The 55,178-nt window shown below is 49.7% G+C and carries 44 protein-coding genes and 2 tRNA genes; 17 read left to right on the top strand and 29 right to left on the bottom strand.

Features of this window, described 5'->3' with window-relative positions:
- Positions 1-77 precede the first annotated feature (77 nt).
- The 5 genes from DCW36_RS23030 to DCW36_RS14790 form a co-directional block, all read right to left on the bottom strand.
- Complete coding sequence (locus tag DCW36_RS23030; RefSeq protein WP_114783471.1) at positions 78-362, bottom strand: methyltransferase domain-containing protein; 285 nt, start codon at positions 360-362, stop codon at positions 78-80.
- A gap of 16 nt (positions 363-378) precedes the next feature.
- Positions 379-582, bottom strand: coding sequence for a hypothetical protein (locus DCW36_RS14775; protein ID WP_125185483.1), 204 nt, complete (start codon positions 580-582; stop codon positions 379-381).
- Between the two features lie 482 nt (positions 583-1,064).
- Positions 1,065-2,279: a hypothetical protein gene (locus DCW36_RS14780; protein ID WP_114783403.1), complete on the bottom strand. Its 1,215-nt coding sequence runs from the start codon at positions 2,277-2,279 to the stop codon at positions 1,065-1,067.
- An 8-nt stretch (positions 2,280-2,287) separates the two neighbouring features.
- Positions 2,288-2,361: transfer RNA gene (locus tag DCW36_RS14785), tRNA-Asp, on the bottom strand.
- Between the two features lie 52 nt (positions 2,362-2,413).
- Positions 2,414-2,487, bottom strand: a tRNA-Asp gene (locus tag DCW36_RS14790).
- A gap of 224 nt (positions 2,488-2,711) precedes the next feature.
- Between DCW36_RS14790 and DCW36_RS14795 the strand changes: the two genes are divergently transcribed.
- The 5 genes from DCW36_RS14795 (at position 2,712) to DCW36_RS14815 (ending at position 7,055) form a co-directional block, all read left to right on the top strand.
- Positions 2,712-3,662, top strand: coding sequence for an acetyl-CoA carboxylase carboxyltransferase subunit alpha (locus tag DCW36_RS14795; protein ID WP_114783404.1), 951 nt, complete (start codon positions 2,712-2,714; stop codon positions 3,660-3,662).
- Positions 3,663-3,999: 337 nt separating this feature from the next.
- Positions 4,000-4,842: an MBL fold metallo-hydrolase gene (locus DCW36_RS14800; RefSeq protein WP_114783405.1), complete on the top strand. Its 843-nt coding sequence runs from the start codon at positions 4,000-4,002 to the stop codon at positions 4,840-4,842.
- 4 nt (positions 4,843-4,846) lie between these two features.
- Entirely contained in the window at positions 4,847-5,635 is a 789-nt protein-coding gene (locus tag DCW36_RS14805; RefSeq protein WP_114783406.1) for a patatin-like phospholipase family protein, read from the top strand.
- A 103-nt stretch (positions 5,636-5,738) separates the two neighbouring features.
- Positions 5,739-6,410, top strand: a complete 672-nt coding sequence (locus DCW36_RS14810) for a hypothetical protein (protein WP_114783407.1) — start codon at positions 5,739-5,741, stop codon at positions 6,408-6,410.
- Positions 6,411-6,503: 93 nt separating this feature from the next.
- A complete protein-coding gene (locus DCW36_RS14815) occupies positions 6,504-7,055 on the top strand; it encodes a 1-acyl-sn-glycerol-3-phosphate acyltransferase (protein WP_114783408.1) in 552 nt (183 codons plus the stop codon).
- Positions 7,056-7,431: 376 nt separating this feature from the next.
- On the opposite strand, the gene smc is transcribed toward DCW36_RS14815, so the two are convergent.
- The gene (smc, locus tag DCW36_RS14820) at positions 7,432-10,974 is read right to left on the bottom strand and encodes a chromosome segregation protein SMC (protein ID WP_114783409.1); all 3,543 of its coding nucleotides are present in this window, start codon (positions 10,972-10,974) and stop codon (positions 7,432-7,434) included.
- Positions 10,975-11,113: 139 nt separating this feature from the next.
- Between smc and DCW36_RS14825 the strand changes: the two genes are divergently transcribed.
- Positions 11,114-11,665 carry a hypothetical protein gene (locus DCW36_RS14825; RefSeq protein ID WP_114783410.1) on the top strand — a complete coding sequence of 184 codons (552 nt, stop codon included), beginning with the start codon at positions 11,114-11,116 and terminating at the stop codon, positions 11,663-11,665.
- A 207-nt stretch (positions 11,666-11,872) separates the two neighbouring features.
- Here DCW36_RS14825 and DCW36_RS14830 read toward each other — a convergent pair whose 3' ends face one another.
- From DCW36_RS14830 to pckA, 3 genes are all read right to left on the bottom strand, one after another.
- Positions 11,873-12,535, bottom strand: coding sequence for a DUF4159 domain-containing protein (locus DCW36_RS14830; protein ID WP_114783411.1), 663 nt, complete (start codon positions 12,533-12,535; stop codon positions 11,873-11,875).
- 50 nt (positions 12,536-12,585) lie between these two features.
- Positions 12,586-13,302 carry a 16S rRNA (uracil(1498)-N(3))-methyltransferase gene (locus DCW36_RS14835; protein WP_114783412.1) on the bottom strand — a complete coding sequence of 239 codons (717 nt, stop codon included), beginning with the start codon at positions 13,300-13,302 and terminating at the stop codon, positions 12,586-12,588.
- A 164-nt stretch (positions 13,303-13,466) separates the two neighbouring features.
- Complete coding sequence (gene pckA / locus DCW36_RS14840) at positions 13,467-15,074, bottom strand: phosphoenolpyruvate carboxykinase (ATP) (protein WP_114783413.1); 1,608 nt, start codon at positions 15,072-15,074, stop codon at positions 13,467-13,469.
- A gap of 299 nt (positions 15,075-15,373) precedes the next feature.
- Here pckA and DCW36_RS14845 point away from each other — a divergent pair, with 299 nt between their 5' ends.
- Both DCW36_RS14845 and DCW36_RS14850 read left to right on the top strand, forming a co-directional pair.
- Positions 15,374-16,951: a peptide MFS transporter gene (locus DCW36_RS14845; RefSeq protein WP_114783414.1), complete on the top strand. Its 1,578-nt coding sequence runs from the start codon at positions 15,374-15,376 to the stop codon at positions 16,949-16,951.
- 186 nt (positions 16,952-17,137) lie between these two features.
- A complete protein-coding gene (locus DCW36_RS14850; RefSeq protein WP_114783473.1) occupies positions 17,138-17,722 on the top strand; it encodes a hypothetical protein in 585 nt (194 codons plus the stop codon).
- A 161-nt stretch (positions 17,723-17,883) separates the two neighbouring features.
- Here the strand turns inward: DCW36_RS14850 and groL are convergent, their stop codons facing one another.
- The 12 genes from groL to DCW36_RS14910 all read right to left on the bottom strand — a co-directional run bounded on the left by groL (position 17,884) and on the right by DCW36_RS14910 (position 31,323).
- Positions 17,884-19,518: a chaperonin GroEL gene (groL, locus tag DCW36_RS14855; protein ID WP_114783415.1), complete on the bottom strand. Its 1,635-nt coding sequence runs from the start codon at positions 19,516-19,518 to the stop codon at positions 17,884-17,886.
- A gap of 42 nt (positions 19,519-19,560) precedes the next feature.
- Positions 19,561-19,851: a co-chaperone GroES gene (gene groES, locus DCW36_RS14860; RefSeq protein ID WP_114783417.1), complete on the bottom strand. Its 291-nt coding sequence runs from the start codon at positions 19,849-19,851 to the stop codon at positions 19,561-19,563.
- Positions 19,852-20,166: 315 nt separating this feature from the next.
- Positions 20,167-20,550: a preprotein translocase subunit SecG gene (secG, locus tag DCW36_RS14865; protein WP_114783419.1), complete on the bottom strand. Its 384-nt coding sequence runs from the start codon at positions 20,548-20,550 to the stop codon at positions 20,167-20,169.
- 1 nt (position 20,551) lies between these two features.
- Positions 20,552-21,928, bottom strand: a complete 1,377-nt coding sequence (locus tag DCW36_RS14870; protein ID WP_114783421.1) for a tetratricopeptide repeat protein — start codon at positions 21,926-21,928, stop codon at positions 20,552-20,554.
- A 23-nt stretch (positions 21,929-21,951) separates the two neighbouring features.
- Positions 21,952-22,479, bottom strand: coding sequence for an LPS assembly lipoprotein LptE (gene lptE / locus DCW36_RS14875; protein ID WP_114783423.1), 528 nt, complete (start codon positions 22,477-22,479; stop codon positions 21,952-21,954).
- A complete protein-coding gene (locus DCW36_RS14880) occupies positions 22,463-23,731 on the bottom strand; it encodes a sigma-54 interaction domain-containing protein (RefSeq protein WP_114783425.1) in 1,269 nt (422 codons plus the stop codon). Before DCW36_RS14880 ends, lptE begins: the two co-directional genes overlap by 17 nt.
- Positions 23,732-23,860: 129 nt before the next feature.
- Entirely contained in the window at positions 23,861-25,294 is a 1,434-nt protein-coding gene (gene miaB, locus DCW36_RS14885) for a tRNA (N6-isopentenyl adenosine(37)-C2)-methylthiotransferase MiaB (protein ID WP_114783427.1), read from the bottom strand.
- A 189-nt stretch (positions 25,295-25,483) separates the two neighbouring features.
- Positions 25,484-26,587: an acyltransferase family protein gene (locus DCW36_RS14890; RefSeq protein ID WP_114783429.1), complete on the bottom strand. Its 1,104-nt coding sequence runs from the start codon at positions 26,585-26,587 to the stop codon at positions 25,484-25,486.
- 44 nt (positions 26,588-26,631) lie between these two features.
- On the bottom strand, positions 26,632-27,924 hold the full coding sequence (locus DCW36_RS14895) for an anthranilate synthase component I family protein (RefSeq protein ID WP_164891146.1): 1,293 nt from the start codon (positions 27,922-27,924) through the stop codon (positions 26,632-26,634).
- Between the two features lie 38 nt (positions 27,925-27,962).
- Positions 27,963-29,441 carry a tetratricopeptide repeat protein gene (locus tag DCW36_RS14900; protein WP_114783431.1) on the bottom strand — a complete coding sequence of 493 codons (1,479 nt, stop codon included), beginning with the start codon at positions 29,439-29,441 and terminating at the stop codon, positions 27,963-27,965.
- Positions 29,442-29,487: 46 nt separating this feature from the next.
- On the bottom strand, positions 29,488-30,219 hold the full coding sequence (locus DCW36_RS14905) for a zinc ribbon domain-containing protein (protein ID WP_114783433.1): 732 nt from the start codon (positions 30,217-30,219) through the stop codon (positions 29,488-29,490).
- Between the two features lie 3 nt (positions 30,220-30,222).
- On the bottom strand, positions 30,223-31,323 hold the full coding sequence (locus tag DCW36_RS14910) for a Nif3-like dinuclear metal center hexameric protein (protein ID WP_114783435.1): 1,101 nt from the start codon (positions 31,321-31,323) through the stop codon (positions 30,223-30,225).
- 74 nt (positions 31,324-31,397) lie between these two features.
- Here DCW36_RS14910 and lpxK point away from each other — a divergent pair, with 74 nt between their 5' ends.
- The 3 genes from lpxK (at position 31,398) to miaE (ending at position 35,378) form a co-directional block, all read left to right on the top strand.
- On the top strand, positions 31,398-32,450 hold the full coding sequence (gene lpxK, locus DCW36_RS14915; protein WP_114783437.1) for a tetraacyldisaccharide 4'-kinase: 1,053 nt from the start codon (positions 31,398-31,400) through the stop codon (positions 32,448-32,450).
- A 93-nt stretch (positions 32,451-32,543) separates the two neighbouring features.
- Complete coding sequence (locus tag DCW36_RS14920; RefSeq protein ID WP_164891147.1) at positions 32,544-34,424, top strand: putative porin; 1,881 nt, start codon at positions 32,544-32,546, stop codon at positions 34,422-34,424.
- A gap of 348 nt (positions 34,425-34,772) precedes the next feature.
- Positions 34,773-35,378: a tRNA-(ms[2]io[6]A)-hydroxylase gene (gene miaE / locus DCW36_RS14925; protein ID WP_114783441.1), complete on the top strand. Its 606-nt coding sequence runs from the start codon at positions 34,773-34,775 to the stop codon at positions 35,376-35,378.
- A gap of 179 nt (positions 35,379-35,557) precedes the next feature.
- Here the strand turns inward: miaE and DCW36_RS14930 are convergent, their stop codons facing one another.
- Positions 35,558-37,738, bottom strand: a complete 2,181-nt coding sequence (locus DCW36_RS14930) for a rhamnogalacturonan lyase family protein (RefSeq protein WP_114783443.1) — start codon at positions 37,736-37,738, stop codon at positions 35,558-35,560.
- 666 nt (positions 37,739-38,404) lie between these two features.
- On the opposite strand from DCW36_RS14930, the gene DCW36_RS14935 reads away from it, so the two are divergent.
- Both DCW36_RS14935 and yiaK read left to right on the top strand, forming a co-directional pair.
- A complete protein-coding gene (locus DCW36_RS14935) occupies positions 38,405-38,836 on the top strand; it encodes a nuclear transport factor 2 family protein (protein WP_114783445.1) in 432 nt (143 codons plus the stop codon).
- 61 nt (positions 38,837-38,897) lie between these two features.
- Entirely contained in the window at positions 38,898-39,887 is a 990-nt protein-coding gene (yiaK, locus tag DCW36_RS14940) for a 3-dehydro-L-gulonate 2-dehydrogenase (RefSeq protein WP_114783447.1), read from the top strand.
- Between the two features lie 132 nt (positions 39,888-40,019).
- Here the strand turns inward: yiaK and DCW36_RS14945 are convergent, their stop codons facing one another.
- Both DCW36_RS14945 and DCW36_RS14950 read right to left on the bottom strand, forming a co-directional pair.
- Positions 40,020-42,518, bottom strand: a complete 2,499-nt coding sequence (locus DCW36_RS14945) for a penicillin-binding protein 1A (protein WP_114783449.1) — start codon at positions 42,516-42,518, stop codon at positions 40,020-40,022.
- Positions 42,519-42,801: 283 nt separating this feature from the next.
- Entirely contained in the window at positions 42,802-44,400 is a 1,599-nt protein-coding gene (locus DCW36_RS14950) for a hypothetical protein (protein WP_240676193.1), read from the bottom strand.
- Positions 44,401-44,628: 228 nt separating this feature from the next.
- Here DCW36_RS14950 and gnd point away from each other — a divergent pair, with 228 nt between their 5' ends.
- Positions 44,629-45,606, top strand: a complete 978-nt coding sequence (gnd, locus tag DCW36_RS14955) for a phosphogluconate dehydrogenase (NAD(+)-dependent, decarboxylating) (RefSeq protein WP_114783453.1) — start codon at positions 44,629-44,631, stop codon at positions 45,604-45,606.
- A 70-nt stretch (positions 45,607-45,676) separates the two neighbouring features.
- Here gnd and DCW36_RS14960 read toward each other — a convergent pair whose 3' ends face one another.
- The 4 genes from DCW36_RS14960 to DCW36_RS14975 all read right to left on the bottom strand — a co-directional run bounded on the left by DCW36_RS14960 (position 45,677) and on the right by DCW36_RS14975 (position 50,271).
- A complete protein-coding gene (locus tag DCW36_RS14960; RefSeq protein WP_114783455.1) occupies positions 45,677-46,735 on the bottom strand; it encodes a hypothetical protein in 1,059 nt (352 codons plus the stop codon).
- Positions 46,736-47,509: 774 nt separating this feature from the next.
- Complete coding sequence (locus tag DCW36_RS14965) at positions 47,510-47,956, bottom strand: 6-pyruvoyl trahydropterin synthase family protein (protein WP_114783459.1); 447 nt, start codon at positions 47,954-47,956, stop codon at positions 47,510-47,512.
- Positions 47,953-49,764, bottom strand: coding sequence for a hypothetical protein (locus DCW36_RS14970; RefSeq protein ID WP_114783461.1), 1,812 nt, complete (start codon positions 49,762-49,764; stop codon positions 47,953-47,955). The genes DCW36_RS14965 and DCW36_RS14970 overlap by 4 nt, the downstream gene beginning before the upstream one ends.
- A gap of 315 nt (positions 49,765-50,079) precedes the next feature.
- Positions 50,080-50,271, bottom strand: coding sequence for a cold-shock protein (locus DCW36_RS14975; protein WP_114783477.1), 192 nt, complete (start codon positions 50,269-50,271; stop codon positions 50,080-50,082).
- A 156-nt stretch (positions 50,272-50,427) separates the two neighbouring features.
- Here DCW36_RS14975 and DCW36_RS14980 point away from each other — a divergent pair, with 156 nt between their 5' ends.
- Positions 50,428-50,889: a DUF4268 domain-containing protein gene (locus DCW36_RS14980; protein ID WP_114783463.1), complete on the top strand. Its 462-nt coding sequence runs from the start codon at positions 50,428-50,430 to the stop codon at positions 50,887-50,889.
- Positions 50,890-51,620: 731 nt separating this feature from the next.
- Here DCW36_RS14980 and DCW36_RS14985 read toward each other — a convergent pair.
- Positions 51,621-52,004, bottom strand: coding sequence for a DUF2116 family Zn-ribbon domain-containing protein (locus DCW36_RS14985; protein ID WP_114783465.1), 384 nt, complete (start codon positions 52,002-52,004; stop codon positions 51,621-51,623).
- A gap of 117 nt (positions 52,005-52,121) precedes the next feature.
- On the opposite strand from DCW36_RS14985, the gene DCW36_RS14990 reads away from it, so the two are divergent.
- Complete coding sequence (locus DCW36_RS14990) at positions 52,122-53,588, top strand: tyrosine-type recombinase/integrase (RefSeq protein WP_114783467.1); 1,467 nt, start codon at positions 52,122-52,124, stop codon at positions 53,586-53,588.
- 177 nt (positions 53,589-53,765) lie between these two features.
- The gene (locus tag DCW36_RS14995; protein ID WP_125185484.1) at positions 53,766-54,389 is read left to right on the top strand and encodes a hypothetical protein; all 624 of its coding nucleotides are present in this window, start codon (positions 53,766-53,768) and stop codon (positions 54,387-54,389) included.
- Positions 54,390-55,178: the final 789 nt, after the last annotated feature.

Below are 55,178 nucleotides of genomic sequence, written 5' to 3' on the forward strand. Positions count from 1 at the left end.
ATCTATTATCATGTAAGTGAGATTAAGATAAAGTCACTCACTGATTTACACCAAATTTTAAAAGAAGGTTGATGAATTTATTCTGACAGCTTTACTAATCTAAAAAGGGTAGTCATATACTTACTATAAACTTCATCCTCTACCAAATGGAAAATAACATCTATTGAGAGGCCAAGCTGACTTTCAAATTTACTTTTATTATTTTGTAAGATGCTTGGTTTATTTTCATAAAAAGCTTTTGATGCGTCTTTTCTGAATTTCTCTTTACAACTTTCTATTATTGTTGGAGAAATATCTAAACCAATATATTTTGGATAGTTAGCAAGCGATAATTGGTTACCGTCCCCACATCCAAATTCAATTACTGATTTAACATCATTATCTTTTTATAAATGATTTTAAAACATCAGCCTTAAATTCAGCAAGTCTATTGTAAGATCCGCTACCCGAGGTTCCTCCACTAGAATATCGTTTTTCCCAATAATCTGAAGACCATGGTTTATTATAAAAGAAACTTAATATCTTCTTGCTCAAATAATGCATAAAAAGAGTCCTAGTAGTAAAAGTTTTGGCATTTTTCATAATATGATAGCTTATTCGATGTTATGGACGAAATTTGTATAGAGCGAAATAGAATACAATTTAAAAATTTAATTTATTAAAGCTAATATGTTCTACAATTTATTTTAAAAGTACAGCCTCATTCAATACAGATAAAAGGTATCCGCCTGCCCAACTACTTGTTTGATTTATGCTTAAGGTTCTGCGGGTAGAGGTCTGAGATGATCTGATCTTGTAATTGGTGGTTATGATGTTCTCCAATGTATATTTGAGCCACTGATAGGATGGATGTATGACCTTCTGCTTTTTGCAGATGGCAAAGAAGGAGTAAAGTTCCACAGCATATAGCTCAGGGCTATACCGGCACGTTGGGCGTCGTTGCCCATGGCTTTCTTAAACTTCTGTCTGGGGCATAGGCTCAGAAGGCGAGATACAGATTTATGTCGTGCTGATACGTATGTTCCTCATACCCTTCAATATTAGTTTTGCAATAGGAGCATCCCTCAATTCCTTATTTTACCCGCTTTTGCACCAAAACCAGCTAAAACAAAAACAAAAGGCAGCACAGGTACTATAAACCGGTTATCCCAATCTACCGAAACAGCCATCACCATTAGCGTATGTAAGAGCATTAATGTTGCCATAAGAGTTATTCCGGGATGCCGTAATCTCAGGTTACCCAGCTTTGTGATAGCTAAATAATAAACAGGGATAAAGAAAGTTACAATTAACAGATTATGCCTCAAAGAGTAATAGGGGCGTATTTGTCCCCAAAAAAATAAAAATCTCAACAACAAGAGTTTAAGGCATTGTAGGGGCTGGTGAAAGAATAGCTCCATGAGTTGAAAGATCACCAGTCTCGAATGATCAAAGGCAGGAGGGAAGTTTAGCGTTACCGTAATTCCATTGTAGCCTTGTATCACCTGACCGTTTATAAAATACTGGAGGGGAGAAAATACCTCAAGCAATAAAATTAAAACCACTAAAAGAAGCAACAGCGGAATGAAAAGAAGAAGCCTTTTTCCTGCCAGGAAAAAGGCTTCTTTATAGCGGACAATCAGGATAGCAGTTATTATCCCTGCAGTTAAAAAAAGCCCGTTTGGTCGCAGGAACATAATCAATAACAATAGGAAAAGTAATTTAAGTCGTTCATTGTCAGTAACCTTTTGTTGGCTCCTGACGAAGAGGTACAGGATGAAAACCGATAAACTTATATATAGAGATTCGGTATGAATGTACAGATTCCATGACTGCAGATCAGGCCACACAATGAATAGAAATGTAGCCAGGAGCGCTGAAAGTCTGCTGAAGGTTTGGAGAAAAGTTGTTTTGTATAAATAGATGGCTGCTACTCCTGAAAGGACGGTTTGCAACAGGACAACACAAATAAGAGGCAGCTTTAATACATGCAATAGAAAAAAGAGCAGCAAAGCATAGGTGCTGTAAAAAATACTGCTGCTCTGATACCAGAAAGTAGAGCCTTCTGCCAGGGAGTTCGCATACGCCAGATACCGGTGGCTGTCATACACTACTTTTACACCAAACCATTGGTAAAGAAACACGTGAACCAATAACCAGATTGGTACGAGTAACAGTGCTGGTCTTTTAGTTAGGACAGTGACGAGGTTATGAATTAGCATCATGAAATACCAGAGCTCCTCCCTTAAGTCATTAGAAAAAAAAGAGCCTGTAACCCAAAAGCTACAGGCTCTTTCCATAAGAAGAGCGGTCTGGACGGGACTCGAACCCGCGACCTCCGCCGTGACAGGGCGGCATTCTAACCAACTGAACTACCAGACCAAAATTTTAATCAGAACCGTTTGTTCTGTACTACTTACCGCAGTGTTACCTGCGGTCTGGACGGGACTCGAACCCGCGACCTCCGCCGTGACAGGGCGGCATTCTAACCAACTGAACTACCAGACCGTTTGCCTTTCGTTGTGTCTTAATCGTTAAGGTGATGCAAATGTAGAAGGTTAATTTTAATTCTGCAAGTGCTCTACATCTTTTTAAACCTATATTTCTTTAAAATTTTTGTAACCGGTTCAAAACCACTGCATTTATTTTTTAAGCCCTTATTAATTTAAGCTCCATATTACCATCAATGCCGGAAACTGTTAAATTTGTACCTGTAAACAGCTGGAAAAAATATGCTTTTAGACTTCGAACAACCTATAGCCGCCCTGGAAGGCAAACTGCAGGAAATGAAAAGACTGGCCGACGATAGCCAGGTTGATGTTTCGGAAGCAGTAAAAGCGCTGGAAGAAAAAATAAAGACGCTGAAAAAGGAAACCTATGCTAACCTGACGCGCTGGCAGCGTGTGCAGCTCTCCAGGCACCCACTCAGACCGTACACGCTCGATTATATACAAGGCCTGACGGACAAATTTATCGAGCTCCACGGCGACCGTACCGTGAGCGATGATAAAGCGATGGTAGGCGGCTTCGGTGAAGTGGATGGCAGAAGCATCATGTTCATCGGTCAGCAGAAAGGTCGCAACACCAAGCAGCGCCAGATGCGTAACTTTGGTATGGCGAACCCGGAAGGCTACCGCAAGGCGCTTCGCCTGATGAAAATGGCGGAGAAGTTCGGTAAACCAATCGTAACGTTCATTGATACACCGGGTGCTTTCCCGGGACTGGAAGCCGAGGAGCGAGGTCAGGGAGAGGCGATTGCCCGTAACCTGAAGGAAATGTTTATGCTGAAGGTGCCCGTGATCTGTATCATCATAGGAGAGGGGGCTTCCGGCGGTGCATTGGGTATTGCCATCGGCGACCGTGTGATGATGCTCGAAAATACCTGGTATTCCGTAATTTCCCCCGAATCCTGCTCTTCCATCCTTTGGCGCAGCTGGAACTACAAAGAACAGGCAGCCGAAGCCCTCAAACTTACGGCAACCGACATGCTGCAGCACAAGCTGATCGACGGTATCATCAAAGAACCGCTGGGCGGCGCGCATACCGAACCCGAAAAAATGATGCGTAGCCTGAAAAAGAAAATCCTCGACTTGCTGGATGAATTGGAAGGTATAGAGGCGGAAGAGCGAATTGTACAACGTATCGAAAAGTTCTCTTCGATGGGGGTTGTGCAGGAAGCGTAACAAGTTTGGGAGTTAGAGAGTTTAGGAGTTAGAAAAGTAAAGAGGTAGAAAGGTGGAAAGGTAGAGAGGTCGATTTTGTAGGGGTTGAAGATTTTCAACCCTGTAACAGGGAGGTAGAAAGGTTGGGGATATGGCTGTAGAGACGCGGTGCCCGCGTCTCCTGCACGAACCTCGATCCTGCACTAGCCACAGACAAATCTAATCCTGTTAATCCGTTAATCTGCTTAATCCCGGTTCAGACAAAAAAATCATAAATTCTGTAAATCCTGATTCAGACAAATCTAATCCTGTTCATCCGTTAATCAAAAGAATCAGTGGTTCAAACTTTTTAACTTATATGCAGCGCCACATCATCAATACCGGCTTCTTTAAACTGGATGGCGGCGCCATGTTTGGTGTGGTGCCCAAGACGCTGTGGCAGCGCACCAATCCTGCCGACGAAAATAACCTCTGCACCTGGGCCATGCGCTGCCTGTTGCTTGAAGACGGCGACCGCCTTATCCTGATCGATAATGGCCTGGGTGATAAGCAGGATGCCAAATTCTTCAGCCATTATTACCTGCACGGCGACGACACGCTGCTGAAGTCGCTCCACAAGGCCGGCTTTGCACCCGGGGATGTGACGGATGTTTTCCTGACGCACCTGCACTTCGACCATTGTGGCGGTGGTGTGAAGTATAGGAGTGGAGGAAGCGGCTATGAATTAACTTTCCCGAACGCTATCTACTGGTCCAATGCCGACCACTGGAAATGGGCTACCGAACCCAATGCCCGCGAAAAGGCATCCTTCCTGAAAGAGAACATCCTGCCCATGCAGGAAAGCGGGCACCTGCAATTCATTGATGTTGCGGCTCCTTCTCCGTTTCCACAGTTCGACATCCTGTTTGCTGACGGGCACACCGATAAAATGATGCTGCCGGTTATCCCTTACAAAGGCAAAAAACTGGTCTTTATGGCCGATCTGTTGCCGTCGGTGGGGCATATTCCGCTGGCGTACGTGATGGGCTATGATACCCGGCCCCTGCTTACCTTAGATGAAAAAGCAGCTTTCCTGCAAAAGGCGGCTGACGAGCAATATATTCTTTTCCTGGAGCACGATCCGGTAAATGAATGCTGTTCCGTGCAACATACCGAAAAAGGAATTCGTTTAGACAAAACATTTTCACTAAGCGAAGTATAATCCTATGAAGATTGGTCTGGCGCTTTCGGGTGGAGCAGCCAGGGGAGTTGCTCACTTAGGAGTATTAAAAGCCCTCCGGGAACTCAATATTGAAGTTGGCATCATGTCCGGGGTAAGCTCCGGGGCTATTGCCGCTGTTTTTTTTGCAGCCGGTTATGCCCCCGACGATATCCTCCGCCTGATAAAGCAGCTAACTATTTTTAAAGTGGCCCGCCCTTCGTTTGGGCGGCTGGGGCTGATGCACCTCGATGAAATTGAGAAGCTCTACCAGATGCACCTGGGGGCCAATGCCTGCTTCGAAGATTTAAATATTCCCGTTATCATCAGCGCTACCGAAATGAAAGAAGGCGTTACGGCCTACTTCTCTACCGGGAATTTAATTCAGCCGCTTCTGGCTACAACTGCTGTGCCTATCCTTTACAGGCCTATCCATTACAAAAACATGCTGCTCTGCGATGGCGGACTGCTGAATAACCTGCCCATCGATCCGCTCTACAACAATTGCGATTTAAAAATAGGAGTGCATGTCAACCCGATCAACCACCAGGCAGAACTGGTTTCTATCCGGAATATGGTGGAGCGGGCCGTACAGCTTGGGGTGAACAACAATGTAAAACTGCGGCTGCATTTGTGCGATATGCTCCTGGAGCCGCAGGAACTAAAACACTACCGGCTGGTCGATTTCAGAAAAGCGGATGAAATATTTGAAATTGGATATAAATATACGCTTCACATGGAAAAACACCTCAGGGCTTTAATAGGGGTATTTGAGTCTAAAATGAAAAAAGATTAAGATTAATCCAAAAAATAAGTGCTCAAACGTTAAAAAATATTTGAAAAGTATTATTTAAAAGTATAGGTCTTTCGTATATCTACAGTATAAAACCTGAAATGATATGAAAAGATATACTTTAATTTTACTTATACTTGTTTTCCCCTTTCTAGGCAGAGCACAGGAAAATAGGAGTCATTTGGTTCCTGCCAAGGTGAAGCAAAACTCCATAATGCTGGGAGGCAATGCGAGTGCCAGCTATTCGCGGTTTAGCAACAGCATCGATATCCGGAGCATAACGGGCTATGAAACCGGTAACAGGCTGCAGGCCATGTCGCGTTTCAGGGCAGGGTATTTTTTTCTGAATGATTTTGTAGTTGGGCTGAATTTTAATGCCAACTACACCAGAGCCTCCACCAATGTTACTACCACCACCGATACCCCGGAAGGACCCATGGAAGAAACAACTACCGAAGTAAGCAGGGCAACTTATTTACTGGCCGGCCCCTATGCACGTTATTACCTGGACAACGGTTTGTTTGGTGAAGTAACCGGTGCAGCAGGTTTGCGCAATTTTCAACCGGGCAGGGAGTATAACTTATATGAAGCAACCATAGGGGTAGGTTATGCTTATTTCCTGAACGAAAAGGTAGCCATTGAGCCCATGGTGGCCTTCCAGTACTTCCTCGAAACAAATACGGTACGCGATAATTATTCGTATGGACCTATGTTTGGCGTAGGTGTGCAGGTGTATTTGTGGCAGGAGCAGTCAAGGGTTATCAGATACGGTTTGTAAATCTGGATAAATCTTTGTAGCTATACATTCTGATTTTACCATACATTAAGCCATTCTAATTAATTTTAGGGTGGCTTATATTTTTGTCCGTATATGTTTGCAAAACTACTCTCGAAAGTAATCTTTAAAGTTGCCGGCTGGAAACTGGTCGGAAACCTGACGCCTGAGTTACGACGCTGTGTTATGATTGCGGCGCCACACACCAGCAACTGGGATTTTATTTACGCCCGGGCAGCCTTCTACCTGATGGATGCGCCCATCCGCTTCACGATCAAAAAAGAGTTTATGGGTTTCCCGTTTGGCGGGCTGCTGAAATCGATGGGCGCTTTGCCTGTCGACAGGTCAAAGAATACCCGCATGGTGGATGCCATGATCCGGATTTTCAAAGAAACGCCGGGCGACATGTGTGTCATGGTGACGCCGGAGGGAACGCGCAAGTACCAGCCACGCTGGCGCATGGGCTTCTACCATGTGGCTTTAGGAGCAGGCGTACCCATCGTGCTGGGCTACCTCGATTACGAGCGTAAAGAGGCTGGAATAGGTCCGGCTATTTACCCTTCGGGAAATGTGGAAGAGGACATGGAGAAGATCCTGGCCTTCTACAGAACCAAGAAAGGAAAGTACCCGGAGAAAGGAGTGCGGTAAGAGCAACTGAGGCTGTGGTGGCTGGTGCAGAAAACTTTTTTAACCGAAAACAACTGGCGCTGCTGTTTTTTCTGCTACACTCGCTGATTCGGATTGCAAATCCGAATCAGCAGGTTTGTGCTGGTGCGAGCTTGTAGCTCGTACTTTAGTTTTGTAGGCTTAATTGCTACATGCAGCATGCAAAAGCTTTATGTAACTAAACAATTTGCTTTACTTCGTTCTCGTGGACAATAAGAACGAGCTACAAGCTCGCACCAGCAAAACTATAGTGAGCAGCAGAGGCTGTGGTGGCTGGTGCAGAGAACTTTTTTAACTGAAAACAGCAGCGCCAGTATCGTTTCCGGTACTGGCGCTGCTGTTTTTTAGCTTGTAGCGGCTACGCTATCTGCCTTAAATCAACCGGGATCACCCGGGAAATACCGGCTTCTATCATCGTGATGCCGTACATCACATCCGTCGAGGCCATGGTGCGTTTGTTGTGCGTAACTACGATAAACTGCGAATCGTTGGAGAACTTGCGGATGATGTTGTTGAACTTGTCGATGTTCGCATCGTCCAGCGGCGCATCCACCTCGTCGAAAATACAGAACGGGGCCGGCTTGAGCAGGTAAATGGCGAACAGCAGCGAAATAGCAGTCAGTGTTTTCTCGCCACCTGATAACTGGTTGATGGTGAGCGGTCGCTTGCCTTTCGGCTGTGCCATAATCTCGATGCGCGAATCCAGCGGGTTTTTCGGATCGGTGATCACCAGGTCGCAGTTATCTTCTTCGGTGAAAAGGCTGCGGAACACCAGCATAAAGTTCTGCTTGATCTGGTTGAAGGCATCCATGAACTTTTCTTTCGCGACGGTATCGATCTCGTTGATGGTATCGATGAGCGTGTTCTTGGCGTTGAGCAGGTCGTTGCGCTGTTCGGTTATAAAGCGGTCGCGTTCTTCGATTTCGGCATAGGCTTCGGCGGCCATGGCGTTTACCGGGCCCATTTTGTCGAGACTCGTTTTTACAGAGTTGATGTGCTGGCTAAGCTCTTCGTTGGAGAGGGCAAACAACTCCGTCGATTCCAGCTCCGGAATATCTTTTTCCAGGTCTTCGGATGCCAGGTTGAACTCGGCCGCCAGGCGCTCCTGTACCGATACCAGCTTGATTTTGGTGTCGTTGATGGTCTGCTGCATGCGCATGAGCAGTTCGTCGCTGTTCTGGCGCTTGCGCTGCAGCTCCCGGATGATCCTGTCTTTCTCGTCCAAAGCGCCACGCAGGCTGAAATACTTCTTCTCGATCTCCTCCAGATCGCGGGCAAACTCTGCTCTGGCAGCCACCATTGTCTCAGCTATAGCCTGGTGCTCTTCGATAAAATCGTCGGCCTGCGCTATTTCTTCTTCCGCTTTGGCAAACTCCTGCTTCAAGCCTTCAATACGCTCCTGGTTCGTTTCAACGGCTTTTTGCTTGTAGCTGATTTCCTGCTGCAGGCTGGCAAAGCGGTTCTTGAGTTGGTGGAACTGAATGTTGGCCTGGTTGTACTGCCCCGACACGACCGAAATCTGCTCCTGCTGGCGGTTTAGTTGTGAGCTGAACACTGCTATTTCCTCTTCCAGGCGCACCAGTTCCTGCTGGTCTTCCTCGGCCTGCGGCGAAACTTCCTCGGCCTGCTGCTCCAGTTCTTCCAGTCGCTGTAACAACTCCTGCTGCTTCAGGTTGAAGTTCTGCAGGTTCTGCTGGTGCTGCTCATGACGGATGCGGACGGTCAGTAACTCCTGCTGTTGTTTGGCAACTTCCTTTTCCAGATGCTTGATAGGCTCTTTCTGCGATTCGCCTTTGTAATTGAGCAGGATCTGGTGCTGCGTGTTGATGCGGCTTTGCAGCAGGTCGGCCTGGTGCGTGAGGTCTTCCACTTCTTTGGCTAACTGCTCCAGGTTCTGCTTGCGCCCCAGTCGGTTCCCATCAAACACCCCGACAGAACCACCCGATAAGCTCAGCGGCTTTTTAATGGCGGAGCCGTCTTTCAGGATGATTGTGCGGTAGTCTTCGGATGAAAAATCATCGTCGGAACCTTCGCTGATGTACACGTTGCTGAGGATGTACTTAAGCAGGTTGCTGTATTTTTTATCGGCTTTTACTACCTCGTAAGCTGCTTTCATTCTGCCGTCCGAGTAGGTGCCGCCTGGCTCCATCTCTTCTATTTCGGACAGGATGATAAAGTTGGCGCGACCCTGGTTTTCCTTTTTCAGCAGCTCAACGGCCTCTACAGCATCTTCCAGGGCATCTACCACAAAGAAGTTCATGTAAGGCTCCAGGTAACTTTCTATCAGCCCTTTATATTCCTGCTCACACACGATGATGTCGGAAAGGAGCGGAGCCGGTTTGGACCAGCTGTCGGACTGGTAGAGAAAGCGGATTGCCTCCGGGAAACCTTCCAGATTCTCAACCAGCGATTTGGTCAGGTTGTACTGGTTCTGTTTAGCATCCAGCGTCCGGTTCAGGTCCGTTAGCTGGACTTTTAGTTCTTCAATGTCGGCTTCGGTTTTCTCGATATTCTGGAGCAGGAGCTCCTCACGTGCCTGAAGCCGCACGAGCAGGCCGGTTTTCTCTTCCAGCACCGCCTGTGCTTCCTGTAGTTGTTCTTCCAGGATGCGCGCATCTTCGTCGGCGGTAAGCTGCTGCTGCTGCAGGCGCTCCAGTTCGGTGTTGATGCTTTGCACCTGTACCTGGTTTATCTCAAGCGATTTGTGCAGCTGGAATACCGCGTTCTGCTTTTCGCGCTGCTGTTGGGTGAGCTCCTGGAACTGCTCCTGCAGGGCCTGCTTCTGCTCATTGGCTTCCTGCAGGTCTTCTTTCAGGGCGCTTACCTGCTCTTCTGTGTCGGCATACTGCTCCTGTACTTCTTCCAGTTCTTCGCGCAGCTGCAGGATGCTTTCCTTGGTATGGTCGAGGTTGGCGGCGTCCTGGCTGATCTGCTGGCGCAGTTGCTGGATGCGCTCTTTCAGGAAGTAGCTGCGTTCCGATTTCAGTTTAATGTCGTTCTCCAACTGCCGCAGCTTGGCTGTTTGCACCTGCATGGTACGCTGGCTTTCGCTTAGTTGCTCTTCTGTATGCTGCAGCACCAGTTTCTCGTCGGCAATGGCGTTTTCTGCTTCGGTTACCGCTTCGGCATAACTTTCTTTCAGCTCCGTTTCCTGCTTCACATCCTGGTCGAGGCGCTGCAGCGTTTGCTGGTATTGTGAAATATTGCGGCGGGCAAACTCCAGGCTATGCTTCTTATAGTCTTCCTTTAACTGGAAGTACTTAATAGCCTGTTTTGCCTGACGTTCCAACGTTTTCATGTTCTTGCCGATCTCGAAAAGCACGTCTTCCACACGGGCCAGGTCGGCATCGGTTTCTTCGAGCTTTTTAAGCGTCTGCTTCTTGCGCACCCGGAATTTGGAGATACCGGCAGCTTCTTCGAATAACTGGCGGCGGGAGTTTTCCTTGTCGTTCAGGAGCTCGTCCACCATCTTCAGCTCGATAATGGCATAGCTGTCGGAGCCGATACCGGTGTCGAGGAAGAGTTCGTTGATATCTTTCAGGCGACAAGTCACACCGTTTAACTGGTACTCGCTGTCGCCGCTGCGGTAGTATTTCCGTGTGATGGTTACCTGCGTATAGGCAGTGGGCAGAATTCCCTTGTTGTTATCGAAGGTGAGCGACACCTCCGCCAGCTGCACCGGTTTCCGGGTTTTGGAGCCGTTGAAAATAACGTTCTCCATTTTATCGGAGCGCAGGTTACGTGTCCGCTGCTCGCCGAGCACCCACCGGATGGCGTCTACAATGTTGGACTTGCCGCACCCGTTCGGACCCACGATACCGGTGATTCCATCGTCGAAGTTGATCACGACACGGTCTCCGAAACTTTTAAATCCTTTTATTTCTAATCTTGATACTTGCATTCGCTTCTGCCGATTTTCTTCAATCAACTTTCAAAATTAAGCTAATTCTGTTACCAAAGCACTTTCTGTGGGTATAAATATCTGAAGAAGCTACACTGTTTGCGTTTTGTTTTTGCTATATTTGACTAGAGACAGCCCTATGGAAGATTTAAAAGTAATATTATATATACTGGCAGCCGTTGCCTTTTTCCTGTACAACACCTGGCGTAAAGCGTTTAAGGACAAGGAAGAGGAGATGCCGCCCGAAGTGCCTTCGAAGCGCAAACCAGCTTCACAGCCGCAGCCACCAAAGCCACAGCAGCACCGCCAGCAAGCACCGCAACGGCCTGCGGCACCTTCCACTTCGCTGGAAGATATTCTCCGGGAGCTACAACCGAAGGCAGAACGGGCCAAAGAACAGGCGCGTCCGGTGGTAGAGAAAGTGAAGGAGAAAGTTCCGTCACCGCCACCGCCCAGACCGGCCAAAAGCTATGAAGTGGCAGCAGAAGAGGCATTGTCGCTGGAAAACCCCGAAGAAGCGCGGGAGGCCATGCGGCGGGCGCAGCGCCGGCAAATTGCGCAGCATGAAGCGTTTGAAGCTTATAAGGCATCGGCTCGTCAAAAGAGCAAATATGCCGCGATGCTGCAAAACCCGCAGACTGCGCGCGATGCCTTTGTGCTATCCGAAATTTTTCAGCGGAAGTACCGGTAATTGTCAGAATTTGGATTCGTCAGATTGGGGGATTAATGGGACTTTGTTTTTTGATTACAGACAGCTTGAGTAGCTATCGGTTGCTGTGTCTTGGTTCTGTCCACTGTCTGAATCGCTGCTTACACAGATAAAAGGATAGTGCTGATTTTCTTTCAGAAATATCAATCTGATTAATCCAATAATCTGACGAATCCCAATTCTGACAACTTACAAATACTGCGTGAGCGCATAAGCGATAATGTTGGCGCCCATTTTTAAAGCCTGTTGCCTTTTGTCTTCGGGGTCGTTGTGTACTTCCGGATCTTCCCAGCCATTGCCGAGGTCGGTTTCGTAGGTGTAAAAGCACACCAGGCGGCCTTCGTGTATGATGCCAAAACCCTGCGGCGGCTTGTTGTCGTGCTCGTGAATTTTGGGCAGCCCGTTGTTAAAGGTGAACTTCTGCTTGTAGATAGGGTGGGAGAAAGGCAGCTCCACAAATTCGTGCTCCGGGAACACCTTCTTCATCTCCGGACGAATGTACTTGTCCAGCCCGTAGTTATCGTCGATGTGCAGGAAGCCGCCGCTGATGAGGTAGTTGCGCAGGTTCAGGGCCTCGGCATCAGAAAACACCACGTTGCCGTGCCCGGTCATGTGCACAAACGGGTAACTAAAAAGCTCCGGGCTTCCAACTTCTACCACAGCCTCTTCCCGGGCTATGTTCATGTTCAGGTGCTGGTTGCAGAATTTAATCAGGTTGGGCAGCGATGTTTTGTTGGCATACCAGTCGCCGCCGCCGTTGTACTTGAGTTTGGCAATTTTAAACCCGTAGCCCTGTGCCAGGGCTATTTGTAAAAGGGTAAGGGAAAATAAGAGCAGGAATATACGTTTCATAAAATTCGTTTCGGTTTTGTTTGTTGCGCGACGCTCGGTAGTAGCTTTCCCTATAACGGTTCTAGAAGGTCGTGCAGTACATGTAAGGTATGACAGGCGACAAGTGCAGCGGTTTCGGTACGCAGCCTGCTTTTGCCCAGCGTGATGGGCCGGATGCCCGCCTCGTAAGCAAGTTTAATCTCCGGTTCCGAAAAATCGCCTTCAGGACCGATCAGGATGCAATGCGGTTTTCCGGGGGTGTAGTATTCCTTCAGGCTTTTGGTGGCATCTTCTTCTAAATGAGCAATAAAAGTCTGCTCCGGAACACTTATCTGCACGAAATGCTTATAAGGCATCATGGGGTGCAACAGTGGCAGGTACCCCTTCTGCGACTGCTTCATGGCACTGACGGCAATCTTCTCGAGCCTGTCGAGGCGGATGTTCTTGCGCTCCGAATGATCGCACTCCAGGAAAAATATTTCGCTGATGCCGATCTCCACCGCCTTCTCCACGAACCACTCCATGCGGTCCATGTTTTTGGTAGGAGCCACGGCAATTTGCGCGACATAGGGTAACTGGCCATACTCCTGCTGCTTATCAATTACCTGCAGTCTGCATTTTTTATGATGCACCTCCATGATCATGGCAGTATAGCGTCCTCCCTTGCCATCGACCAGGTAAACAGTGTCGCCCTGCTGTAAGCGCAGCACACGGGTACAATGTTTCGACTCTTCTTCGGGTAAGGTGTAGATGTCTTCTTTGATATCTGGTGTAAAAAACAGGTGCACGGTTTTGGGTTTAATGTTTGGTAATTCTACTTAACAATACGAAATCTGCAGATTTAAAGCAACCGTCAGTTCTGCTATTTCTCAACCTGCAGGCTGATTGTTTTGACTAATGTTTTCTTGCGCTTATCTGGCGTAACCTTCAATAATATCCCAAAGTTAAAGGTTTAGGTTAGCTTTGGAGCACCTGCAAGTATTTCTTCGTTTGCGTATTCAGCATACTTTTCGAAGTTTTTCACGAAAGAGGCGGCCAGATCCTTTGCTTTTTTATCGTAAGCCGCTTTATCAGCCCAGGTGTTGCGCGGGTTCAGGATGTTTTCGGGTACACCGGGGCAGGACTGTGGCATGGCGACTCTAAATATGGGATGTTCCGTATATTCAACATTTTCCAGTTCGCCATTCAGTGCTGCCGTTATCATGGCTCTGGTGTAAGGTAGTTTCATACGGGTGCCTGTGCCGTAGGGGCCGCCTGTCCACCCGGTATTCACCAGCCACACAGTTACGTTGTGTTCTGTCATTTTTCTGCCCAGCAGTTCAGCATACATGGTCGGGTGCAAAGGCAGAAAGGCTGCTCCAAAACATGCCGAGAAGGTTGCTTTTGGTTCCTTTATGCCTACTTCGGTGCCTGCCACTTTGGCCGTGTAGCCTGAAATGAAATGATACATGGCCTGGCTGGTATTCAGCTTCGCAATAGGAGGCAGTACACCAAAGGCATCGGCTGCCAGGAAAAAAATGTTTTTGGGAACACCGCCCCTGGACGGTTCTACCGCGTTGGGTATAAAATGGATGGGATAAGAAACCCGGGTGTTTTCCGTTACTGTTCTGTTGCTAAAGTCGACGGTGCGGGTGCCTTCGTAGAAACGGGTGTTCTCCAGAATCGCGCCATACCGGATGGCATTCCAGATTTCCGGTTCTTTGTCTTTGGTCAGGTCTATTACTTTGGCATAGCAGCCGCCTTCAAAATTAAACACACCGTCAGCAGCCCAGCCATGCTCGTCGTCGCCAATCAGGCAGCGGTTCGGGTCGGTGGATAAGGTTGTTTTGCCGGTGCCGGAGAGGCCAAAGAAAATTGCGGTGTCGCCGTGCTCTTTCCCGATGTTGGCAGAACAGTGCATGGCCAGCACATCTTTGCGGCAGGGCAGCAGAAAGTTCAGAATCGAAAACACGCCTTTTTTCATTTCGCCGGTGTAGCAGGTGCCCCCAATCAGGATAAGTTTTTTCCTGAAACTGATGATGGCAAAGTTCGACTGCCGGGTATCGTCTGTGGCCGGATCAGCTTCGAATTCCGGAACACAGAGAATGGTGTAGTCGTGCTGAAAGTCTTCAAGTTCTTCTTCTGATGGCCGGAGGAACATGTTAAAGCAGAACAGGTTATGCCAGGCCTGTGTATTCACAATCCTGAGTTTCATATGATAATCCGGATGGTTTCCGGCACAGGCGTCGCGTACATACAGTTTCCTGCCTTTTAAGAATTCCAGCATTTTAGCGTGCAACCGGTCAAACTTTGCCGCATCAAACGGAATGTTAATGTCGCCCCACCACACGGTATTTTCGGTGAGTTTATCTTTTACAATAAATCGGTCCTGTGGAGAGCGGCCTGTAAATTCACCCGTGTCACACATCAGCGCGCCGGTATCGGTTAGCAGACCTTCACCATTTTTAACTGCTTCTTCTATCAGTTCAGCGGGGCTTAAGTTCCATAGTACCTCTTTTGCCTCACGTATACCTGCTTCTTCCAACAGCTGCGTATCAGTTTGTTTTCCGTATAATTTCATGTTGCCTGTCTGTTTGTTGTTTTCAAAATAGCGTACTTAAGCACCTCTTACGGAAATATGAGAAGATGTACCCGCCATTTTTGACGATAATTTTGGAGATGCATTTGTCAGAATCACCAGCTACCGGAGCCTGAATAATGAAAAGACTGTTTAGAAGATGTTATATTGGCCATGAATATCAGCTGCTTCAGGTTTGCAGCGACAAACCTGTGTCTGAAACATTTGTTCGGGTGTCGTTAAACTGATATATTTACTATCGTTGTACACAAAACTAATCTAACTATCAACTACAATCTTTTATGTCTTTACGAGAACACACGGCTACGGACCAGGTAAGCGAGCAGAATGCGCCTATCGGAGCCGAACCAACCGGACCTGAAATGTGGGGTCATCCGAAAGGGTTATTCTATCTCTTTTTTGCTGAACTGTGGGAGCGCTTCAGCTTTTATGGCATGCGGGCTTTGCTGGTCCTGTACATGGTGCAGGAACTGTTATACAGCGATACGATCGCGTTTGGTATTTATGCCGCTTATGGCGCCCTGGTTTATGCCACACCCGTGATAGGTGGTATGGTAGCCGATAAACTGCTGGGGTACCGCAGGGCCATTATGTTAGGTTCGGTGCTGATGGCACTCGGGCATTTTGCGCTCGCTATTGAGCATCCGCTTTTCTTTTACGGTGCACTGGCCCTCCTGATTGTCGGAAACGGCTTTTTCAAACCGAACATTTCGACGCTGGTAGGTACCCTGTATAAGCAGGGCGATGCCCGACGCGATGCCGGTTTTACGATCTTTTACATGGGCATTAACATAGGAGCGATGGTGGCGCCACTGGTGTGTGGTTACCTGGGCGTAACATTTGGTTGGCACTATGGGTTTGCGGCGGCCGGTATAGGTATGTTATTTGGTCTGATCATGTTCTGGAACGGTTCCCGAAGCGGTGTTTTTGGCAGTAACGGACTGGCTCCCGATCCTGTGGCCGTAAAAGAGCGTGTAGCTGGTATATCCAGGGGGGCATGGGTGCCGCTGCTCACCATCCTGTCGTTGCCTTTCTTCGGTATTTTGCTGTTCCATGGCACGCTCGACCTGCCTGGTTTAGGTATCACGGAGTTTAACGGACATCTGATCGATTATGTACTGTATTATGCACTGTTGCCGGTAATCGCGCTGGTGCTGATTTATAACCTGGTGAAAGTTGATAAAGTGGAGCGCCACCGCCTGTTTGTGGTGATCTTGCTGACCTTCTTCATTACGGTTTTCTGGTCCTTTTTTGAGCAGGCGGGTTCTTCGCTCACGCTGTTTGCCGAACGAAATGTAAACCTGACGTTCCTGAACGCTGCACAAACCAACTCGATAAACCCATTTTTTATCGTGCTTTTTGCCTTGCCGTTCTCGGCCATGTGGGTTTTCCTGTCGAAGCTGCGCATGAACCCCTTTACCCCGGTGAAGTTTGCCTTAGGCATCGCACAACTTGGATTTGGCTTCCTTATTTTTGCCTGGAGCGGTAACTTTGCCGATGCCGAGGGCCGCGTTTCTATCTGGTTCCTGATCCTGGGCTACCTGTTCATCACGACAGGGGAGTTGTTTATTTCGCCTGTGGGTTTATCGAAAGTAACGGAGCTTTCGCCTAAAAAAATCGTGGCGTTTATTATGGGTGTCTGGTTCCTTTCCTCTTCGTTTGCCCACCACATTGCCGGTATCATTGCCAAGCTGACTTCGGTAAGTGGAAGCGGCGAAGGCGGCGATGTTTCTGCTCTTGCTTCACTGGCCGTTTACACCAGCGTTTTCGAACAAATCGCCTATGTTGCTTTTGGTTTTGCTGTACTTGCACTTCTGCTGACTCCGCTAATGCGGAAATGGATGCACGGTATTCATTAATAAATTCTATTCTGGATAATCAAAAAGCCTCTGTGGAAACAGGGGCTTTTTTTTATGCAAAAAATTAAACTTTTTTATCATGGTTATGTGTTGCAACACCAATGACAGTAAATGTTATTTTACCTGTAAAAAACCCCTTAACAAAACTAAATTATTTTCTTCTTTTAGCCCATGTTTTTCAATTTCATGAAGAAGCACACCCTGCTGGTGCTTCTGCTTGGCCTTGGCCTCAGTTCCTGCGAATTAACTGCCAACCTGGATGAGCAGTTTGCAGTTTCTACTACTACCGAAAAAGGACTTTACCAGATTAAGGCGGGAGCACATTCCTCCAACAGCGGCATCAAAAAAGTAACGGCAGCTACCATGCGTTTCGAAGTTACCTTTGATAGCACTGCCATCTACCAGACCGTAAACCCGGATAACCAGGCTGATATAAACAAACTGTACGGCCTGTCGGACTGCAACTCGGAGCACCATACCAACAGCGCCCGGTTTGGCTGGCGGTGGTACAAGAACAGGCTGGAAATTCATGCCTATACCTACAAAAACAAGAACCGCGAATCAAAGTTTATTGACCATATAGAACTGGGCAAGCCGTACATCTGCGAAATCAAATTTGAAGATGAAAAATATGTCTTCAGTGTGAACAAAAAAGAAGTAAAAATGCCCCGGAATTGTAACGGCATAGGAGAGGGTTACCAGCTTTACCCATACTTCGGAGGCGATGAAGTTGCCCCACATGACATCAACATCAAAGTACGGGACCTGTAGCAGCGGCTGTGGTGACAGGAGCAGCAGAGTTTTAAGTGTTAAAAAAGCTTTTTCCCAGCTGGTGAGGAGCAGCGGGAATGGAGGCAGGTGCAGAACACAAGAAAAAACAGAAAAGCCGGCATCGGGAGCGATGCCGGCTTTTCCTTTATAGCTGGGAATGATTACATCATGCCGCCCATGCCACCCATGCCGCCTGGCATAGCTGGGGCACCTTTGTCTTCTTCCGGCTCTTCTGATACCACGCAATCGGTAGTAAGCAGCAGACCAGCAATAGAAGCAGCGTTTTCAAGTGCAAGACGCGTTACTTTTGTCGGGTCGATGATACCGGCTGCGAACAGGTTCTCGTACTTGTCTTCGCGGGCGTTGTAACCGAAATCGGCTTTGGATTCGCGTACTTTCTGTACTACCACAGAACCCTCGCCACCTGCATTGGAAACGATCGTTCTAAGCGGAGCTTCCAGCGCTGTTTTCACGATTTGTACACCCGTCAACTGGTCGTCGTTTTCAACGGCTACATTGCCAAGCGATTCGATGGCACGGATAAGCGCCACGCCACCACCTGCTACGATACCTTCTTCCACAGCAGCGCGTGTTGCGTGCAGGGCATCGTCAACGCGGTCTTTCTTCTCTTTCATCTCCACTTCGGTAGAAGCACCGATGTAAAGGATAGCTACACCACCAGACAGTTTCGCTAAACGCTCCTGCAGTTTCTCTTTGTCATAGTCAGATGTAGTAGTGTCCATCTGCGCTTTGATCTGGTTGATACGGCCTGTGATATCGTCTTTTTTACCGGCACCGTTAACGATGGTGGTGTTGTCTTTGTCGATGATCACTTTCTCGGCCTGACCTAAGTAGTCAAGGGTTGCGTTTTCGAGTTTGTAACCACGCTCTTCGGAGATCACGGTACCACCTGTCAGGATGGCGATATCTTCCAGCATCGCTTTTCTTCTGTCGCCGAAGCCAGGAGCTTTCACAGCGGCAATTTTAAGCGAGCCACGCAGTTTGTTAACTACCAGTGTAGCAAGGGCTTCGCCATCCACATCTTCCGCGATGATGATAAGGCCTTTGCCCGTCTGCACTACCTGCTCCAGTACCGGAAGCAGTTCTTTCATGGTAGAAACTTTCTTGTCGTAGATCAGGATGTACGGATTGTCGAAATCCGCTTCCATCTTCTCAGCGTTGGTAACGAAGTAAGGCGACAGGTAACCACGGTCAAACTGCATACCTTCTACCGTTTTTACTTCGGTTTCAGTACCTTTTGCTTCTTCTACAGTAATTACACCGTCTTTACCCACTTTGTCCATGGCGTCGGCAATCATTTTACCGATTTCAGGATCGTTGTTGGCAGAGATAGTACCTACCTGCGATATTTCAGAAGAGTTTTCAATTTTCTTGGACTGCGATTTCAGGTTTTCAACAACCACGTTTACCGCTTTGTCGATACCACGCTTCAAATCCATTGGGTTGGCGCCTGCAGCTACGTTCTTGATACCGGCAGCATAGATCGCCTGGGCAAGTACAGTAGCGGTAGTAGTCCCGTCACCGGCCTGGTCAGCTGTTTTAGAGGCAACCTCTTTCACCAGCTGCGCACCCATGTTCTCGATCGGGTCTTTCAGGTCGATTTCTTTTGCTACCGATACACCGTCTTTGGTAATGGTAGGAGCACCAAACTTTTTGTCGATGATAACATTGCGGCCTTTCGGGCCCAGGGTTACTTTTACAGCATTTGCCAGTTTGTCAACGCCGGCTTTGATCTTGCCACTCGCTTCGGTATCGAAAGTGATGTTTTTAGCCATTTTATTTAATTCCAGTTAAGTTTTACTTACGAATTTGCTCTATTAAAGAATTGCCAGGATATCAGACTCACGCATGATCAGGTAATCGCTGCCGTCGATAGAGATTTCGGTACCGGCATATTTTCCGTACAATACCTGGTCGCCAACTTTCAGCTGTGGCTTCATCAGGGCACCTTGCTCAGACACTTTGCCTTCGCCAACGGCTACTACCTCACCACGTTGTGGTTTTTCTTTAGCAGTATCAGGAATAATGATACCAGACTTGGTTTTTTCTTCTGCTGCAGCAGGAGCTACAATCACTCTGTCTGCTAATGGTTTTATGCTGATTGACATAGTTTGTTATGTTGTTAAGTTTTTATGGTTGATAGTTAAGCTTTGAAACCACAGGTGTAGTATCATTTCCTGTGCCAAGGTGGCGGCTCTGCCATTTTAAGCCAATTTTGCAGGTTTTCTGCTGCTGCTCCTGCCAAATTGTGCAAAAACTGTCAGGGCAATGGAACTTTTTTGCTGCTACCTGACATACCGCGCGACAGAGAAGGTAACATGAGTACGCCAAAACAGGAGCAGTGGCTGTGGTGGGAGGTGCAAATAAAAAACCCGGTAGGTTTTACCAACCTACCGGGTTTCCATTATATTATTGATAACCGCTTATTGAGCAGTATCGGATTCAATCATATCCGGAATGTCAGCAGCATCCGGAATAGCGGCAGTTGTATCCGCAACGCCAGGAGCCATACCCGGGCCAGGAAGCTGCGACTGACGCGCACGCTCTTCGTTAATGCTGCGGGGAGCACCGGCAGAAGAACCTGCAGAAGACATCATGTGTGTGCCAAGGGTTAATACAACCAACGCGATAGCAAAGCCCCAGGTAAGTTTTTCAAGTAAATCGCCTGTGCGCTTAACACCCATCAACTGGCTGGTGCTTCCACCAAACTGGCTGGACAGGCCGCCGCCTTTCGGGTTCTGTGCAAGCACAACAAGAATAAGCAGCACGCAGATAAAAATGATGATACTGATAATGGCGATATACATATTAGTTTAAGTTTTGTAATTTTTCTATTTGTTCAGCAAAGTAAGCTTTTTTTTCGGGATATTTCAAAATCAGCTGCTCATATATTTTAACAGCTTTCTTCACTTTGCCCTGTTTCAGGAAAATGGAAGCTAAATTTTCGGAGGCCATGCCTTTGCGTATCCGCGTGCTTTTCAGCGACAAATCTTCCTGCGGCTCGGGCTTTAGCTTCAGGTTGGCCATCGTTTTCAGGCGCGGGTTGAGCTTGAGGAACTGGTCGATAATGTCGAGCTGCGTGCTGAGGACATTGGTGGTGGGCTGAATGGCTTTTTCCAGTTCATGGGTTTTGCTGTACTCCAGGATGAGTTCCGGGTGAAAGCTTTGCGGTTTCTGCCGCGTATAGTCGTCTTTGAGCTGCAGCACTTCGCCCATGCGGCTGGAGCCCATCCAGTAGCCCAGGGCATCTTCAGCGTAAAGCCGGTCAATTTCGTCGGAGCTGTAGTTTACTTCCCCGAAAGGCTGCTCTTCCTGGTTTTCTGCTGATGTTGCAGCTGTTTCTGCAGCTGCTGCCGTGTCAGTGACTGTCATTTCGTCTTCCGGACTATCTTCCTGTTCAGCGGGAGAGGTTTCTGCTGGTGCCTCCTCAGCCTCTTCGCCAGCGCCGGCTTCGGTTTCGGCGGTATCGGGCGTGTCTTCGTTTGCATGCAGCAGTTCCGGGATAATGGGAGCCGGTGCTACGGTAGTTTTGTCAGGTTTAGCAATGAGCAGGTCGGTGGAGGAGGAGCTAAGGCTGTTGATGGTAAGCAACATAGCCAGCTCCGAGTAAACCGATTCTTCCGGTGCTTCCGCTGCGGTAGGTTCTGCTGTACCCTCTGTTGTTTCAGAACTTGCTGGTTCAGGCGTGGCAGGCGCAGGTTCAGCGGCTATTAGTTCTTCCTCGTTTTCGCCGGCCGTTTCTTCCGTTACTTGTTCTTCCTCCTGGTTCTCCGGACCGGATACAGGCTCGTTGGCAGGTTCGGGTGCTTCGGTGGGCTCCGGATTTTCTGCTGCTGCAGTCACCATTGCCTCTGCTGCTGTTTCCTGCTCCTGTGGCTCCTGGTTCTGCAGTAGCTCGGGTTCGTGCTGCTCTTCCTGCTCAGTTTCTTGATAAACAGGCACTGGCGGCGAAGGAACGGCATAAATAATTTTTTTCAGCAGCTTCCGGTCGGTGGCGTAGGACGAGGCGCTGCGCAGGCGTTGCGAAGACAACATGCTTCCTTTGTCATAAGCAGATTTGGCCAGCAGCAGGTGCGCGGTCTGGCAGTACGGGAATGCCGCAGCCACCTTTTCCAGTTCATCTGTTTGTTGGTCTGTTATGCCCGATACCTGTTGTATCAGTTCAAGGAAAGCGGATTTATTCATAATTTATTTACTGTTGGCAGCTGCTACCAGTTCGCCAATGATTTGTTTAAAACTTCGGTTACCAGCCGGTCGGTCATTTCTTCAATAGCAGAAGGCGGAATCTGGGTGATGTCCACGTTTGCGGCAAAGTCCTGCGAAATGCTAAACAGCTGGTCGAAATTTTCCTCCGAGTTTTTAGTGTTGGTATAACGCACCTGTACGCCCAGCGTCAGGCGGTTGAGGCTGGCCTGGTCGAACTGGTCTGTCCGCTGCACCGCTGCCGGCGTAAGCGAAAAGGTAACAATGTTTCCTTCAAACTGGAGATCGCCCTCCCGCTGAATGATGGTCAGGTTGGTATTGCGCTGGAAGGTTTGTTTAAAGCCATTGGTTACCAGCTGTGTCAGGTTGGCAGGACCCTCGCCCGAACTGTTTTCGATGTTCTGGATGGAGATCGTTTTAATATCGGGATCTACGGTAATGCCGGTAAAAGAATAAATGCCGCAACCGCTGCAAAACAGTAGCAGGAAAAGCAGGCAATGGCTGATCAAAACGAGTTTACTCTTCAATATCATACTGCTTCAGTTTACGGTATAAAGTCCGCTCCGATATTCCCAGGTCGAGGGCGGCATATTTACGTTTGTTGTTATGCTTTTTCAGCGCTTTCAGGATCAGCTCCTTTTCCTTATCCTCCAGCGACAGGCTCTCTTCCTCGGTTTCGTGCGGAATATCTTCCACTTCCTTGTGATTATCGTAGTCATCGTGCTGCGGGTGCTTTACCGGGAGCAGGTAACCTTCTGCTTTTTCCGGCTGGTAGCTGCGGCCTGCGTAGTGGTGCTCGATGTTTTCGAACAGGTGGCTGTGCTCTTTCAGCAGTTCGCCTTCCTGGTGGTCATGTGTAAGCAACTCAAAAACCAGCTTTTTAAGTTCCGACATGTCGCGCCGCATGTCAAAAAGCACCTTGTAGAGCAGGTCCCGCTCCGAAAATTTCTGATCGGCACCTTTTTCGGTACTCAACAACATGGGCAGGTTGCTTTGTCCCTGTGGCAGGTAGTGGCGCAGTTTGTCGGCGTCTATTTCCCGCTCGTACTCCAGCACCGAGATTTGCTCCACAATATTTTTGAGCTGCCGGATGTTACCCGGAAACCGGAACTTCATCAGCTCCTGGATAGCGTCCGGCGTCAGGCTGATGGGCTTTACTTTGTATTTGTCGGAAAAGTCGCTTGCAAATTTACGGAACAGCAGGTAAATATCATTGCCCCGGTCGCGCAATGGCGGCACTGCAATCGGTACGGTGTTCAGGCGGTAATATAAATCTTCGCGGAAAGCGCCTTTTTCTACCGCACCCAACAGGTTTACGTTGGTGGCGGCCACTACGCGCACGTCGGTTTTCTGCACTTTGGATGATCCGACCTTAATAAATTCGCCGTTTTCCAGCACCCGCAGCAGGCGTGCCTGGGTGCCCAGCGGCATTTCACCAATCTCATCCAGGAAAATCGTGCCGCCGTCCGTTACTTCAAAATAACCTTTGCGCGCTTCCTGCGCACCGGTAAAAGAGCCTTTTTCGTGCCCGAAAAGCTCCGAGTCGATGGTGCCTTCGGGAATGGCGCCACAGTTAATCGCAATAAACTGCCCGTGCTTCCGGGGGCTCAGGCTATGGATAATTTTGGAAAAAGATTCTTTGCCGCTTCCGCTTTCACCGGTAATCAGCACGGTCATGTCGGTCGGCGCCACTTGCGCAGCCACCTGTACGGCATGGTTCAGCAGGGGCGAATTACCAATGATCCCGAATCGCTGCTTTATACTTTGAATATCTATATGCTGCATTTAGTTAATGTGCTAATTATTTAATGTGCTGGTTTTAAATGTGCTAATTCTTTAATGTGCTACTGTGTTGATTAAAAGAATTATACTATTCCCCTCATTAACACATTAGCACATTATAAAATGAGCACATTAACAAGCTTCCCCGAACAAAGTGCCTACGCTGCAGTCGTTTACCAGCACGTTTACATAATCCCCTTTTTTGTAATGCATTTTAGGGAAGATCACTACTTTGTTCTGGTCGTTGCGGCCGCTCAGGAAGTCTTTTGATTTCTTGGAGAAGTTCTCTACCAGCACTTTGTGCACTTTGCCTACATCGCGTTTGTTGCGGAGCAGCGACAGCTCGCGCTGCTTATTGATGACCTCTTCCAGCCTGCGCTTCTTCGTTTCCAGTGGAATATCGTCTTCCAGCTTCCGGGCGGCCAGTGTGCCGGGACGCTCGGAATAGAAGAACATATAGGAGTAGTCGAATTGTACATAGTCCATCAGCGACAGCGTGTCCTGGTGCTCTTCTTCGGTTTCGGTGCAGAAGCCGGAGATCATATCGCTGGAAATGCCACAGTCTTCTCCCAGGATGGCACGGATGGCGTCTACACGGTTCAGGTACCACGCCCGATCGTAGGTGCGGTTCATGAGTTCCAGCACCCGCGAATTACCGCTTTGGGCCGGCAGGTGGATGTATTTGCAGATGTTGTCGTACTTTTTAATCGTGTACAACACTTCATCGGTGATGTCTTTGGGGTGCGAGGTAGAGAAGCGAACCCGCAGATAAGGGTTTACCAGCGCCACCCTTTCCAGCAGCTGCGCAAAATTCACAGTTTCTGTTCCGTCTTCCGATGCCCATTTATAGGAATCCACATTCTGGCCCAGCAGGGTCACTTCTTTGTAGCCTTGTTTCACCAGTTCCTGCGCTTCCTGCAAAATAGAGTGGGCATCGCGGCTACGTTCGCGTCCACGGGTAAAAGGCACCACGCAAAACGAGCACATGTTGTCGCAGCCCCGCATGATGGAGATAAAGGCAGAAACACCGTTGCTGTTCAACCGGATGGGGTTGATGTTGGCATAGGTTTCCTCGCGCGACAGCAGTACGTTCACCGCCTTCTGGCCGCCATCTACTTCGTTCAGCAGGTTTGGCAGGTCGCGGTAAGCATCCGGACCCACTACCAGGTCCACGATCTTCTCTTCTTCCAGCAGCGATTTTTTCAGGCGCTCGGCCATACAGCCCAGCACCCCCACAATCAGACCCGGTTTTTTGCGCTTAAAGTAATTGATCTGGCCCAGGCGGTTACGCACTGTTTGTTCCGCTTTCTCGCGGATGGAGCAGGTATTCAGCAACACCAGGTCAGCTTGTTCAATTTCGGAAGTGGTATCGAAACCTTCTTTGAAGAGGATAGAAGATACGATCTCACTGTCGGAGAAGTTCATGGCGCAACCGTAGCTCTCGATGTACAGTTTGCGTGTTTTTCCGGTATTTGTCTCCTTGGTTACCTGGGTTTCGCAGGCAGCTGCGGCTTCTTCAGGCGTACGGTTATCTATAAAATTTAAATCCTTAACTAATGCGTCCATGCTGTTACTATTAGGGATGCAAATATACTACATTTTTGCTTAAAAGTGTGACAGAATGGCAGGTACTTTATTAATGTGCTGATGTGTTAATGAGGGTAATGTGCTAATGTGGGTACTGGGTTTATGGATTGATGTGTTAACGGGCACATACAAGTAACATTCATAGAGGATTAGCCGAAAAGGCAAAGGTTAATTTGTGATTCTTGCCGTTTTCATATCTGATAGATAATCTTGATATTTTTTCCTGATATACCTATTGGCCGGTACTTCGATGATTTTATAAGAAAAAAAACTGGCCATAAGAACAACTGTGAATATGCAACACGTAAGCAAGTAGTCATTTGCTATGAGCTGGAGTTTACGGTTTATAAAGAGCATGTACCGCATTACTAAGATGTGAAGCAGGTAAAAGCCATAGCTTCGTTCTCCCAAAACATATAGAAGCTTTACTGACAACAGCTGTGACAGGTATCCTTTCTGATAGGCAAAGGCCATAAGCAGGAGGGTAATAGGTAGCCAGTAATAACTTGCGTAACGGTAGCCTTGGGGGATGAACGAATGGAAAGCAAAAAAGAGTAAAAATAGAGTTACTGCCAGAGTCTCCAGTAAAGTTGCGGTTCGTTTTGACTTAAAAAACTTATCAAAAATCCCCTTATCATAGAGCTCAAAAATTAGTATACCGATCAGGAAGTCCGCTAATCTGAAAAGGGGATTGATATAAAAAAACCGATGTTCTAAAGCTGGAGGAAATACATATGTTCCGAGCGGAATAAGCAAAATAAATAGGATGCAAACTGCGAAATTTATTTTTTTCCTGTACAGGGCTAGTATAATCCACGGAAACATCAGGTAAAAAAACAGTTCACAAGAGATACTCCAGGAAGGGGCGTTAAATGAAAAAAAGTAATCGGATACCGGTATAAAGCTTTGCACCAGAAATAAATTACTGAAAAACTTTAGAAGCCAGGATGGAGGCGCTGTACTAATTTCTGGTACAGTAAGAGGAATTGCGACTAAGAGCATCACGAAATGCAGAGGATAGATGCGGGCTGCTCTAGCTACCCAGAATTCCTTAATAGAAACACTACCTTGGATAATTCTTTCCCTATAGGTTAAGGAAAGAACAAATCCGCTCAACATGAAAAAAAAGCTTACCCCTACATATCCTTCTGCGAAAACAAGTTTATTTACTTTTTGAAACCAGGCATCGTCAGACCTAATATAATCCAGATGGCTTGCAAAAACCATTAATGCGAAAATAAATCTTAAAGAAGTTAAGGGCTTTATCATCATACAAGCGCACCAGGTTTATTTTTCGTTTGCAGCAGCTTTTGGGGTCATACTTTTTCTAACACCTCCATCATGGCCTGTGCTTTGAGAAGGCACTCGGCGTACTCTTTTTCAGGATCAGAATCGAAGGTGATGGCGCTGCCTACCATGAAGGAGAGGTAGCCGGTTGCTGCGTTATATTGGAGGCTCCGAATGACGACGTTAAAGTCACAGTCCTGGTTGGGGTGGATATAGCCAAAGGCGCCGGAGTAAAGGCCGCGCTTAGTGTCTTCCAGTTCGTCAATTAACTGCATGGCTCTAATTTTAGGAGCGCCCGTCATGCTGCCCATCGGGAAGGCTCCTTTTATCGCATCCACCAGATCACAGTCCTCCCTTAATTCTCCCGTAACGGTGGTAATCATCTGCGACACCTGCCGGAAACCATAGATGCCGAACATTTCCTCCACGTTAATAGTGCCGGTGGCGCAGGAGCGGCGGAGGTCGTTGCGGACCAGGTCCATGATCATCATGTTCTCAGCCAGTTCTTTCTCGTCGTGCCGTAGCTGGTGTTGGAGTTGCTGGTCTTCGGCTGGGGTAGCGCCCCGCCGGATGGTGCCTTTGATGGGTTGCGAGATGAGCTTGCTTCCTTCCTTCTTAAGGAATCTTTCCGGTGACGCGCACAGCAGGTACTTTGATTCGCACTTGAGATACCCGCCGAAAGGAGTGGGAGAGACAGCACTCAGGGTCAGGTAGAGCGGCAGTGGCTCGAGGGTAACCTGCTCAGCAAAGAACTCGATGCAGTAGTTCAGTTCGTACACATCCCCCTCCAGAATGTGCTTCCGGATTTGCTCCACTTTCTTTTTGTATACCTCCTGCATTACCCTCGGCTTTACAGCGATGGCTGACTGAAGGGTAGCAACAGGAGTTGGAACAGAGAGTATGGTGGCAGTGGGTGCAGAACGGTAAGCGTCCGAAAATTCGATACTTACACGGTCATGCTTAAAGTAGAAGGTTATTTCCGGTTCAAAAAAGAAAATGAGTGGGAAACCCAGCTGGTCCGGATTGTTGCTGTGCAGATTTTCCAGCTGATTTTTGAGGTCGTAAGCCAGGTAACCACACAGGAGTTGCTGCTGTTGCTGCAAGGCCAGGCGTAAGCTCTCAAAAGCATGCTCCTGCTCAAGGGGTAAAGCAGCACCTCCCGAGACAGCTAAGATATGCTCAAAGCCGCTGTACGGATAAGGGATCTGGTGCGGGTTGTAGTAGGCCACCAACGGAAACTGGTCTGCCCACGCCAGCGCTTTCAGCCTGAACTCTTCCAGCGGAACAGGTAAGTCAGCGGCATAAAGAACGGTAGTGGGCATGGTGGGTGCGGATTCAGGCTGCTTTGTGTACTTACTGCTTATAAGGAAGAAAGTGCCAGTTTGGCTTTGTTGTCGATGCTGTTCTTGTACTCATGGCCTTTGTAGCTGAGTGCCTGCTTGTAGTAAGCCCGCGCTTTTTCCTTGTTGTTTTCTTCCTGGTAAATATAGCCCAAATGAAGCGCTGCGTTAGGTGCAAAGTACAAGCTGGTTGACCTGCAGGCGTTTATGGTGCTGTCGTAATATTTTTTGGCCAGGCTGTCTTCTTCCATACCATCGAAAATACGCGCTTTGCGGTACAGGTATTCCGCCCGTATGGGCACCGGCGTTTCGGACGTTATTTCCAGCTTGTTTGCATCGGCAAGTGCTTCCTTGTAGTAACCGCCATCTGACCGGAGGCGTGCCCACAGCAAATATTTGTTGAACTGCTCCTTTTTCTCTACAAACTTTGCGGCATAGTTATCCTCCTCCAGTACGGTTTCTCCTTCTTCGGAAATTTGGTTGTAATGGTAGTTTGCTTTTTGGTAATCAGCATCGAGCCAGTACGCCAGGTAAAGCTTGAAATGGGCTGCTTTACGGTAGTGCGTGCCCGGGTGCTGCTTCAGGAACAGGCTGTTTTCCCGGATAGAGCGGTCCAGGTGGCCCTTGTACAGGTAAACATCCGCTACCATGTGGTGCAGGTACGGGAAAGGGAGGTACTGATTACCGGTCGGGCGGTTCAGGAACAGCTGCAGCACCTTGTCACTTTTTTTATCCTTTTTATACAGGTGCATGGCCAGGAAGGAATACAGCAGGTTGTCCGGTTCTTCTTTCATTAAACCTGCAAACACTTTTTGGGCCTGTTCTATTTGTTCCTGGTCCAGGAGCTGTTTTACGAAGACGTAGGTCAACAGCGCTTCTTCCCGGAACGGGTGCTCCTGTGTAGCAGCAGTTTTCAGGTTTGCCAGTCCGGTAGCCACGCTGCCGCGCATGCCTACTATCCGTAAGATCCATTGGTAACTGTCCGGTACCGAGCCTATCATTACCTGCAGCAGTCCGAGAGTTTTTTTGTTGGGCAGAAAGGAGGGGTAGGCTTTTGCGTTGGCTTCGTACTGCAGGTACGCCTGCCTGAAATCCCAGGCTGCTTCGAGCCGGTGCCCGAACAGCAGGCGGCAGATGGCCAGTTGCATCCGTATTTCGGCCAGGCTGTAATTTACCCAGGCCGATTTTTCTTTCAGCGAACCGATTAGCTTCAGCCTTTTTTCCTGCGCTTCAACCAGCCTGTCGTAATCGGCGGGGTTTTGCAGGATGCTTAAGGTAAGAAAGTCCTGGTAATTGGCAACGAGCAGGGCAGGTACGTTGTTTGGGTTTGCCTGCAGTTCTTTCTGAATAATTGCCCGGCCACTGTTGATTTTAAGTTTTGCGGTAAGCGCGTAGGCTTGTGCTACCTGCGCGTTAAAGTCTGAAGCAGGCGCAGCACTTGTGCAGAAACTGCCCAACAGCAGCCCAAGCACCATAAAAAAAGGATGGGGTTTAGCCATCCTTTTCCATTGTATATTCAAGCGACTAAAGCGCATGCAAGGTCATTTAAAATACGCGTTGCTCCACACCAGCCAGAATACGGCCGCAGTGTTCGCAAACGATTACTTTTTTCTGGGCAGCAATGTCTGCCTGGCGCTGTGGGGGCACGGTGTTGAAGCATCCGCCGCAGGCATCGCGTTTTACAGCTACTACCGCCAGGCCATTGCGTACGTTGCTGCGGATACGGGTATAAGCGCTCAGCAAACGTTCTTCGATATTGGCAGCAGCTTTTTCACGATCCTGTTCCAGGGTCTTTTCTTCTTCGCGGCTTTCGGAAACAATCTGCTCCAGTTCCTGCTTTTTGTTCTCCAGGTCTTTGCGACGCTCCTCGAGGCGGTGCTTGGTACCTTCGATCTCGTTTATTTTCTGATCGATCTGGTAGTGCGCCTCTTTAATTTTCTTCTCAGCAATCTGGATCTCAAGCTTCTGCAGCTCAATTTCTTTTGTGATCGCATCGTATTCGCGGTTGTTACGCACATTCGACTGCTGATCCTCATATTTCCTGATCAGCCCCTCTGCGTCTTTGATCGACTGCTTGCGAGCGGCAATCGTATCGTTCAGGGCAGCAATCTCATCATCAAATTTTCTTACCCTTACCTCATAGCCTTCAATTTCATCTTCAAGGTCTCTTACCTCTTCAGGTAAATCGCCTCTTACGCGTCTGATTTCATCAAGCTGCGAATCAATACTCTGAAGCTTTAATAACGCTTCCAGTTTACTGGCTACCGTACTTTCCATGTATTAAAAAGTGTATCTGACAGGGTTTGTGTTGACGTTTGATAAATAGAACGCAAAAGTAGGAAACTTTTTCGACAAAGCCTCATAAAAAATCTCCTTTGTGTATACTTCACTTTCGTAGTGCCCGATGTCGGCTATCAGGAGCCTGCCTTCGGCATCAAAAAACTCATGATACTTTACATCGCCGGTTACCAGGGCATCGGCTCCCTGGCGCAGCGCATCTTTGATCAGGAAGGAGCCGGAGCCGCCGCAAACTGCTACCCGCTTTATCTTTTTAGCTCCTACTGAGGTGTACCGCATCCCCTGCAGCGCCATTTTCTCCTTCAGGTATGCCAGGAATGCTTCTTCCTGCAACGGCTCCGCCAATTCCCCGATCATGCCGATGCCAATTTCCTGGTTCTGGTTTTCAAGTGAGGTGAGGTAATGCGCCACCTCTTCGTAGGGATGAGCCTGCCGCAGGGCTGCCATCACTTTGTGCTGCAGGTAAGCCGGAAAGATAACTTCAATTCTGTTTTCAGTTACCTGTTCCTGTTTTCCTACTTCGCCAATGGCAGGTGCGGCTTTTCCGGTGGGCAGAAAAGTGCCGGTGCCTTGTACCTGGAAACTGCAGTTCCGGTAGTCGCCAAGCTGGCCCGCCCCGGCTTCGTAAAGCGCCTGCAGCACCTTTTCAGTACTATCTGTTGGCACGAAGGTGACCAGTTGCATGAGCGTCTGGGGCTTGTTTACCAGTATGCGCGTGTGCTGCAGCTCCAGTTTTTGCGCAATCTTCGCATTTACGCCATGGTGCATGTTATCGAGGTTGGTGTGGCTGGCATAAATGGCGATGTTGTTCTGGATGGCTTTGATGATGGTGCGCTCCACGTAGTTGCGGCCGGTCAGCTGCTTCAGCCCTTTGAAAATGACCGGGTGGTGGGCTATGACCAGGTTGCATCCTTTTGCCAGGGCTTCGTCGAGTACGGCCTCGGTGCAATCGAGCGTGAGGAGGGCGCCTGTTACCTGGGTGCTGCTGTCGCCGGTCTGCAGGCCGGCGTTGTCGTAGCTTTCCTGGTAGTGCGGCGGCGCCAGCAGCTCCAGTTCTTTTATTACTTCTGCAATGGTTGCCATTATTTTTTCCTTTATCTCTTATCCTGTTCGTTGATGCGTTAAAATTAGTTTTAATTTTGCTCCATCAAAAAAGCATGGCAAAATACCTGAAACAGTTGCTTCGGCCATTTTCTTCCGTGTACGGTGGAATAATGGCACTACGGAATTCCCTTTACGACAAGGGCGTGCTGGCTTCGGAGCAATTCGATATCCCGGTTATTGCAGTCGGCAACCTGACCGTAGGAGGTACGGGCAAAACTCCGCATGTGGAATACCTGCTGCGCCTGCTGCAAAAATACAGGGTGGCCACCCTGAGCCGGGGCTACAAACGGAAAACCAAAGGCTTTGTGCTGGCGGATGCGCAGGCATCGGCTGCTAGGCTGGGCGATGAGCCTTTCCAGTACTTCTGCGATTTTAAAGAGGTAACCGTTGCCGTGTCCGAAGACCGGGTAGCGGGCATCCGGCAGCTGCGGGAGCAGCGCCCGGAAACGGAGGTGATTGTCCTGGACGATGCCATGCAGCACCGCCCGGTACAGCCGTCGCTCAACATCCTGGTCACCGACTTTTACCGCCCTTTTTTTAAAGATTTTGTGCTGCCGGCCGGCCTGTTGCGGGAGCGGAGAAAAGGAGCAGCACGGGCAGATGCTGTTATTATGAGCAAATGTCCGCCCGGCTTGTCCGGACAGGAGCAGGAGCGGCTGAAACTGGAAATTAAAAAATACACGAAGCCGGGAACGCCTGTATTTTTTACCGCTTATTCCTACGGAAATCCTGTAAGTGTAGGACTACAGCAGCCTGTAAGCAAACAAATTCTGCTGCTGACCGGTATCGCGAATGCCGCGCCCTTTAAACAATACCTGCTTTCAGAGGGCTATACAATTGTGCAGCACCTGGCCTATCCCGACCATTATTTTTATACGGAAGCAGACCTGCAGCGCGTACAGCAACTGGTAAAGCAGCACCCGCAATCAAACCTGTCTGTACTGACAACACGTAAAGATGCGGTAAAACTGGCTTCCGCCTCTTTATCCGGGCTTGTAGAACAGTTACCTGTTTTTTATATTCCGATTGAAGTGAGGTTTTTGCAAGGTGCGGCTGATTTTGATGAGTTGGTTTTACATCATGTGCAGCATGGACGTGTCCGGTAGCAGCAGTGATACTACTATATTAAATTAGAGATATTCCATATCCCGGGCAGCTGGCTGTAGGGCATGTTGTGGGATTTTGATTACTTTTGGGGCGTGAGAAAAAAGGCACTAACGATATTCCTGTTTTTGGTAGCACTGGCGGCTGGTAACGATGCTGCTGCCCAGATTATTGATGACACAACCAAGGTACTTTATGGCCCCAGGACCACCCTGCGTCTCTATGAACAGGATGTACTGGAAGGGCGGTACGTGGAGCAGCGGGTTGATACCAGCATCCACAATATGCACAACGAGCGCTACTGGTACGAGGATACCACCTATCACAAGCATCTGGGTAACGTTGCCACCGCAGCACAGCCCTTGCTCTTCAGAATGCCCGAGAAGATTGGGGTACGACTGGGCCGTAACACGTTCGACCGCTACGCCTACGATCCGGAGCGCATCAATTACTACGATACCCGTTCGCCTTATTCGCATTTGCATTATGTGCAGGGGCAGCTGGGGGAGCAGGTATTTGAAGCTATCTACGCCCGTAACATCAAGCCAAACTGGAATGTGGGGGTAGCCTACAAAATTCTGTCGGCCAACAAGCAGATCGGTCCTTCCTCGAGGGGCTTACGCGGCGACCGGCTTATCAATAACCAGGCTGTAAAGGCCTTTACCCACTACCAGTCACCTAACAAACGGTACGACCTGTTTGCCAATTACACGCACATGAACCAGGAGCATGTGGAAACGGGCGGGATCAAACCCAGTACTACCGATACCATTATTTCACCTGATATTATCCGTTACAACGAAAACGAGATATGGCTGAACCAGGCGGCTTCGCAGGAGTACCGGAACAATTACCATTTGCTGCAGATCTTTAAACTGGCCGGCGAAGACCTGAAGCTTTACCACCAGTTTGACATGCGCCGCCAGCGTAACCTCTACCAGGACGATGGTGTGAGTAGCCTTGAATTCTACCCCGATACGCTTTTCAGCCGCAGAAAGACCGACGACCGCACAAATTACCGCGAAGTACAGAACGTGTTTGGGGTAACCGGGAACAGCAAATATTCCTTCTACAAAGCCTACCTGAAGCAGCGGACAGCCGCTATGGACTATTCTGTGCATCAGCTTGAAAATGCTGTGGAAGCTACCCTGCTGGAAAGCGACCGCATTACCAACCTGCTGGCAGGAGGGCAGCTGCGGCTGCAGTACGAAAACAAGGCGGTGCTGCAGGTCGACGGCGAATTCCAGATCACAAAAGATTACAACGTGTCGGGGCTGATTTACTTTGAGGGGCTTCAGTTTAAGATGGCCCGGGTACTGCGTTCCCCGTCTTTGCTGGAACAGCGCCTGCTGAGCAACCATTTCGACTGGCAGCATAATTTTAATACCAGTGTAACGGACCGGCTGCAGGTAAACTATACCGGGAAGCTTGGCGGCAGGCAGTACCTTAAATTTATGGCGCATTATACCAACATCAAACGCCATATCTTTTTTAACGAACAGGCGGTGCCGGAGCAGTTAGCCGGAAGCCAGCGCTTTTACGGCGGGCAGCTGGAACACAGGATCAGGTTCGGCGCCTTCCATCTCGACAATTTTGTAGCCTACACCAACACCGACCAGGCAGAAACCATCCGTATACCCGAGTGGTTTGGCAACTCGAAAGCTTATTTGCAGGGCAACCTGTTCAAAAAAGCGCTATACGCACAGCTGGGGGTAGAGCTGCATGTGAATACACCCTATTTTGCCGATGATTACATGCCGGTAACGCAGCAGTTTTACCTGCAGAACAGCTACGAGGTACAATCTTACCCGGTGATAGATGTGTTTGTGAATGCCGACATCAAAACAGTGAACCTGTTCTTGAAGCTGGCCAATGCAACGGATGAACTGCTTTATCCTGCCTATTTTGTAACACCCGGTTACCCTGGCATGCGCCGCAGTTTCGTCTTCGGCCTGAAGTGGATGTTTTTCGATTAAATTTTGTCTGAACCGTTGATGGTAGGATGGAATGATGTGTGTGATTTTATATTTGTCTGAATCAGGGTTAAGCGGATTAAAGGATTTACAGGATTTTTTGTCTGAACACGATTAAGAAGATTTAAGGAATGGCGGGATTGATTGGGTTTGTCTATGGTTCGTGCAGGAGACGCGGGCACCGCGTCTCTACAGCCATACCCCCAACCTTTCTACCTTTCTGTTACAGGGTTGAAAATGTTCAACCCCTACAAAATCACTACCTCTCTACCTCCTAAACTCTCAAACTCTCTAACTCCCAAACTCTCAAACTCCCAAACTCTCAAACTCCCAAACTTTCTAACTTAAAACATGTCTGATCAGCCCACTAAAACCATACTTCGCTTACACCTTCCTACCGATCCGCGGTGGGTGAACATTGCGGAGAAGAATATTGAGGAAATACTGGTAGACCATGCGTACTGTGAGCAAAAGGCTGCCACGTCTGCTATCTCGCTTATTGTGAAGTACCCGGACAAAACCCGCCTGGTAGACGAAATGACCGACCTGGTGGCTGAGGAGTGGGGGCACTTTGAACGGGTGCTGGCGGAGCTGAAAAAGCGTGGCTATGCGCTGGGAAGAAACCGCCCGGATGAATATGTCGTGGAGCTGGTGAAGCATATCCGGAAAGGAGGGAAGCGGGAGCGGCAGCTGATGGACCACCTGCTGGTAAACGCCCTGATAGAAGCCCGGAGCTGTGAGCGTTTTAAGTTGCTCTGGAAGAATATACAGGACGAGGACCTGCAGAAGTTTTACTACGAGCTGATGGTGTCGGAGGCGGGGCATTATGTGAGTTTCGTGAAGCTGGCCAAAGAATACATGCCCGTTGAAGAAGTAGATGCCCGCCTGAAGGAGCTGCTGGAAATTGAAGCTGACATTATCCGCAACCTGGAGCCAAGGCCCGACCGCATGCACTAGGCAAAAGAAGGTGCTGCAGTGGGTGTGGTGGCAGGAGCAGAAGGGTTTTTCAGGCTTTTTTAATTGCTTTTGTTTACTGCTGCAGCCACCACAGCCTCTGCTGCTGCTCAAAAATGAAAATGGTCCGGTAAGAATACATCTACCGGACCATTTTTTTTTGCTGTTGCAGGTAAAAGCAACTATTGTTTCAGGATGCGTTCTACTTTCGTGCCTAACTTTGTTTCGATTCTGACAGTGTACACACCTGCTTTCAGACTTTCGCCAATCACACCTTCGCCGGTTCCCTTACCTGTTTCGATGCTGCGGCCCAGCTGGTCGTAAATGGTATAGCTGTAAGCGCCAAGCGCATTGATCTGGAAAACATCCGTGGATGGATTCGGATAAACAAAAATGGTCTGCTGGCCTTTTACTTCTTTCTTCAGCCCCGTTACGCCCGAACCTGCAATCGTAATCGATGGTTTTGGCACTTCCAGGTCCATACCGCCACCCAGGTAAAAGCTGGTATGCGGCGGCTGGTTGTAACCTACGTTCTGCCAGGCAATTGAAGTCCGGTACTGCGGGTCGTGCATCAGGGTATAGAACCTGGGATTTGTAGTGGTGTTGGAATAGTAGGGGGTTGTGGTTGTGAAAATACGAATGGCAGAGTTGTCATCAGTTCTCAGTATAACCTCTTCGCGCCAATCGCCTAAAATATCTGCTGACAGGCAAGGAGTTGCTTTTGTACTGTTATTAGAGGAATTGCCGGTAAATGTTTTTAGGTTGCTGGTGCTACCTGAAGTAGAGCCCGGTATCCATTTGTCAATCCGGTTCCCGTCGAGCAGTTCGCGCTGCAGGTCGGCATCCCACCAGACGGCAAAGTTTACGCTCGGCCTGTTGGTGGCTACCTGTACGCCTTTCGCGTTAAACACGCCCCCTGTGGAGCCCCACATTTCCACGCCTTTATGCCTGGAATCAATGTCTGCCGCCAAGGCACGGCCAATGTCCCCGGTTGTTGGTACTCCAAAAATATTTTCGCCGGTACGCGCATCGCGCAGGCGCAAGCCCATTCCGGCGTATTCACTCTGAGACTCCTGGCAGGTCCACACTTCCAGTCCCGGCCTGTCCGGGTCCATGTCGGTTACGTGAAGCGCATCGCCGTGGCCCAGGCGGGTGGTGTATAATCGTCCTCCATTATCGTCTACTACCATCGAGCCATATACCACTTCATCTTTTCCGTCTGCATCCACATCGTTGATGCTTAAGCTATGGAAGCCCTGGCCGCCATAAGTGGAATTGCCGGAGTCGTTCGAATCGAATTTCCAGCGCTGGGTCAGTTGGTTGTTTCGCCAGTCCCAGGCAACCAGTACGCTTCTGCCATAGTAGCCGCGGCACATCAGCAGGCTCGGACGCTGACCGTCAAAATAACCCACACCTGCCAGAAAGCGGTCTACCCGGTTGCCGTAGCTCTCGTTGCTGCCCCAGCCGTTTATCGGATCACGCCCCGGAACATAATTGGTTGTGGCCATGGCGGCACCGGTTCTGCCATTAAACACAGTCAGGAATTCCGGCCCGGATAAAATGCGGCCCTGGTTGTTGCGGTAATCAGCTGCCGCATTGCCAATCACAGTGCCCACACCGTCGATCGTGGCATCAGCAGTTTTGCAGGCTACTTCTGCCAGGCCATCGCCGTCCAGGTCAAATACGATAAATTGGGTGTAATGCGCGCCTGCCCGTATGTTCCGGCCCAGATCTATTCTCCAGAGGTGGGTGCCATCCATTTTGTAAGCATCCAGGTAAACATTGCCGGTATAGCCGCCATGCGAATTATCCCTGGAGTTGGTAGGATCCCATTTTACGATCAATTCGTATTCACCGTCGCCATCGAGGTCGCCCACACTGCAGTCGTTAGGGGTGTAGGAGTAAGACTGGCCCGCAGGATAATTTTCAACGTTGCCATTATTTGTTACGGTATAAGGTGGCGTAACGCCATCAGCTGGTTTTTGCAGGGGAACGCGCAAGGCATTGGAACTCCAGACAGCTGCACCCTTCGAGGCTTCCTGCTCCACTCCGTTAATTACCGGCCGTACGGTATAGACAGCAGAATTAGACGTAGAAGTATGGGTCGTATTGGTCATGGACGTCGGACCCCCAAAAGTGTTTACAAGGGTTTCGTTACTGTAAACATTAAACTTGATATTATCCGGGTCGGTGGCCAGCAGGCGCCAGCCAATGTATACTTCGGTGGGTGACGTTCTGACAGCGATGACGCCCCGGTCCAGTTTTTCCATTTGCCGCTGTCCGAAGACCTGGGCCGTGAGGAATACTAATGCCGACACCAGCAGCAAACGAACAGTTGTTAATTTGTAAAAAGTGTTTTTCATATAAACCTGTTAAAGTGGTAGTTAATGCTCCGTCTGCGAATTGTGCAAACAGGAATAAAACTTAAAATGTAATTTATAATCTGGGTTTGTGAACCGGAACAGCAAACACTGGAGCGGGAGATGGTGCCGCCGTTTTCCGCTGTTTTGAAAAATAATCGCGTAATGGATACTTTTAGATAGCTTGGGCTACTGCTGTAATGCATTTTTGTTCACAAATGCTAAAATTCAAAAAAAAGCCGTAGACACCATCCTGCGCTGTCATGCCTGCGCCTCTGCAACCAGCTCGCAGCCTAACGATTCCGGCTGAGGTTCAGAGGATAAGGCAATCTTGATTGCTATCTTTTTCCGTTTAGGATAGGGGGTGTGCAGGGTAGGGCCGTTTCATTCTGGTTTCCTATAATTCAAAATGGACAATAAAAGAAAATGTCATTTCGAACGCAGTGAGAAATCTGAATTATTTCAAGCATTTATGTCAGCACCAGATTTCTCACTGCGTTCGAAATGACACAAAATATTAGAATGAAACGGCCCTAGGGGGCAGGTTGTGTTCACGGATCGACTTTCAGCGCGCAGCATGGCCGGGAAAGGGAGTGGTTATAACTGAAAATTCTGGTGAATATGTGCGGGAATGCCTATCATTGCTTCTCACTTAAAACATTTCCGGTTATGCTGAAAAAATTATTTTGTTTGCTGCTTGTCTGTCTTGCATTTAGTGTCGTAACTGAGGCGCAGTCAAAAGAAGAAAAAGATGTTGCTGCTGCTGTGGAAGCCTTGCGCAAAGCCATGGTGGATGCCGACAAAAAGAAACTGGAAGCCCTCACGGCCAGTGATTTAAGCTACGGCCATTCCAGTGGTAAACTAGAAGACAAGGCCACCTTTGTCGAAACCATCGTGAGCGGGAAATCCGATTTTGTAAGCATCGATCTGAAAGACCAGACCGTAAAAGTTTCCGGTAACACAGCACTGGTGCGGCACCAGCTTTCAGGCGAAACGAACGATGGCGGTACGCCGGGTACGGTAAAACTGGGTGTGCTGCTGGTGTGGCAAAAGCAGCAGGGCCAGTGGAAACTGCTGGCACGGCAGGCCTACAAGCTGTAGTCGAAACATTAGCTGCCTCCGGGAAACTTTTTCTTTTTAAACGCCACTTAAACTAACTTTTATGGCTGTAAGAATATCTTTTGAGGAGATGAAAGCGCAGTTCCGGCGGGTGTTGCTCAACCTGGGCTTCAGCGAAAAGCGAGCGGACTTGTGTGCGGCTATTTTTGCTGAAAACAGCCGCGACGGCGTGTATTCGCATGGTGTGAACCGCTTTCCGGTGTTTGTGCAGCTGGTAAAGGAAGGGCTGGTGGTGCCGGAGGCCGAGCCGGAACAAACCGGGCAACATGGTGCCCTGGCTTACTGGGACGGGCACAGGGCGCCGGGTATGGTGACGGCTACCCGCGCTACGGAACAGGCTATTGCACTGGCAAAGGAACATGGTATTGGCTGCGTGGCGGTAAAAAACACGAACCACTGGATGCGTGGCGGCACCTATGGCTGGCAGGCGGCAGAGGCAGGGTGTGTGGCCATTTGCGCCACCAACACCATCGCCAATATGCCGCCCTGGGGCGGAAAAGAGCCCCGCCTGGGCAACAACCCGCTCGTAATTGCCATTCCCCGCGAAAACGGGCACATTGTGCTGGACATGGCCATGACGCAGTTTTCGTTCGGGAAGCTGCAGGAGTATGAGCTGAAGGGGGAGGAGCTGCCGGTAGCGGGCGGCTACGACGAAACCGGTGCGCTGACCACCGACCCGGAAGCCATCAGGACCACCGGGCGCAGCCTGCCCATCGGCTACTGGAAAGGGGCCGGCTTGTCGCTGGTGCTGGATGTGCTGGTGGCTTCGTTGAGTGGCGGACGCTCTGTTGCTGAGATCACGGCGCAGGGGAAAGAGTACGGCGTTTCGCAGCTTTTTATTTGTATCGATGCGGCCAGGCAAAACGAGGCCATCATCGAAAACATTCTTGCCTATACCAAAGCCTGTGAACCCGTGCATGCCGGTGGCCCGGTTCGCTACCCCGGCGAAAACACGCTGGCAACCCGCGTCAGGAATGAAAAGGAGGGAATTCCGGTAAATGAGGAAATCTGGCAGCAGGTGCTGGCACTGTAAGCTGCTGCCGGCACTGCCGTAACCTTCTTCATAAAGCAGCAGCGGCTATGGTGACAGCTGCAGAAACCATTTTTTGTTTTCTGCACCAGCCACCATAGCCGCTGCTGCTCCATCGGGATGCTTTAATCAGAATTAATCCCGCCACTTCCTCTTTCGCGCTTCCTTCTCCCTTTCTCTTTGTTCCTTACGGGCTTTTTTACTTCTTTCTTTCCAATCTTTGTAGCTTTGAGCAGGTCCGGAATGGCCACGGTCGCGGCTGAAAATGCGGTCGAAGAAGGCAGCCAGTTTGGTCTGGGGTTCCTGCTCTTCGATAAAGGAGGCACAGGCCAGGCGTGCTTCCAGCTCCGGCGGCAACGGCCGGAAGCGGCTGGTACGGTAGCCGGTATAGCGGCGGTCCTGCACGAGACGCTTCATAAATTCGCCCCACACCGGCAGCGCCGTGTTCGCTCCCTGCCCCAGTTCCAGCGTCCGGAAGTGAACGGCCGGACTCTCGGCGCCCACCCATACGCCTGTTACCAGCCCCGGCGTGATGCCGATAAACCAGCCGTCGGAGTGGTTTTGCGAGGTACCGGTTTTGCCGGCTATGTCCATTTTTAGATTGTATTCAGAGCGAAGCCTTCTGCCGCTGCCTTCTTCCACTACGCCCTGCATCAGCCGCACCATAACGGCGGCATTGTCTGCCGAAAGTGCCCGCTTTGCACTTGCCGCAGGCCGGTGCTGCCGGATGACTCTGCCGGTACGATCTGTTATTTTAGCAATGTACACTGGCTTTACCTGGTAACCGCCGTTGGCAATGGTAGCATAGGCGTTCACCATTTCATACAGCGAAATACTGGCCACACCCAGGGCCAGGGCAGGTACTTTGGGTAAGTCGGATTGAATGCCCAGCCGGTGTGCCAGCGACACCGTCTGGTCTACGCCTGCCTGCATGATGAGCTGGGCCGACACCGTATTCACAGATCCCGCCAGGGCGCCCTGCATCGAATATTCGCCGCCATACTGGTCGGTGGCGTTCTGGGGCGACCAGTTATCGTAGGCCGGGTAGGTGAGGCGCTGGTTTGGGAAATAGGCGCAGGGTTCGAGCCCTTTTTCGAGGGCGGCTGCATACACAACCGGTTTAAAAGTAGAGCCTACCTGCCGTTTGGAGCGCACGTGGTCGTATTTAAACACCTCGTGTTCGATGCCGCCTACCCAGGCCCGTACATAGCCGGTGTGGGGTTCCATAGCCAGCAAGCCGGTGTTCAGGAAGCGCTGGTAATACTGCACAGAGTCCAGCGGGCTTATGTCCTTTTTGGTGCTGCCGTTCCAGCTGAAGACCCGCATTGCCACCGGTTCCGAGAACCGCTTCACGATCTCTTCTTCTGCCATTCCGGCCTGTTTGAGTTTTTTGTAACGGTCGGAGCGTACAACGGCATCTTTTACCACGCTGATGTCGTTGCCCCAGGGGCTGCGGCCTTTCCAGTGGGCGTCGAACTGTTTCTGTAGTTTGGCCATGCGGTTGCGCACCGCTCGTTCGGCCTGCAGTTGCATGCCGGCGTCGAGGGTGGTGTAAATTTTCAGGCCGTCGGTGTAGAGGTTGTAGGGCTCGCTTTTTTCGTTGCGCTGGGTGGCGCACCAGTCTGCCAGTTCCTGCCGCAGCTGCTCCCGGAAGTAAGGCGCCAGCCCGTCGTTGTGGGTTTCGTAGCGGTAGCGTAGTGTGAGCGGCAGCTGTTTAAGCGAATCGGCCTGCTGCGCGGTCAGGTACTCGTATTTGGCCATCTGGTTGAGCACCACGTTCCGCCGCTGCTCCGAACGTTCCGGGTTCAGGAGGGGATTGTAGGTGGTGGTGGCCTTCAGCATTCCGATCAGCACCGCCGCCTCTTCTGTTTTGATAGAGTCGGCGGTGGTGTTGAAGAAGCGGCGGGAGGCCCGTTCGATGCCGTACAGGTTGCCGCCCATCGGTACCGTGTTCAGGTACAGCTCCAGCAGTTCTTCCTTAGAATAAATACGTTCGAGCCTGCGGGCAATGATAAACTCACGGAGCTTGATGACCGGCATGTAGAGCGCTGACTTCCGCTGCCGCGGGTACAGGTTCTTGGCCAGCTGCTGGCTCAGGGTGCTGCCGCCGCCGGAGCTCTCTTCCTGGAAAAGCAATGTCTTGAAAAATACCCGTAAAATGCTTCGGAGGTCAATGCCGCTGTGGTCGTAAAAGCGGGCATCTTCGGTAGCGACCAGGGCATGAATAACGGTAGGCGCAATGTTTTTGTACGACACGTTGGTGCGGTCCTGCACGTAGTAACGGCCCAGCAAAACGCTGTCGGCAGAGTACACTTCAGAGGCGGTGTTGTTCTGGTGCAGCTTCAGTTCGGTGCGGGACGGAATGTGCCCGAACATGCCAAGGTACACCGCCAGGTAAAGTCCGCAAAAGAGCAGCAGCACCAGCAGCGCCAGTTTGTAAGCCCCTTTCCAGAAAATACGCAGGGCAGCAGGCGCCGCATTTTTCCAGCCGGAATCTCGGATCTGCTGATGCAACTGCTGCCAGTAACCCGGCCTGAGTTTAGACTGGTGGCGGCGGTAAAAGCCAGACGTAAAAGCTTTTAATTTTCTGAAAAGCGGGAAAAGGATAATATGAAGTAGAAACCTGAAAAACATGCAAAAAAATAAAGTTATGCCTGCATCACGCTGCCTGCACCGGCAGCACAACCGCTGTAAAAGTACAAAAAAATGGCACAGAAAGTTGCAGCTGCTGCCACCACAGCCTCTGCTCCTTAGAGTATGTTTAAATTCCGTCCTTTGCGCTGCAAATTGCCCGGAAAGGAACCTGACTTCATATTTTTCTCGCACCATAGCGCTGCTATGCTGCTCCAAAAACATTTCGTCAGAACCCTTCCCGAACAATTTTCGCTTGCAAAAACGAAAATTAAACATTCTCTGATTAGAAACCTTCCCGGTCAAAGTTATGAACGGTAACGCAGCGGGAGGTATTGTTTCTGGCTTCTGATCCCAGTTCAAGTTCATTCCCGATCCGGGTATCGTATACCTGGGTTTTCTTCGAAAGGCCCGCCACACGGGAGGTGTCTTTTATTTCGTCTTCCCCTTCACCGCCCACAATCACGACCACAATCCCTTTTTTCACCGATCCACTTACAGTAAACTCATCGTCTTCGCCCAAACCGTGGAGCGTGATTTGTTTTGTTTCGGAACGCTGAAAGACGCGGTGGTAAATCTGGCGCTCATCCGACTTCCGGTGTACCGTTACCTCGGTCTCTTCGTCGTTCAGCCGCTTTACGTCAAACAACTCCTCATCGTCCGATCCCACCACCAATACCTCTTTTGCCAGGATCCTGTAAAATCCGGCAGCCGCTTCGGGCAGTTTGTCTCGCCTGCTTTTTAGTTTTTGGATTGTAGAAGGCCCCTCCAGCCGGTATATTTCCGGGGGAAAGGCGTGTACGGCCTCCTCGATCACGGCATCGGGCAGGGCGCGCTGCAGCTCCCGGGCAAGGGAATCGAACTGCGCTTTCGATACATTTGCCAGTAACCGTTGGTCCAGGAATTCGCTTTTCACCGTCAGGGCGTGCAGGTTGCGGTAATCGGCTGCAAAAGGCTGAAACTTCTGGTGGTTCAGCAGCTTTCCCAGTAGCAGCGAGGTCAGGCCCTTGTTGTAATGGTAAAAGGCCTGGTCCCGGTCTTCGGCGACAGGTCTGTAAACGGTGTTGGCTTTTTCTTTAAACTCGGCCCATTCCCACTGGTCTTTGTGCCGGTCGCGGTCGTTGATAAAAATATCGAACAGGCGGGCTTTGGCATAGGCCAGCTGGTCCACCACGTGATCGTCTTCCTCGTAAATTTTGCGGAGCATTTTTTTGGTGCTGGCAACATCCACGGCCCCACGCAGGGCAGGCGGAAGGTCCTTTCTTTTGGAGAACTTTTCTTCCAGCAGGTAAACCCTGTCGCCGGCAACGTCTTTAAACTCCCCCAGGGCCTCGTCCTGCCCGTGCACGTAAACCAGTTCCGGATCAGGCTGCGGGATGCCGGCGGCACGAGCCAGCGGAGCTACCACCAGGGCCGCATACGGATTTAGCGCAGCTGTCTGGTCCCGTAAAAACCTGACGCCAAATGTTTTTGTCGCGAGAAAGGACTTGTTTAGTGCCGGGTCTTTGTCGATGGAGCGTAAGGCGTATGTTCTGTCAGCAGCATCAGACACAGTCAGACCTACTGTCTGGTAACCTCCGCTTCGCTTTTCTACCGCAAGGCCGCCTTTTTCCTGCTCAAAGTCCAGCACCCGCACCTGCACCGGTTCCGCCCACACCTCGCGGTAGTGTTTTCCGAGGAAGAAGTTGTGAAACTTATTGTGCTGGTATTGCCTGCCCGCCTGAATTGTAACGCTGTCTGCCTGTTCCCACTGCCGGTCAGGCTTTCCGGAAACCAGTTGTGTGGCAGGGTAAAAGTTTTTGTTCGCACAGCCAATGGTCATACAAGCAACTGCAATAAAAGCAAACCAGTGGCACAGAGGGGTATTTACAGCTGTTTTCTTCATCGTAGTATGGTACGTATGCCGGTTATAATGTTTAGCATGTAAGGAAGAAAAAGATGTTCCTTCGCAGGCAAAGCAACAGCCGGCGGTTCGGATGTTGACCATTTCAGGCGGCTTTTCCTGCAGTGGACCAATGATTTTTCAGTTTCCCGAAACAAAACGGTTGCCCACAGACTATACAGAAAACGAAATTTTAGAACCTGCATTAGCACAACCATAAAAAACAGCAGCATGGAAACTTCAGGAACAATAGGTGTAATCGGATTAGGCAGGATGGGCGGAAACCTGGCCCTGCAGGCCCTGGAAAAAGGGTACCAGGTAGTAGGCCTCGATAATGCCGGCGCCACCAACGATCTGATTGCCGCCGGTTTGGAAAACTGCCTATCGTTTGAGGAATTACGGGATAAGTTACCGGCGCCCCGCATTGTGTTTATCTACGTAATTGCCGGCCCGATTGTAGAAGAGATCATCCAGGAAGCAGCCAGGGTATTCGAACCCGGCGACATCATTATTGACGGCGGCAACTCGTACTGGGGCGACTCGCTCAGGCGCTACCGCATGCTGAAAGAGAAAGGAATTAATTTCGTGGACTGCGGCACGAGCGGCGGGGTGGAAGGCGCCCGGAACGGGGCCTGTTTTATGGTAGGCGGGGAGCCGGAGGTGGTGCAGCACATCGGGCAGATTTTTACAGACCTGGCCGTACCGAACGGCTATGTGCATGCGGGGCCTCCCGGGGCCGGGCATTTTACCAAGCTGGTGCACAACGGCATCGAGTTTGGTATGTTGCAGGCCATTGGCGAGGGCATCGACCTGCTAACGCATTACCACGAGAACCTGAACCTGCCTGCCATCCTCGAAACCTGGAACCACGGCTCCGTCATCCGGTCGTGGCTGATGGAGCTGATGAGCAGGGTGTACAACGAGAAGGGCGGTTTCGGGCAGGTGCCTTCGCATGTGGAAGATACCGGCGAAGTAAACTGGCTCGTAAACGATGCCATGCACATGGAAGTCCCGATACCGGTAATTTCCCAGTCGGTGATGCAGCTCATTGCCTCCCGCGACCAGGATAAAACCTGGGCCAAAGCGGTAGCGATGATGCGGAACGGCTTCGGAAACCACCCCTTCGGACCAAACGAGTACATTGCCTCGTACCGCTCCTTCAGCAGGATAAGCGATTTTCCGAAGGATACTTTGAAACATAAGGGCTGACGCTACCGGAACGATACAACTGGTGCAAAAAAGTTTGCTGCAGCTGCCACCACAGCCACTGCTCCTGCACTCAGGAGATAAATTTAATCAGCGAAGCCTGTGTGGACTTTTTAACAGGCTGCATGGTCCTGTTGTTGATGATCTGGACTTTCCCCTGGTCGCGGAGCTTCTCGAAGGCCTGCTGGTAGTTTTCGGCGATGTAGGGGGTAGCCAGGCTGTGGTCGTCCGCTATTTTGTCGATGGATTTGTAGTTGTACACCGACGCTTTGGTGAGCAGGTCCTGCATCAGGTTGAGGAGAGAAAAGCGGTTCAGTTCCGGGAAGAGCAGGAGCTGTTGCTGGTGGTGCTGGTTTGTTCCGAACACGGGCACGCCGTCGGCCTGGTAGTCGGTGTAGGGCAGCAGGAGCTCCTTTATTTTTTTGTAAACCGCGCGGCTTTTGGAAGCAAATACCAGGTAATGGCTCGTCAGCCCGCTGTCAGGCAGGCCCACCCGGAAGGGCAGGGGCCGAAATCCTTTTTCGGAAAGAACCTTTTCAAAGGCAGGCAACAGGAAATCTTCCCGCTTCGGCTGGCTCTTCTCTTTCCTGAAAAATTCTTTAACAGCAGCAAAAGACGCTTCACCAATAAAATCCTGCAAGGGTTTCCCGGCCTTTCCTTTGCCAAGTGCCTGCTTCAGGTTAGCGGCCGTAAACAAGAGGCAGAGGTCGGCGCTGCTTTGCAGGAGCGTCTCGTGCAGCAACTGCCCGGGATACCCGGTTTCCAGCGGGTTCAGGAGCACAAAAGCAGGACGTTCCGCTGCAAGCAACTCCGCCAAAAGCTGCTGATTGCCCGTGTCCTGCAGCAACACCGGCGGGTGCACCAGCTCTTCGGTTGGTGCGGGAGCCGGACCTGCGGCTACTGTTTCAGGCAGCAAGGCACTGTAAAAGAAGGTGCTGACGGTGGCATTCAGATTGATGGTCTTCCCAGTACTTTGCAGCAGTCGCTCCATCACCGGGTGGGCAGTACCCAAAGCATGCTCCTGCCCGGTTTCCCGCTCTTCCAGCAGGTCCACGAACAGCACGCTTTCCGTCTCCTCCCGCTGCAGGCCGGCGTAGTGCAGGACATGCCAGGCTGAAAAGCATTTAAGCACTACTTCTGACTTTATTTCGGAGGTTGTTCTGCTTTTTGAAAAGAAAGTATTAGGAGCGACAGCGGGCATAAAAGGTAAATAGCGGCCGGGGCCTGTACGTTCTTCAAAATTAAGCAAAAATGGAATAGGAACAACAGGTTTTGAGGTAGGACCGTTTCATTCTGGTAAAATGGCGCGAGCGAGGACGCCTTATCTTTCCATATCATTTCTGGAAGTGAACATTGTATTACTGAAGTCCTGCTGCAAGTGTTGAGACTGTCCCCTTGAGGGGACCACAGGGGTGTTTACACCTGCGAAAAAACTCTAAGAACATAATTTCAGACGCATTACCACTGAAATTTACACCCCTATAATCCCCTCAAGGCTAATCTTGTAGGGAAAAAATGGTATAAATAAACGATTCCTGCCGCAAGTTTGAGCGCAGCGGTAACTTGTGGTTATTTATGAGGCCAGTTTTCAACTGGCGTGTCTGGATATCGGTGCTTTTGTGCGCACGCCAGTTGAAAACTGGCCCTAATGAGAACCACAAGTTACCGCTGCGCTCAAACTTGCGGTAGGTAACAATCAAAAAAGCCAATAGGCATTTAAATTATTTCAAATTTTTCCCTATAAGATTAGCCTCAAGGGGATAGTTTACACTACCATCGTCCCTATTCGTTCCAAAGGGGCTAAACAGAAAAGATATGGAACAAGATAAAGCGAGGACGCTTGCGATATAACTATTATTTAACTAAACGACCTTGCTTCAAAAACTCCCTCCTTTACACCCCTTTCTTAATTATCAGCGGCATACCACTCTGCAAACGACAGCTGCGTTTCCCAGAGCTTCAGGCTATGCAGCTCTACCTGTGGCGGCAGGGTCAGCCGTATCCTGTCCTTAAAGTCGAGCAGCATGTTTTCGCAGGTGGGCTGGTAGGGCAGGAGCACCAGTTTCTGGTGGTGCCGCCGCAAACTTTCAACCAGGTCATCGGGCGTGTCGTGGTTCAGTAGCAGGGCATGGTCCACGTGCTGTAGTACCTGTTCCTGTACCAACTGCTTCAGGTCGCCGAAGTCGAGCACCATGCCGTTTTTGGGATGGTTGCTGTCCGACAGCGGCGTACCGATGACGGTTACCTGCAGCTTGTAGGTGTGCCCGTGAATGTTGCGGCAGGGACCGTCGTAGTAATGCAGCGCGTGTGCAGCCTCAAACGAAAAGAGGCGGGTCAGTCTGATTCTGCTCATAGGGTTACGACCTCCAGTGCTTCGGCAAAAAGTTCGTCCTGGGCTGCCTGCAACTCATCGAGCATATGCACCTGGCGCTCCGGGTGGTTCGGGAATAAGGACGGCAGCAGCTGTTTGTAATAGCCAATGCCTTCCTGCAGGTTCTGCCAGAACGCTTGCAGGTATTTGAGCTGCTTTTCTGAGAGGGTATTCAGGTGTTCGTGCTTTTTGTTTTTCCAGTAATCGATGTACATGTGCAGCTCGTTGATGAACATGTGCGGCCGGTAGCTGTTGTTTAAGGCATTGAACCGACCATAGATATGATCTACCATCTGTTGCAGCGTGAAGGTTTGCGAGAAGTAGGCCAGGTTTGGTCCCGGGCAGATGGATACGCCTTTGGTAGCCACTCTGCGCTGGATATTGTTGCAAAACACTGCGGTGTTGGCCAAGCCCTCGCACAGGCATTCCTTTGCCAGCACAGCCGCTTCAGCTTCCCGGTAGGCCTCCGGCGACAGGTTCAGGGCCCGCAGCTGCTGCAGTTTGAGGTGCTGGTATTGCCGCGAGGCGGTGCAGATGGGCTCATCGGTAAATTCAGTGTTCGACACCAGGTGTTTTTTAACGCAGGGACTGCCCGGCACGCCCCGTTCGACCCGGTCGTATTTGTTTTCTTCGCCGGTGGAGCCGCGCAGGGTGTTGAAAGGAATGCCGAGCGGCGACACCGGGCTGAGGTACAGGTCTTCTTTTCCGGCACTCGTCAGCCGCTGCAGCGTTTCTTCGTCAACAGTGGTTGCTTCGGGAACGAGCAGGAACGGCGTGCCCCAGCCGGTGCTGTCCATGCCGTAATGCTGCAGCAGGAACTCATGCTCTTCGGCTGTACCGATGCCGCCCTGCACGGTCAGGCGCAGCTCGGGCAGGTGATAGGGCACATGCAGTCCCCTGCTGGCCAGCGAGGAGCAGAACAGGCTGTAGAGCTCCTGGCGGAGTGCGTTCTGGTGCTGCCGGAATTCTTCCATGATCGGGCCCAGCAGGTAGCCATCCGTGGCAAAGGCATGTCCGCCGCAGTTCAGGCCAGATTCTATCCGGAACTCCGACACGAACAAACCTCTTTTGGCCAGCATCTTGCCCTGCACAATGGCCGAACGGTAATCGCTTACTTTTACGATAATTCTTTTCTGGAAACGCCCGGCCGCATCCGGGTAAAAACACGGGAAATTTTCCATGTAGCTGAAAAGCCGCATGTTCATGCCCGCCGACAACACCACTGACGAATGCACCTTGCTGTTGGCAAAGCCGCGTAGCGCTGCCAGGGCATCGGAATACTCCTGCGGCAGCATTTCGCCCGTGGGGCCGAAGTTGGCTTTGTCGAGCTTGGTCATGATGTTGACGTCGATGTTGCCGGGCACGATGGCATGTTTCAGTTCCTGTTGCAGCAGGTACTGTTGTACCATATCGGTTTCCTGCAGCATGAACAGGTAATCCTGTTTCAGGAGCGAGCTTTCGGGCAGGAGCTCGAAATATTTTGTCAGCCGGGTACCCGGTACAAATTCTTCCTGCCGAACTTCTTCTATTTGCTGTTTTACCAGTTCATCCACCAGGTCGAGGTAAGCCGTAATGCGCCTGGCCCTGTAGTCTTCCTGCTCCGAGGTAATGGCCTCGTAAGGCTTTTGGTATAACTGGCAGTAATGAGCGCGCATTTGCTCGATCAGGGTATCGTCGCCCAGCGATATAACAGAGGATATACCGAATTGCGCTACTTTTAAAGGAGAATCGATGGAGAAGCCCAATCCCATGACCGGGATATGGAACGTGTGAACAGCTGGTTGTATCATGTTGACGTATGGTGTAAAAAAGCGCAGTTAAAAACTGCCGCCTTGGGTTGCCTGGTACTTGTTTCTGGCTGCAAGTTAGCAACACGTAGCCCGGGACGGAATGAGGTGTATCAGCCTGTAGAATGACTTTTGTCAGTTAAGAAAGGAAACAGCCGGTTTAGAAATGGGTAATGTATGTTCGTAAGTTTAAGGCAAGGCGGGCAAGGCTGAAGCAGCCAGGTAAAACGAAGAAGGCCCCCGGTGCTTTTGCTCCGGAGGCCTTGATGAGGTGTGCCTGCCTTGATTGGGGCAGCGCGGGAAAATATGGTTAACAGACTAAGCCCGTTTTACATTTACCGCATTTAGTCCTTTTCTTCCTTCTTTAAGTTCGAAAACTACTTCGTCACTTTCCTGTACCTGATCTACTAAACCAGTAACGTGTACGAAGTACTCTTGTCCTGAATTAGCATCTTTAATAAAACCAAACCCTTTTGTTTCGTTAAAGAATTTTACTGTTCCTTTGTTCATGTAATTGATATTCATTGTAGCTGTCTGACAATCTTTGGGTTAGATACGTTCCATTCCGGCTGAAAACTTCCGGATTTATTTTTTTTTTGCTGCCATTGTCCGGCCGGCTGCTATGCTGCTTTTGGCGGTTTTGCTTCCTTTGCCTATTTTAGGGCTATGTACACCCGAGAACAAGCATCGCAACTCCGGCAGGCCTTCTGGACGACCTTTGGCCAATATATTTCCCCGCTTCCGTCGGCCGACGGCCTGAAGGTAAACTGGCTCAACTATAAAACCGGCCTCCGGCATGTGTACTTCCGGATGCAGGCCGACAACAAGAAAGCTTCCATTGCCATCGAAATCACCCACCCGGACCCGGAGATCCAGCAGCTGTTCTTCGAGCAGTTCCGGGAACTGCGCGGGGTGCTGGAGAGTACGCTGGAGGAAGAATGGGAGTGGGAGCTGCACACCACCGACGAGCATGGCAAAATTATCAGCAGGATATCAAAAGAACTGGCCCCGGTGAACCTCTTCAACCGCGACGACTGGCCGGCGCTGATCTCTTTTTTCAAGCCCCGCATTATCGCCCTGGACGAGTTCTGGAGCGGCGCCCAGTACAGCTTCGATGCGTTGCGCTAATCAGGTTTCAGGAGCAGCAGCGGGTGTGGTGGCAGCTGCAGCAGACTTTTTTTTATCAAAAATCCTTTTTTAGGGTGAATTAGGGAATTGATAATGTACTTAACTCTTTGTTACTGTTCATCCGGTGCCCTCTACCTTACATTTTCATAGTTGGCTCCAGCGCTCCTCGCCCGCGGGGCCGCGTTTTCGCATCCGTCGCTGTCTGATTGAACCTGCCCTTCGCTGCGCTGCGGGCTGCTGAGCAGAGCTCAGCACCGGAACAATCAGAAGGCTCCTACTGCGAAAACTGGAAACGTTTTTCCTTCGAGCCAGTTTTTAAAATTTGTCATTTCGACCATTCCCGAGGCGAGAGCCGAAGGGAGCCAGCGTAGCTGTGAGAAATCTGAAGTCCACTTACACAGGTGAAATATCCCAGATTTCTCACAGCTACGCTGGCTCCCTTCGGCTCTCGCCTCGGGAATGGTCGAAATGGCAATGAATAATTTTGGGTTTTAGCCTGACGGCTATGGTCTTGATACAAAAAGAACCAAAAAAAATCAAGACGATAGAAACTCGCTGAACGCCCCAACAGTGGAGTGTCATTTTACCCACCTGGCTGGCGGCGGCACTTCGTAGCTGGAGAATAATTTTTTATCTCATCTTTCCTTATTCCTTTCATCGTTCAATCTTGTTATCGGCGGTTCAGACAGGAGCAGCAGCGGGTGTGGTGGCTGCTGCAGCAGACTTTTTGCTTAGCTTTTGCCATCCATGTAGGGTTGGTGGTTGACGATGAGGACTTTGTCTTCGTCGAGGAGGAGGTAGCCGTAGTCGTAGCAGAGGTAATAGGTGTTGCCCTGCTTGGTGCGGTAGAGGTGGGTAAAGTAACGGAAGTCGAAACCGGCAATTTCGAGCACGGAGCGGCGGAGGGTGGTTTTGCCGTTGGGGCTGGCCTGCCGCAGGATGTTGCGGTTGCGGCGCAGCACCTGGTTGATGTGGCGCATGAGTGCTTCGCTCTCGTCGCCTTTTTTGCGGATGTTGGTGTAAGTGGCGCGGCACTGGTCGGAGCAGAAACGTTTGTCTGCGCGGCCTGTAATGCCGGTGCCGCAACTTTGGCATACCTTGTTCTCCTGCTCCATAGCCGTAATTATTCTTATATATCCGGATACATCCGAATAATTCGGATACTTTCGAATATATTCGGATATATACGGGTAAATTTCGGCTAAGGCTTTGCCGGCTGCTATTTTGGCTGCATGTCTTTTGAAACAAACAAAACCCGCTCTTTTTCCGACAACACGGTATTCCTGAACCTGCTGGAGCATGGGGGGAAGAAGTATATCCGCTTCTGGTATAAAGCAAACCCGTTTATAAGCAGCAAGTTAAAGGAGGCGCCGTGGGTAAAGTTCAGCAAAACCTACAAGTGCTTTGTGATGCACCACACGCCGCAGGACATCGAGCGCACCTATGCCCTGTTTCGCGGACTGGCCCGGGTGAGTACGCAGTACCTTTACCGGCCAAAGCGCCTAAAGCCCGACAAGCACACGCCGGTGCTGGCCGGTACGCAGGCCGAGCCGCTGGCAAAAGTGCCGGTGGTGCCGGTGGTGCGCCTGCAGCCGCTGGTAACGGCGGAGGGCACGCAGGTGAGCATCACGTTCCGCTACAGCAAGGAGATTTATAACCGGCTGAAGGAGAGCCAGGTGGCGCACTGGCACACCGGGCAGCAGTGCTTTGTTTTGGCCCCCGGGGGCCCGCCGATGCTGGCGCTGCTGGAGGAGTTGCGGGGGCTGGCGCAGCTGTGGCTGAGCCAGGAGCTGCAGGTAAAGGACCTGGTACTGCAGCGGGCACTGTGGGAGCAGAGCTACCTGAAGGGGCCGGCGTACCTTACCTGTCCGCTGGACTACCTCGAGAAGCTGTTTTTGCTCAACTACAGCCCCAACACCATCCGGACGTACCACAGCCTGCTGCTACGCTTTTTAAACAGCCACGCCGAAAAAGGGCTGGAGGGCCTCCAGACGTTTACCGAAGAAGAAATTAACCATTACCACCGCAGCATGGTGCAGACGGGCACCTGGTCGTATTCGTTTATCAACCAAAGCATTAATGCCGTGAAATTTTATTACCAGCGCGTGCTGCAGCGCCACGAAGTGCAGCTAACCCAGGTGGAGCGGCCCGAAAAGCCCGAGCGCCTGCCCACCGTTTTGAGCAAGGAAGAGGTAGCCAAAATACTCAAAGCCACCGATAACCTGAAGCACCGCTGCATGCTGCAGCTGCTTTACGCCAGCGGCCTCCGGATAGGGGAGGTGATCAACCTGAAAATTACGGATGTGCAATCGCAACGGAACGTGCTGCTGATACGGGGCGGCAAAGGCAAAAAAGACCGCACCACGCTACTCTCGCAGAAGCTGCTGGAAAACCTGCGGGCCTATTACAAGGAGTACAAGCCTAAAATGTGGCTGTTTGAGGGGCAGTACGGCGGTCAGTACACGGTAGACAGCATCCGGAACGTGTTCCGGGCCTGTGTGGCAAAAGCAGGCGTGAAGACAAAAGCCACGCCACATACGCTACGGCACTCTTTTGCTACGCATTTACTGGAACAGGGAACAGATTTACGTTACATTCAGTCGCTGCTAGGGCACCGCAACAGCAAGACTACCGAGATTTATACACATGTGACGATGCATGCTTTAGATAAAATTGTGAGCCCGCTGGATAATCTGTAGAGAAAGTGTATATTGGCAGAAGAAAATTAAGATGGAGACAATAGGCAACATAGCGGTAAAACCAAGGTCCATCTGTACAGGAAATGGATCCGCAACAACTCCGCACATAGTGCAGATAAGCCGAATAACTCCGTTTATACTGTAGTTGTGTGATATAGAAATAATAAAGAATCATAAGTGAAAGCTAAATTTGCTCTAGTTGCCCTACTTTTTACTTGCTACAGTTGTAGAAGTGTGCAACAGACACAATCGAACTTATTTAATTTTGAAGAATATAAGACAATCAGTAAGCCTACTACAAAGCAGGATTCAGCCATTGTTTTTATAAATCTGATTCATAATAAGATGTTTAAGGAGGCGGAGAAAATTTTTCCTAGTATGTTCAAAATAGATGTGTCTCCTTTCATTCGGAAGGGAACAGATTATTCTCCCTATTTGGGTGGTGTTGGAGAGTTTGCGCTTGAGTATATGAATACGTTTGAAATGATGGCACTGGCAGTATTTCTGGAGCATCAATACAATACGCATAATGATGTTTATGATATGCTTTTAAGTACTAGCCTTGACTTGGACTCAACTAATGTGGCAGCTATGTTCCTTCTGGCTAAGCTGCGTTATGAACAGGATGTAAAGGACGATGCTTATTTCCTTGTTCAGCATATGTATAGACTTGAACCTGAAAATAAAGAAGTTAGCGAACTTTACACCTTTTTTGAAAAGAATCATAAACCTTTAGAAAATAATCTTCCAAGCTTTAAAGAGTTCATCAATGAAGAGGTGCATTATCGAGATTTTGAATAACTACACCACACAACCAAGTTCAGCCTTTATGCTTGGCTACGCCTCGCCCATCGGCTGCACCAGCACGTTGGGCAAAATAATTATATAAAAGAGAAACAGTCTGCTGAAATTGATATACAATATTCAAATGAACCACGTAGCTTCTCATCAAATTACAGTGGAATCTTCGCCTTCTTTGGTAGGATAGGGCCACGGGAGAGTTTTTATTCTGTTCTTATTAGTGGCTTAATTTGATTCGAATCTTATGGACGATTTAATCATGCATCTTTATTGGCTAGTTATGTCTTTCAGTTTTCCTGTAGTAGATATTTTAATAAGTATGTGTATTACAGTTACATTAGCTTATATAATATCAAAAAAAAGAAAGCAAAAATTTAAAGTATTATCTTTATTCAATAAAATATTCTTCAGATCATGGATTGTTTGCTCAATTCTAGCCTTTTTTTCAATAATAATTTTTGAAATACAACCATTACTTTCTTTTCCAGTAAGCTTGTTCTATTTTGTTATAGTTGCAATTATTACAATTTTTCAGTACAACAGCCTAATTAGGGATATTTAATATATTCAATATTATACTCCAAGAGAAAAGAAATAATCAAGCAAAGTATCGGGTCAATAATGTAATATAACTCTGCCCAACCCAGCACATGAGCAAAGCTTCGGCTGCGCCTTGCTCACCTCATGTACGAACACCGTTGGCGTGCAGTGCGAATACAAATTTAGTAGTACATGCGGTGAATGAAATGCAATCCAATGTGCGATGAGCCTGAGAGAATATTAGTGTCT

This window comes from Botryobacter ruber, assembly GCF_003347595.2.
In the GTDB taxonomy this organism is placed as follows: Bacteria; Bacteroidota; Bacteroidia; order Cytophagales; family Hymenobacteraceae; genus Pontibacter; species Pontibacter ruber_A.

What these genes read in the sequence shown, in the direction of transcription:
- DCW36_RS14845 (WP_114783414.1), top strand. Translation starts at nt 15,374, where the DNA reads ATGTCTTTACGAGAACACACGGCTACGGACCAGGTAAGCGAGCAGAAT.
- DCW36_RS14850 (WP_114783473.1), top strand. Translation starts at nt 17,138, where the DNA reads ATGAAGAAGCACACCCTGCTGGTGCTTCTGCTTGGCCTTGGCCTCAGT.
- pckA (WP_114783413.1), bottom strand. Translation starts at nt 15,074, where the DNA reads ATGAAATTATACGGAAAACAAACTGATACGCAGCTGTTGGAAGAAGCA.
- DCW36_RS14830 (WP_114783411.1), bottom strand. Translation starts at nt 12,535, where the DNA reads ATGAAACGTATATTCCTGCTCTTATTTTCCCTTACCCTTTTACAAATA.
- smc (WP_114783409.1), bottom strand. Translation starts at nt 10,974, where the DNA reads ATGCAAGTATCAAGATTAGAAATAAAAGGATTTAAAAGTTTCGGAGAC.
- DCW36_RS14965 (WP_114783459.1), bottom strand. Translation starts at nt 47,956, where the DNA reads ATGAGCAGAATCAGACTGACCCGCCTCTTTTCGTTTGAGGCTGCACAC.
- yiaK (WP_114783447.1), top strand. Translation starts at nt 38,898, where the DNA reads ATGGCTGTAAGAATATCTTTTGAGGAGATGAAAGCGCAGTTCCGGCGG.
- DCW36_RS14870 (WP_114783421.1), bottom strand. Translation starts at nt 21,928, where the DNA reads ATGAATAAATCCGCTTTCCTTGAACTGATACAACAGGTATCGGGCATA.
- DCW36_RS14985 (WP_114783465.1), bottom strand. Translation starts at nt 52,004, where the DNA reads ATGGAGCAGGAGAACAAGGTATGCCAAAGTTGCGGCACCGGCATTACA.
- DCW36_RS14810 (WP_114783407.1), top strand. Translation starts at nt 5,739, where the DNA reads ATGAAAAGATATACTTTAATTTTACTTATACTTGTTTTCCCCTTTCTA.
- DCW36_RS14805 (WP_114783406.1), top strand. Translation starts at nt 4,847, where the DNA reads ATGAAGATTGGTCTGGCGCTTTCGGGTGGAGCAGCCAGGGGAGTTGCT.
- DCW36_RS14945 (WP_114783449.1), bottom strand. Translation starts at nt 42,518, where the DNA reads ATGTTTTTCAGGTTTCTACTTCATATTATCCTTTTCCCGCTTTTCAGA.
- DCW36_RS14910 (WP_114783435.1), bottom strand. Translation starts at nt 31,323, where the DNA reads ATGGCAACCATTGCAGAAGTAATAAAAGAACTGGAGCTGCTGGCGCCG.
- DCW36_RS14800 (WP_114783405.1), top strand. Translation starts at nt 4,000, where the DNA reads ATGCAGCGCCACATCATCAATACCGGCTTCTTTAAACTGGATGGCGGC.
- DCW36_RS14980 (WP_114783463.1), top strand. Translation starts at nt 50,428, where the DNA reads ATGTACACCCGAGAACAAGCATCGCAACTCCGGCAGGCCTTCTGGACG.
- gnd (WP_114783453.1), top strand. Translation starts at nt 44,629, where the DNA reads ATGGAAACTTCAGGAACAATAGGTGTAATCGGATTAGGCAGGATGGGC.
- DCW36_RS14935 (WP_114783445.1), top strand. Translation starts at nt 38,405, where the DNA reads ATGCTGAAAAAATTATTTTGTTTGCTGCTTGTCTGTCTTGCATTTAGT.
- DCW36_RS14890 (WP_114783429.1), bottom strand. Translation starts at nt 26,587, where the DNA reads ATGATGATAAAGCCCTTAACTTCTTTAAGATTTATTTTCGCATTAATG.
- DCW36_RS14950 (WP_240676193.1), bottom strand. Translation starts at nt 44,400, where the DNA reads ATGAAGAAAACAGCTGTAAATACCCCTCTGTGCCACTGGTTTGCTTTT.
- DCW36_RS14970 (WP_114783461.1), bottom strand. Translation starts at nt 49,764, where the DNA reads ATGATACAACCAGCTGTTCACACGTTCCATATCCCGGTCATGGGATTG.
- DCW36_RS14775 (WP_125185483.1), bottom strand. Translation starts at nt 582, where the DNA reads ATGAAAAATGCCAAAACTTTTACTACTAGGACTCTTTTTATGCATTAT.
- DCW36_RS14930 (WP_114783443.1), bottom strand. Translation starts at nt 37,738, where the DNA reads ATGAAAAACACTTTTTACAAATTAACAACTGTTCGTTTGCTGCTGGTG.
- groL (WP_114783415.1), bottom strand. Translation starts at nt 19,518, where the DNA reads ATGGCTAAAAACATCACTTTCGATACCGAAGCGAGTGGCAAGATCAAA.
- secG (WP_114783419.1), bottom strand. Translation starts at nt 20,550, where the DNA reads ATGTATATCGCCATTATCAGTATCATCATTTTTATCTGCGTGCTGCTT.
- DCW36_RS14905 (WP_114783433.1), bottom strand. Translation starts at nt 30,219, where the DNA reads ATGGAAAGTACGGTAGCCAGTAAACTGGAAGCGTTATTAAAGCTTCAG.
- DCW36_RS14795 (WP_114783404.1), top strand. Translation starts at nt 2,712, where the DNA reads ATGCTTTTAGACTTCGAACAACCTATAGCCGCCCTGGAAGGCAAACTG.
- DCW36_RS14895 (WP_164891146.1), bottom strand. Translation starts at nt 27,924, where the DNA reads ATGCCCACTACCGTTCTTTATGCCGCTGACTTACCTGTTCCGCTGGAA.
- lpxK (WP_114783437.1), top strand. Translation starts at nt 31,398, where the DNA reads ATGGCAAAATACCTGAAACAGTTGCTTCGGCCATTTTCTTCCGTGTAC.
- groES (WP_114783417.1), bottom strand. Translation starts at nt 19,851, where the DNA reads ATGTCAATCAGCATAAAACCATTAGCAGACAGAGTGATTGTAGCTCCT.
- DCW36_RS14815 (WP_114783408.1), top strand. Translation starts at nt 6,504, where the DNA reads ATGTTTGCAAAACTACTCTCGAAAGTAATCTTTAAAGTTGCCGGCTGG.
- DCW36_RS14780 (WP_114783403.1), bottom strand. Translation starts at nt 2,279, where the DNA reads ATGGAAAGAGCCTGTAGCTTTTGGGTTACAGGCTCTTTTTTTTCTAAT.
- miaB (WP_114783427.1), bottom strand. Translation starts at nt 25,294, where the DNA reads ATGGACGCATTAGTTAAGGATTTAAATTTTATAGATAACCGTACGCCT.
- DCW36_RS14880 (WP_114783425.1), bottom strand. Translation starts at nt 23,731, where the DNA reads ATGCAGCATATAGATATTCAAAGTATAAAGCAGCGATTCGGGATCATT.
- DCW36_RS14825 (WP_114783410.1), top strand. Translation starts at nt 11,114, where the DNA reads ATGGAAGATTTAAAAGTAATATTATATATACTGGCAGCCGTTGCCTTT.
- miaE (WP_114783441.1), top strand. Translation starts at nt 34,773, where the DNA reads ATGTCTGATCAGCCCACTAAAACCATACTTCGCTTACACCTTCCTACC.
- lptE (WP_114783423.1), bottom strand. Translation starts at nt 22,479, where the DNA reads ATGATATTGAAGAGTAAACTCGTTTTGATCAGCCATTGCCTGCTTTTC.
- DCW36_RS14900 (WP_114783431.1), bottom strand. Translation starts at nt 29,441, where the DNA reads ATGGCTAAACCCCATCCTTTTTTTATGGTGCTTGGGCTGCTGTTGGGC.
- DCW36_RS14990 (WP_114783467.1), top strand. Translation starts at nt 52,122, where the DNA reads ATGTCTTTTGAAACAAACAAAACCCGCTCTTTTTCCGACAACACGGTA.
- DCW36_RS14975 (WP_114783477.1), bottom strand. Translation starts at nt 50,271, where the DNA reads ATGAACAAAGGAACAGTAAAATTCTTTAACGAAACAAAAGGGTTTGGT.